This window comes from Sulfurospirillum halorespirans DSM 13726, from assembly GCF_001723605.1.
Classification (GTDB): Bacteria; Campylobacterota; Campylobacteria; order Campylobacterales; family Sulfurospirillaceae; genus Sulfurospirillum; species Sulfurospirillum halorespirans.
In genome coordinates, this window is record NZ_CP017111.1 from 57,672 (window position 1) to 115,342 (window position 57,671).

Annotated in this window: 54 protein-coding genes and 4 tRNA genes (2 of these 58 cut by a window edge); 31 read left to right on the forward strand and 27 right to left on the reverse strand. The window is 37.5% G+C overall.

Translation table 11 applies throughout. From position 1 onward, the window contains the following. The 6 genes from SHALO_RS00270 to SHALO_RS00295 all read left to right on the forward strand — a co-directional run. Window positions 1-283, forward strand: the end of a protein-coding gene (locus SHALO_RS00270; protein WP_069476865.1) for a tyrosine-type recombinase/integrase. 815 nt of this gene lie to the left of the window's left edge; 283 of the gene's 1,098 nt are visible here — the last part of the coding sequence; the start codon falls outside the window, past its left edge; its stop codon occupies window positions 281-283. Window positions 284-538: 255 nt separating this feature from the next. Further along, entirely contained in the window at window positions 539-1,957 is a 1,419-nt protein-coding gene (locus SHALO_RS00275; RefSeq protein WP_202968806.1) for an ATP-binding protein, read from the forward strand. Further along, a complete protein-coding gene (locus SHALO_RS00280) occupies window positions 1,950-5,018 on the forward strand; it encodes a Z1 domain-containing protein (protein WP_069476867.1) in 3,069 nt (1,022 codons plus the stop codon). Before SHALO_RS00275 ends, SHALO_RS00280 begins: the two co-directional genes overlap by 8 nt. After that, window positions 5,015-5,995, forward strand: a complete 981-nt coding sequence (locus SHALO_RS00285) for a PD-(D/E)XK motif protein (protein ID WP_069476868.1) — start codon at window positions 5,015-5,017, stop codon at window positions 5,993-5,995. Before SHALO_RS00280 ends, SHALO_RS00285 begins: the two co-directional genes overlap by 4 nt. Next, window positions 5,988-7,883, forward strand: coding sequence for an AIPR family protein (locus SHALO_RS00290; RefSeq protein WP_069476869.1), 1,896 nt, complete (start codon window positions 5,988-5,990; stop codon window positions 7,881-7,883). The genes SHALO_RS00285 and SHALO_RS00290 overlap by 8 nt, the downstream gene beginning before the upstream one ends. Before the next feature lie 11 nt (window positions 7,884-7,894). Next, window positions 7,895-8,386, forward strand: coding sequence for a hypothetical protein (locus SHALO_RS00295; RefSeq protein WP_069479267.1), 492 nt, complete (start codon window positions 7,895-7,897; stop codon window positions 8,384-8,386). A gap of 21 nt (window positions 8,387-8,407) precedes the next feature. Here the strand turns inward: SHALO_RS00295 and SHALO_RS00300 are convergent, their stop codons facing one another. After that, a complete protein-coding gene (locus SHALO_RS00300; protein ID WP_069476870.1) occupies window positions 8,408-9,673 on the reverse strand; it encodes a DNA cytosine methyltransferase in 1,266 nt (421 codons plus the stop codon). Window positions 9,674-9,817: 144 nt separating this feature from the next. Here SHALO_RS00300 and SHALO_RS00305 point away from each other — a divergent pair, with 144 nt between their 5' ends. After that, the gene (locus SHALO_RS00305) at window positions 9,818-10,009 is read left to right on the forward strand and encodes a hypothetical protein (protein WP_145923205.1); all 192 of its coding nucleotides are present in this window, start codon (window positions 9,818-9,820) and stop codon (window positions 10,007-10,009) included. 186 nt (window positions 10,010-10,195) lie between these two features. On the opposite strand, the gene SHALO_RS00310 is transcribed toward SHALO_RS00305, so the two are convergent. Continuing rightward, window positions 10,196-12,778: a tetratricopeptide repeat protein gene (locus SHALO_RS00310; protein ID WP_069476872.1), complete on the reverse strand. Its 2,583-nt coding sequence runs from the start codon at window positions 12,776-12,778 to the stop codon at window positions 10,196-10,198. A gap of 264 nt (window positions 12,779-13,042) precedes the next feature. Here SHALO_RS00310 and SHALO_RS00315 point away from each other — a divergent pair, with 264 nt between their 5' ends. Both SHALO_RS00315 and SHALO_RS00320 read left to right on the forward strand, forming a co-directional pair. Then, the gene (locus SHALO_RS00315; RefSeq protein WP_069476873.1) at window positions 13,043-13,312 is read left to right on the forward strand and encodes a hypothetical protein; all 270 of its coding nucleotides are present in this window, start codon (window positions 13,043-13,045) and stop codon (window positions 13,310-13,312) included. A 217-nt stretch (window positions 13,313-13,529) separates the two neighbouring features. Then, window positions 13,530-14,264, forward strand: coding sequence for a Fic/DOC family protein (locus SHALO_RS00320; RefSeq protein ID WP_084010625.1), 735 nt, complete (start codon window positions 13,530-13,532; stop codon window positions 14,262-14,264). A 225-nt stretch (window positions 14,265-14,489) separates the two neighbouring features. On the opposite strand, the gene SHALO_RS00325 is transcribed toward SHALO_RS00320, so the two are convergent. Beyond that, the gene (locus SHALO_RS00325; RefSeq protein WP_069476874.1) at window positions 14,490-15,698 is read right to left on the reverse strand and encodes a phospholipase D family protein; all 1,209 of its coding nucleotides are present in this window, start codon (window positions 15,696-15,698) and stop codon (window positions 14,490-14,492) included. A gap of 58 nt (window positions 15,699-15,756) precedes the next feature. Then, complete coding sequence (locus SHALO_RS00330; RefSeq protein ID WP_069476875.1) at window positions 15,757-16,461, reverse strand: hypothetical protein; 705 nt, start codon at window positions 16,459-16,461, stop codon at window positions 15,757-15,759. A gap of 395 nt (window positions 16,462-16,856) precedes the next feature. Between SHALO_RS00330 and SHALO_RS00335 the strand changes: the two genes are divergently transcribed. Continuing rightward, window positions 16,857-17,909, forward strand: a complete 1,053-nt coding sequence (locus tag SHALO_RS00335) for a hypothetical protein (protein ID WP_069476876.1) — start codon at window positions 16,857-16,859, stop codon at window positions 17,907-17,909. Window positions 17,910-18,010: 101 nt separating this feature from the next. Here SHALO_RS00335 and SHALO_RS00340 read toward each other — a convergent pair whose 3' ends face one another. The 3 genes from SHALO_RS00340 to SHALO_RS00350 are packed head-to-tail and all read right to left on the reverse strand — an operon-like array spanning window position 18,011 to window position 19,389. Then, window positions 18,011-18,505 carry a hypothetical protein gene (locus SHALO_RS00340; RefSeq protein ID WP_069476877.1) on the reverse strand — a complete coding sequence of 165 codons (495 nt, stop codon included), beginning with the start codon at window positions 18,503-18,505 and terminating at the stop codon, window positions 18,011-18,013. A gap of 24 nt (window positions 18,506-18,529) precedes the next feature. Next, the gene (locus tag SHALO_RS00345) at window positions 18,530-18,970 is read right to left on the reverse strand and encodes a hypothetical protein (RefSeq protein ID WP_069476878.1); all 441 of its coding nucleotides are present in this window, start codon (window positions 18,968-18,970) and stop codon (window positions 18,530-18,532) included. Between the two features lie 2 nt (window positions 18,971-18,972). Next, window positions 18,973-19,389 carry a helix-turn-helix domain-containing protein gene (locus SHALO_RS00350; protein WP_069476879.1) on the reverse strand — a complete coding sequence of 139 codons (417 nt, stop codon included), beginning with the start codon at window positions 19,387-19,389 and terminating at the stop codon, window positions 18,973-18,975. A 316-nt stretch (window positions 19,390-19,705) separates the two neighbouring features. Between SHALO_RS00350 and SHALO_RS00355 the strand changes: the two genes are divergently transcribed. From SHALO_RS00355 to SHALO_RS00400, 10 genes are all read left to right on the forward strand, one after another. Further along, the gene (locus tag SHALO_RS00355; RefSeq protein WP_069476880.1) at window positions 19,706-20,488 is read left to right on the forward strand and encodes a phage replisome organizer N-terminal domain-containing protein; all 783 of its coding nucleotides are present in this window, start codon (window positions 19,706-19,708) and stop codon (window positions 20,486-20,488) included. Then, a complete protein-coding gene (locus SHALO_RS00360) occupies window positions 20,469-20,732 on the forward strand; it encodes a helix-turn-helix transcriptional regulator (RefSeq protein ID WP_069476881.1) in 264 nt (87 codons plus the stop codon). The genes SHALO_RS00355 and SHALO_RS00360 overlap by 20 nt, the downstream gene beginning before the upstream one ends. A 10-nt stretch (window positions 20,733-20,742) precedes the next feature. Continuing rightward, window positions 20,743-21,174 carry a hypothetical protein gene (locus SHALO_RS00365; RefSeq protein ID WP_069476882.1) on the forward strand — a complete coding sequence of 144 codons (432 nt, stop codon included), beginning with the start codon at window positions 20,743-20,745 and terminating at the stop codon, window positions 21,172-21,174. Further along, the gene (locus tag SHALO_RS00370) at window positions 21,162-23,375 is read left to right on the forward strand and encodes a hypothetical protein (RefSeq protein WP_069476883.1); all 2,214 of its coding nucleotides are present in this window, start codon (window positions 21,162-21,164) and stop codon (window positions 23,373-23,375) included. Before SHALO_RS00365 ends, SHALO_RS00370 begins: the two co-directional genes overlap by 13 nt. A gap of 17 nt (window positions 23,376-23,392) precedes the next feature. Then, on the forward strand, window positions 23,393-23,737 hold the full coding sequence (locus SHALO_RS00375) for a hypothetical protein (protein ID WP_069476884.1): 345 nt from the start codon (window positions 23,393-23,395) through the stop codon (window positions 23,735-23,737). 10 nt (window positions 23,738-23,747) lie between these two features. Then, window positions 23,748-24,149, forward strand: coding sequence for a hypothetical protein (locus tag SHALO_RS00380; RefSeq protein WP_069476885.1), 402 nt, complete (start codon window positions 23,748-23,750; stop codon window positions 24,147-24,149). Window positions 24,150-24,159: 10 nt separating this feature from the next. Continuing rightward, complete coding sequence (locus SHALO_RS00385) at window positions 24,160-24,939, forward strand: nucleotide-binding protein (RefSeq protein WP_069476886.1); 780 nt, start codon at window positions 24,160-24,162, stop codon at window positions 24,937-24,939. Beyond that, complete coding sequence (locus tag SHALO_RS00390; RefSeq protein ID WP_069476887.1) at window positions 24,936-25,208, forward strand: hypothetical protein; 273 nt, start codon at window positions 24,936-24,938, stop codon at window positions 25,206-25,208. Before SHALO_RS00385 ends, SHALO_RS00390 begins: the two co-directional genes overlap by 4 nt. 196 nt (window positions 25,209-25,404) lie before the next feature. Beyond that, complete coding sequence (gene mobF, locus SHALO_RS00395; protein WP_069476888.1) at window positions 25,405-28,260, forward strand: MobF family relaxase; 2,856 nt, start codon at window positions 25,405-25,407, stop codon at window positions 28,258-28,260. 2 nt (window positions 28,261-28,262) lie between these two features. Further along, complete coding sequence (locus tag SHALO_RS00400) at window positions 28,263-29,834, forward strand: type IV secretory system conjugative DNA transfer family protein (RefSeq protein ID WP_069476889.1); 1,572 nt, start codon at window positions 28,263-28,265, stop codon at window positions 29,832-29,834. Between the two features lie 28 nt (window positions 29,835-29,862). Here SHALO_RS00400 and SHALO_RS00405 read toward each other — a convergent pair whose 3' ends face one another. From SHALO_RS00405 to SHALO_RS00430, 6 genes are all read right to left on the reverse strand, one after another. Next, window positions 29,863-30,147, reverse strand: coding sequence for an XRE family transcriptional regulator (locus SHALO_RS00405; protein ID WP_012855844.1), 285 nt, complete (start codon window positions 30,145-30,147; stop codon window positions 29,863-29,865). After that, complete coding sequence (locus SHALO_RS00410) at window positions 30,144-30,479, reverse strand: type II toxin-antitoxin system RelE/ParE family toxin (RefSeq protein WP_069479269.1); 336 nt, start codon at window positions 30,477-30,479, stop codon at window positions 30,144-30,146. The genes SHALO_RS00405 and SHALO_RS00410 overlap by 4 nt, the downstream gene beginning before the upstream one ends. A gap of 201 nt (window positions 30,480-30,680) precedes the next feature. Beyond that, a tRNA-Ser gene (locus SHALO_RS00415) sits at window positions 30,681-30,768 on the reverse strand. A 34-nt stretch (window positions 30,769-30,802) separates the two neighbouring features. Then, window positions 30,803-30,876: transfer RNA gene (locus tag SHALO_RS00420), tRNA-Cys, on the reverse strand. 21 nt (window positions 30,877-30,897) lie between these two features. Continuing rightward, window positions 30,898-30,984, reverse strand: a tRNA-Leu gene (locus tag SHALO_RS00425). A gap of 29 nt (window positions 30,985-31,013) precedes the next feature. Next, window positions 31,014-31,088: transfer RNA gene (locus tag SHALO_RS00430), tRNA-Gly, on the reverse strand. A 129-nt stretch (window positions 31,089-31,217) separates the two neighbouring features. On the opposite strand from SHALO_RS00430, the gene ilvD reads away from it, so the two are divergent. The 3 genes from ilvD to SHALO_RS00445 are packed head-to-tail and all read left to right on the forward strand — an operon-like array spanning window position 31,218 to window position 33,748. Beyond that, window positions 31,218-32,897: a dihydroxy-acid dehydratase gene (gene ilvD / locus SHALO_RS00435; protein ID WP_069476890.1), complete on the forward strand. Its 1,680-nt coding sequence runs from the start codon at window positions 31,218-31,220 to the stop codon at window positions 32,895-32,897. Further along, on the forward strand, window positions 32,897-33,535 hold the full coding sequence (locus SHALO_RS00440) for a MarC family protein (protein WP_069476891.1): 639 nt from the start codon (window positions 32,897-32,899) through the stop codon (window positions 33,533-33,535). The genes ilvD and SHALO_RS00440 overlap by 1 nt, the downstream gene beginning before the upstream one ends. 9 nt (window positions 33,536-33,544) lie before the next feature. Continuing rightward, window positions 33,545-33,748, forward strand: coding sequence for a hypothetical protein (locus SHALO_RS00445; protein WP_069476892.1), 204 nt, complete (start codon window positions 33,545-33,547; stop codon window positions 33,746-33,748). A gap of 85 nt (window positions 33,749-33,833) precedes the next feature. Here SHALO_RS00445 and SHALO_RS15460 read toward each other — a convergent pair whose 3' ends face one another. Then, a complete protein-coding gene (locus SHALO_RS15460; protein ID WP_145923207.1) occupies window positions 33,834-33,938 on the reverse strand; it encodes a valine--tRNA ligase in 105 nt (34 codons plus the stop codon). Window positions 33,939-34,116: 178 nt separating this feature from the next. Next, window positions 34,117-35,787, reverse strand: coding sequence for a methyl-accepting chemotaxis protein (locus SHALO_RS15465; RefSeq protein WP_069476893.1), 1,671 nt, complete (start codon window positions 35,785-35,787; stop codon window positions 34,117-34,119). 173 nt (window positions 35,788-35,960) lie between these two features. Here SHALO_RS15465 and galU point away from each other — a divergent pair, with 173 nt between their 5' ends. The 3 genes from galU to recJ all read left to right on the forward strand — a co-directional run bounded on the left by galU (window position 35,961) and on the right by recJ (window position 40,196). Next, the gene (gene galU, locus SHALO_RS00455; protein WP_084010627.1) at window positions 35,961-36,830 is read left to right on the forward strand and encodes a UTP--glucose-1-phosphate uridylyltransferase GalU; all 870 of its coding nucleotides are present in this window, start codon (window positions 35,961-35,963) and stop codon (window positions 36,828-36,830) included. Window positions 36,831-36,979: 149 nt separating this feature from the next. Continuing rightward, window positions 36,980-38,620, forward strand: a complete 1,641-nt coding sequence (locus tag SHALO_RS00460) for a CTP synthase (protein ID WP_069476894.1) — start codon at window positions 36,980-36,982, stop codon at window positions 38,618-38,620. Beyond that, window positions 38,613-40,196, forward strand: coding sequence for a single-stranded-DNA-specific exonuclease RecJ (gene recJ / locus SHALO_RS00465; protein WP_174543294.1), 1,584 nt, complete (start codon window positions 38,613-38,615; stop codon window positions 40,194-40,196). Before SHALO_RS00460 ends, recJ begins: the two co-directional genes overlap by 8 nt. A gap of 9 nt (window positions 40,197-40,205) precedes the next feature. Here recJ and SHALO_RS00470 read toward each other — a convergent pair whose 3' ends face one another. The 3 genes from SHALO_RS00470 to SHALO_RS00480 are packed head-to-tail and all read right to left on the reverse strand — an operon-like array spanning window position 40,206 to window position 42,610. Beyond that, window positions 40,206-40,865: a protein-L-isoaspartate(D-aspartate) O-methyltransferase gene (locus SHALO_RS00470; protein ID WP_069476895.1), complete on the reverse strand. Its 660-nt coding sequence runs from the start codon at window positions 40,863-40,865 to the stop codon at window positions 40,206-40,208. Next, window positions 40,843-41,598 carry a carbon-nitrogen hydrolase family protein gene (locus tag SHALO_RS00475; RefSeq protein WP_069476896.1) on the reverse strand — a complete coding sequence of 252 codons (756 nt, stop codon included), beginning with the start codon at window positions 41,596-41,598 and terminating at the stop codon, window positions 40,843-40,845. Before SHALO_RS00475 ends, SHALO_RS00470 begins: the two co-directional genes overlap by 23 nt. Further along, window positions 41,588-42,610, reverse strand: a complete 1,023-nt coding sequence (locus SHALO_RS00480; RefSeq protein ID WP_025343310.1) for a ribonucleotide-diphosphate reductase subunit beta — start codon at window positions 42,608-42,610, stop codon at window positions 41,588-41,590. The genes SHALO_RS00475 and SHALO_RS00480 overlap by 11 nt, the downstream gene beginning before the upstream one ends. A 197-nt stretch (window positions 42,611-42,807) precedes the next feature. On the opposite strand from SHALO_RS00480, the gene SHALO_RS00485 reads away from it, so the two are divergent. Beyond that, window positions 42,808-44,157: a tetratricopeptide repeat protein gene (locus SHALO_RS00485; protein WP_069476897.1), complete on the forward strand. Its 1,350-nt coding sequence runs from the start codon at window positions 42,808-42,810 to the stop codon at window positions 44,155-44,157. Here SHALO_RS00485 and SHALO_RS00490 read toward each other — a convergent pair. The 6 genes from SHALO_RS00490 to purB form a co-directional block, all read right to left on the reverse strand. Further along, on the reverse strand, window positions 44,138-44,827 hold the full coding sequence (locus SHALO_RS00490) for an anaerobic ribonucleoside-triphosphate reductase activating protein (protein ID WP_238585262.1): 690 nt from the start codon (window positions 44,825-44,827) through the stop codon (window positions 44,138-44,140). The genes SHALO_RS00485 and SHALO_RS00490 overlap by 20 nt on opposite strands. Beyond that, window positions 44,805-44,969 carry an anaerobic ribonucleoside-triphosphate reductase gene (gene nrdD, locus SHALO_RS15245; protein ID WP_025343313.1) on the reverse strand — a complete coding sequence of 55 codons (165 nt, stop codon included), beginning with the start codon at window positions 44,967-44,969 and terminating at the stop codon, window positions 44,805-44,807. Before nrdD ends, SHALO_RS00490 begins: the two co-directional genes overlap by 23 nt. Further along, window positions 44,966-47,071, reverse strand: coding sequence for a ribonucleoside triphosphate reductase (locus SHALO_RS00495; protein WP_069476899.1), 2,106 nt, complete (start codon window positions 47,069-47,071; stop codon window positions 44,966-44,968). Before SHALO_RS00495 ends, nrdD begins: the two co-directional genes overlap by 4 nt. Before the next feature lie 206 nt (window positions 47,072-47,277). Next, window positions 47,278-47,979 (reverse strand): aspartate/glutamate racemase family protein, encoded by a 702-nt coding sequence (locus SHALO_RS00500; protein WP_069476900.1) that lies wholly within the window; start codon window positions 47,977-47,979, stop codon window positions 47,278-47,280. Between the two features lie 27 nt (window positions 47,980-48,006). After that, a complete protein-coding gene (locus SHALO_RS00505; protein ID WP_069476901.1) occupies window positions 48,007-50,373 on the reverse strand; it encodes a ribonucleoside-diphosphate reductase subunit alpha in 2,367 nt (788 codons plus the stop codon). Next, on the reverse strand, window positions 50,373-51,701 hold the full coding sequence (purB, locus tag SHALO_RS00510; protein WP_069476902.1) for an adenylosuccinate lyase: 1,329 nt from the start codon (window positions 51,699-51,701) through the stop codon (window positions 50,373-50,375). The genes SHALO_RS00505 and purB overlap by 1 nt, the downstream gene beginning before the upstream one ends. Before the next feature lie 117 nt (window positions 51,702-51,818). Here purB and SHALO_RS00515 point away from each other — a divergent pair, with 117 nt between their 5' ends. Next, complete coding sequence (locus SHALO_RS00515) at window positions 51,819-52,727, forward strand: RluA family pseudouridine synthase (protein ID WP_084010630.1); 909 nt, start codon at window positions 51,819-51,821, stop codon at window positions 52,725-52,727. Window positions 52,728-52,729: 2 nt separating this feature from the next. Next, window positions 52,730-53,344: a fumarylacetoacetate hydrolase family protein gene (locus SHALO_RS00520; protein ID WP_069476903.1), complete on the forward strand. Its 615-nt coding sequence runs from the start codon at window positions 52,730-52,732 to the stop codon at window positions 53,342-53,344. Window positions 53,345-53,456: 112 nt separating this feature from the next. Here SHALO_RS00520 and rlmN read toward each other — a convergent pair whose 3' ends face one another. Genes rlmN through hisF form a run of 3 tightly spaced genes read right to left on the reverse strand, consistent with a single transcriptional unit; the run spans window position 53,457 to window position 55,843 of the window. Then, window positions 53,457-54,533, reverse strand: coding sequence for a dual-specificity RNA methyltransferase RlmN (gene rlmN / locus SHALO_RS00525; protein WP_069476904.1), 1,077 nt, complete (start codon window positions 54,531-54,533; stop codon window positions 53,457-53,459). Window positions 54,534-54,539: 6 nt separating this feature from the next. Next, window positions 54,540-55,088 carry a phosphorylase family protein gene (locus tag SHALO_RS15475; protein WP_069476905.1) on the reverse strand — a complete coding sequence of 183 codons (549 nt, stop codon included), beginning with the start codon at window positions 55,086-55,088 and terminating at the stop codon, window positions 54,540-54,542. After that, window positions 55,085-55,843 (reverse strand): imidazole glycerol phosphate synthase subunit HisF, encoded by a 759-nt coding sequence (gene hisF, locus SHALO_RS00535; protein WP_069476906.1) that lies wholly within the window; start codon window positions 55,841-55,843, stop codon window positions 55,085-55,087. The genes SHALO_RS15475 and hisF overlap by 4 nt, the downstream gene beginning before the upstream one ends. A 148-nt stretch (window positions 55,844-55,991) precedes the next feature. Here hisF and rsmA point away from each other — a divergent pair, with 148 nt between their 5' ends. Beyond that, window positions 55,992-56,837, forward strand: coding sequence for a 16S rRNA (adenine(1518)-N(6)/adenine(1519)-N(6))-dimethyltransferase RsmA (gene rsmA, locus SHALO_RS00540; RefSeq protein WP_069476907.1), 846 nt, complete (start codon window positions 55,992-55,994; stop codon window positions 56,835-56,837). Next, on the forward strand, window positions 56,803-57,671 hold the beginning of the coding sequence (locus tag SHALO_RS00545; RefSeq protein ID WP_174543310.1) for a ribonuclease J. 1,132 nt of this gene lie beyond the right edge of the window; the window shows 869 of its 2,001 coding nt (coding positions 1-869); the start codon lies at window positions 56,803-56,805; its stop codon lies off the right edge, out of view. The genes rsmA and SHALO_RS00545 overlap by 35 nt, the downstream gene beginning before the upstream one ends.

The window sequence follows — 57,671 nt, forward strand, 5'->3', positions numbered from 1 at the left end:
ACCAAACGATAAGTTGATCACAATGCCGGTACGTACACTCAGAAGACAATTATCAAATATTTTCGCAGATCTCTTTAACGCAGATTTAGACAAAAACGATAGAAAAAATCGAGTTGTCATTCATACCTTGAGACATACATTTGCAAGCTTGCTAGCAATTCAAGGAACACCAATATTTACGATTCAAAAGCTGATGAATCATCAGGACATAAAGACTACTCTACGCTATGCAAAATTGAGCCCAGAGAGTGGAAAAGAATTTGTCTTAAAATTACTTGCATAAAAAACATTAAGATATTAAGTTTCCAAGATCTATTTAGAAAATATTCTCAATAAAGTATAATATGAAATTAATTTAATATATTTTATCAATATTTGTATTATTTAATCTCTGAATTATTGTAGAATTTCTTTCTATAGGTCTGAATGTCAATTCGAGGGTACTCCAATAAGCTATGAAGATGTAACTCCTAATCCTGAATTCTTAATAAAATCTATTGCAGAGCAAGGCTATAGTTTAGAATCGGCACTTGCCGATTTGATTGATAACTCTATATCTGCGGATGCGCAAAGAATAGAAATATTAATTAAAACTGATCGAGAGCCATTTACCTTATTTCTGGCAGATGACGGAAATGGGATGGCTGAAGAAACCTTAAAAGCTTGTATGCACTTTCCCAGTAATTCACCGGATGAAATTCGCCAGAAATCTGATCTAGGACGTTTTGGCTTAGGTATGAAAACAGCTTCTTTCTCACAAACAAGAAAATTTACAGTTATTTCTAGGCTGAAAGGTACGGAGAAGTTTTCTGGAAGAACATGGGATCTGAATGTATTGAAGGAAGACAATAAATGGCGGATTGTGGTTAATTCAGAAAAAGAGATAGAAAATATTCTTTATAATTATAAAGTTCAAAGTAATGAACATTATAATACCTTTGACGACTATATTCCAAACGTAATAGTCGTCTGGTATGGTTTATATAAATTTGAAGAGTATTTGGAAGAAGAAAACAGACGTAAAGCTCTAAACCGGGAGATAACGGAAGTAACTACAGACCACTTGTCACTTGTTTTTCATCGCTTTATGGAAAAGAAAAGAAAAAGACTTCAAATTCGTGTAAATAATACTCTTATTAAGCCATTTAATCCGTTTCCGATCGATGAAAATGATTTTAGAGCAGTCGAATTCAAACAAAAGAAATTTGGTTCTGATGCGATTAAACTGGAAGGTTTTGTATTACCTTCTAGAAGTATTGAAGAGACAAAAGAGAGCAATCAATCTATATGGGCTACAAAACATAGAAGTTTGCAAGATATGGAAGGAATCTATATCTATAGGGCTAATCGGATTATTCTATTTGGTGGATGGAATGGTTTAATAAAGAAAGCTTCAAGACTGCAACTAGCTAGACTAAGAGTAGAAATTGGAAACAGTGTCGATCATTTACTTCATTTGAATGTTGCGAAATCACAAGTCATTGTACCTCATGAGTTAAAAGATGCATTTGAAAATTATATAAATGATTTAACACAAGAAGCCATCAAAGAGTTCTATAATCGTACAACAAAAACATATCCAAAACAAACAGAGAAATCAATAAGTCCATTTATAAGAAGACCATCTAACAAAGGTATACTTCTTGAGATAAATGATAAATTTCCTATATTTAAAATATTAAATGATGAGCTCACGATATCTGGCAAAGCACAATTAAAAGCATTTGTCAAAATAATTAATACGCAAATTAATCAGATAAGACAGACTCATGAAGATAGAGTTTTTTTAAGCCTAGAAAATGAAAACAACTTTTCAGAAGAAGAGTTACTGGAAACCATAAAAAGCTTAAAAGCTCATGGTATTAAATCATCAATAATTAAAAAAGAAATTTTACCAACTTTAGGCTATCAAATTAATTCTTACCCTGATCATATATTAAAGGCATTAAATGACTAACAGAACTTATATTGACTTGATTAATACGTTTATTGATATAGAAGTAGATAAAAGATTAAAAGAAAACAAAGTTTTGACATTTCAATTTTTCAGCTCTGAAGAGCTTAAAGCTCAAGTTAGACAAAGCACTCCTTTTTTTAGTGATGATAAGTTTGATGATTTATATGCAATAGCAATAAAAGAAGCAAAACATCGTAATAAACAGGGCATGACCCCAAGTGTATCGCTTAGTACAAAAGAAACAAAAAATCAAAAATGGTTAACAGATGATCGTATCAAAAGTCTTGGGTGGAATCATGATGAAATAATTACTTACAGAGCCAGATATTTAAAATATTTAAAGAATTTGGAGAGATCTGAATTATATATTCAAGAAACAGCTAGATCAAGTGAGGAAATAATTAAAAAATTAGGTGATCCACATTCAGAAAATCCATATTTCACAAGAGGATTGGTAGTTGGAAGTGTGCAATCTGGTAAAACGGCAAATTTTAATGCAGTTATAAATAGTGCTTTAGATGTAGGATATGATCTAATAATTGTTTTATCAGGCATTATGGAAGATTTACGGGAGCAGACCCAAAAGAGAATTGAAAAAGAAGTAGTTGGCACCAATATAGGTGGAGAATGGAATGGTGTAGGCAAAGTTTCTTCATTTGGAACAAGGGGCAGTCATCCAGAAGTAAATCAAGTTTGTATTCCAACATCAGCCAAAACTGATTTTAAGAAAAATATGAAAGAAGCAGATTTCGATTTAAATCATAAAAATATTTTGGTATGTAAAAAGAATACAGGTGTGCTTAAAAACCTCTTACTCTGGTTGGATAAATATTTAAATGAGAACAAAGATAAAATCGATATTCCCTTTTTGATTATTGATGATGAAGCAGATAATGCTTCCTTAAACAATCTCGGACATAAAGGTATTGAGTATGCTTCTGTTATCAATGGTCAAATACGGGCATTACTTGCATTATTTAATAAAAAAACATATTTGGGCTATACGGCTACTCCTTTTGCCAATGTATTACAAGATAGAAATGAGAAACCAAAAGAAAAGTTGGAAATAAAAGACAATGGTGAAATTAAATCATTTGAACAAGAAGGAAGCTTATTCCCAAAAGATTTTATAGAGTTACTTTTTCCTCCAGATAATTATATTGGAGCGAAACATTTTTTTGAAACCCGTTTAAATAAGATTAAAAAAATCGATCCATTAATTCCTCCCGTTATCAATGATTATTTGGAGTATTTCCCGCACCGTATAACAACTAATGATATGCTACCCACAAAAGAAACAGGCAAAGGTACTAGAGCAACTAGAAAGGACGATAAATTTCCAAAAAAAAATCAACTTTCGGATTCTCTAAAAGACGCGATAAAATGTTTTGTAATCTCTACGGCAATCAGAACTAGCAGAGAAAAAGAGATGTTTCAATCAAAACTTTTTCAACCACATAATACGATGTTGATTCATATATCCAGATTTACACCGTGGCAAACTCGTACAAAAGAAAATGTAGATAAGTATGTTAATGAACTTAAAAGTGCTTTAGAGAATGATTCTCCCTCTGATAAAAAAGGAATTTATGTAGATTTTGAAAAAATTTGGAATAAATATTATGCTTATATTATGGAAAATATTAGAACATATTTACCAGATGATTATGAGGATGATTTTTTAACTCCAAGAACATTTCATGATATTAAACCATTACTCTATAAAGCAATCAGTGATATTGAAGTAAAAGCCATCAATAGTGAAACAAAAGATAAATTGGATTATCCAGAGGATAAACCAAAAAAGTATATTGCTATAGGGGGGAATAGACTATCTAGGGGTTTTACACTCGAAGGCTTAACAATAAATTATTTTATACGTAATACAAACTTTTCTGATACATTACTACAAATGGGAAGATGGTTTGGCTATCGCCCTGGTTACATAGATTGTTGTAAGGTGTTCGTAACTCAAGATGGAATAGAAAAATTTGATCAAACAACAGCAACTATTGAAGATCTCGAAGACAAATTTATTGAAATGAATCGAGATCCGAATAATACACCTGCAAATTTTGCATTACGAGTATTAAGTCACCCTGGAGTGATTCAGATCACAAGGGGTGATATATTAAAGAATGCTAAAGAAATTAAATGGTCATATTCGGACCATTTGAAGCAATTCACAAAATTTCATATTGATAACAAGAAAATCAATGAGGCTTGGGAAGCTTTTGTATCACATATTTCTTCGCCAGACATTCACTTTGAAATTAAATATAATGAAGAAAATAAGCCCGAGTTTTTGGAATACCAACCTAAAGCTATCAATAAGCTACTCGATTTTTTAAATTTACCAAATAGTTTTTATGAAAGAAACGATGATTTATCTGGAATAAAAGAATATATAAAACTTTGTTCAAAAGAGAATAAATTAAATAAATGGTCGGTGGTTATTAAAGTAACAGGTAGAGGTAAAGTCTTAAAAGGTAATGTATCAGGCTTACCAATTGATATTCATAAAGCAGAAAGGAAAAGTTCAACTTCTAAGAAATGGCACGACATGCTCAAGAATGAACATATATTTGCGGCTGGTGGTGGATCTTCTAACATTTTAGGTGGTGGTCAAGATATGCAGATACGCCTAAATGATACTCAGATAAAGCAAGCTAACCAAAAATTTAAAGACCAACTTCGAAAAGATTTAAAGGATAAATATCCAAATATTAGTGATATAACATTAGAAGAAAAAGTGAAACAAACGAGTGTCCCTGAAAAAATATTTAGAAGGATGATGAGTGATGAAGAAGGTATTTTACTTATTTATCTAATGGATTTAGAATCAATTTTTTCAGATGAAAATGGTCATATTGCCGAATTGGATGAATTAAAAAAATCAATAGATATGAATATTCCTCTAATAGGATATGCTATTGGGATACCTAAAATTGATAGTAATATTGGTGGAACATATTTAGAAAGTTTATTTCATAAAGATATAGATGAAGAATATAACGAAGATGAAGAATATAACGAGTTAAAAGAGGAACTCGAAGGATGATTCAATCTAACGAATTGCAAAACATATGGAAAAATATTCAATACTCTGGGAAAAGCGAATTTGAATTTAATCGTATAGACAGTGGTATTTCAATTCCTGAAATGAGTATTGGATTAAACTCTTCGTTGAATAAATGTCTTTTATTGGAGATACCTAAGAACTATAATGTAGATTTCCAAAAATCGATAAAACAAAACTTAACACTGTACTTTTTTAAGGATACAAATTTTATTGTTTTGGAATTAACTGATAAAGCATTTGAAGATTTATTTGATGACTTGATTATTTCAATTTATCAGCATATATATCAATTATCAGATGTAGATAAGTATTCTAAAATTTTTATAGCAATGTTTTACAAATGGAGTGAATTTTTTGATGATAAAAAAGTAGAAAAACATTCCTTAGATATAATAAAAGGGCTTTATGGTGAGCTTTTTATTTTATATTTATTAATAAAAGAATGTAATTCTTCTCATTTAAATGATATATTGATGTCATGGAAAGGACCGTACGATAGCGGACATGATTTTGTATTAGAAAATAAAAATATTGAAGTAAAAACGAAAGAAACTATAAAAAATTCTGTAAAAATTTCGAGTGAATATCAGTTGGAGTATGAATTAAAAAAAGGATTAGAGTTACATGTAATATCTGTTGAAACTAATTCCGAAAATGCTAGATCTTTGAGTAGGTTATTGGATCTTGTCAAAGATATTATAATCAACAAGATGGGAGATTTTTCAATTATTTTAGCTGCTCTATTGCAAAAAAATATTACCACTCAGAATATACGTATTTATGATAACTTTCAGTTTGAGGTAATGGAAATCGCAATATACGACTGTTTAGATGAATCGTTTCCAAAGCTTACAAAAAGTAATACGCCAAAGGCAGTAGGGAATATTCAATATACTTTATATCTAGATTATTTAAATGATTTTTTAGTTTCAAAAAGGAAATTTTTTGATGAATGATATTGAAGAACGTTTAAATTTTCGATCAGATTTACTGGAAGATTCAAAAGACGAAGATGGCTTTATTGTACAAAGCAATTTGTTATCTCAGGTTCTACCTTCAATGCTAGATGCGAAATTAATTGATTCTGAAGATTTTAATGACTCTTACTTTCATGATCAATCGAATGGTCAAAAACTAAATGCGTATAATATAAGTAATTCTGGAGAGCGGTTACAATTATTTATTATTGATGAAAGTACTATTGATGAAACATCAAATACAGAGGAATTATTGATTTTGCAAAAAGCTGATTATGACAATCAATTCAAACGTGTTGAGAAGCTGATAAAAAAAGCTTTTAATAGTCAGTTGTTTAATTCCATCCAAGATTCTGATAAAGCAAAAGTATTAGCCTCAAAACTTGAGTCTCTTGAAGGATTTAATGAAATTGATGTTATTGAAATTTTTCTTATATCTTTAACTGTGGCTATTTCAAATCAAGGCAAAACTACACAACCAAGAAGTATCTATTTTCAAGAAGAAAAATGTAACAGAGCTTTTAAGAGTAAAGAAGAGGCAAAGAAAAAAGAGGTTTTAATACTCAAGAAGCTTATAGACCTCAATTTTTTGTTCAATGTAATGGTTTCAAAAGGCTACAGAGAAGTATTGACCATTGATTTTGAAAAGACCTTTAACTATGGCCTTGAGGCTATTAAAGCTGCAGAAAACGAAAGTTTTGTTTCATATCTTTGTGTATTAAAAGCAGATATTATTGCAGATTTATATAGGCAGTATAGTAGTAGGCTTTTAGAAAAGAATGTTAGATCTTTTCTCGATTTTAGGGGAGTTAACAAGGGAATAAAAGAAACTATACGAAAAGAGCCTGAAAAATTTATAGCATATAACAATGGTCTGACCATTACAGCAACAGATATAAAAACGTTTGAGAATAAACATAAGTTATATATTGCATCGTTAACTGATTTTCAGATTGTAAACGGTGGGCAGACGACAGCAACAATTTATTTTTCAAAAAAAGATGGACTAGATGTTAGTAAAGTTTATGTTATGGCGAAGATCAATGTCGCAAAACAGACAAATGAAAAAGATCTCGAACAGCTTATTGATAATATCAGTAAATATTCAAATGCCCAATCAAAAGTATCAAATGTTGATCTAAAATCAAGAAACTCTCAACTTCTTAAAATTAAAAAATTAAGTGAAAGTATATTGACTCCAAAAAGTAGAAAATGGTTTTTTGAAAGATCCAAGGGCGAATTTAATACTCTTTTGAGAAAGGAACGAAGCAATAAAAATAAGATTTTAAAAGATTTCCCTAGTGAAAGAAGATTTACTAAAGAACAACTTGGAAAATATTATTGCGCATGGGGTGAAGAGCCTTACTTAGTGAAAAAAGGTGGAGAACGAATTTTTAGAAATTTTATAGAGCACCTTAGCCCTGATGAAGATAATGGAAAGAAACCACCAACCATAGATAGAGATTATTATGAAGCTTTAATAGCAAAGGTTATTTTATTTAAAGAAATGGAGCTAATTTATGGAACAAGAAATAGCGCTATTGGTCAAATCAGATCAGCTGTAATTCCATATTCTTTATCGGTTCTTTATATCTATACTGATACGCACAAGAATTACTTTAATTTTCAAAAAATATGGAAAGATGAAGGCGTGGATGAAAATCTATCTGTCTTTTTGTGGAATTTAATGAAATTAGTAAATGCTCTAATTAAGAAGTATTCATTAAGTGACGACTTAGGTGAATATTCAAAAAGAATAGAGTTATGGAATAGTATAAAACATTGTCAAGAGATTGATTTTTTTATGTCAGAAGATAAGAATAAAATACTTATGTCGAAATATATAATACAAGATAAAAGAGGATAGTGGATAATTGTATGAATTTAGAAACACTTAGGCATTCGGAAATTATTGAGATTTATAGCAAATGCATACAAGAATTAAAAAAGAGAAATATCATTCGAACAAAGAATATCACTGGTGAAATAGGTGAATATATCGCTTTAGATTTTTATAATAATAATCCTAAACTACCAAACCTTCAATTTGCACCACCCAGTACAGAAAATATTGATGCAATTAGTAGGAAGGGTGAGCGTTATTCTATTAAAACAGTGACTAATTATGGCTCAACGGGAGTTTTTTATGGGTTACCATCTCAAGGATCTCTTGAAATACCTATGCAGAAATTCGAATACGTAATTATTGTAAAATTAAACGATAATTTTGAATTAGAATGTATTTTGGAATTAACTTGGAATGATTTTTTGGAAAATAAAAAATGGCATAGTCGTATGCAAGCTTGGAATTTAACATACTCTAAAAAATTAAAAGAAAAAGCAAAATGTATTTACGAGAAAGTATTATAAGTAATCTTGTATAAATGTATTCTATAAATTATCAATTAACTTTTTTATTGTTTTTGCAATCTGTTCTGCCATTTTAGGCGGTACAGCGTTTCCTATTTGCCTAAAAGCTGATGTTCTAGGCCCTTCAAAATAGAAATCGTCAGGAAAACTTTGCAACCTAGCTGCTTCTCTTATTGATAAAGAGCGTAATTGTTGAATATCTGGATGAATATAATAGTGTCCATCCATTGCCATATGGGCAAGAATAGTATGAGATGCTTTTTCATCAGCTTTAATTACGTTGAATCTATTTGTAAATGATTCAGTGTTCTTATGGGTAATAAGTTCAGGCCTTCTACTTGCTAATTCTTTATAGCAAAGTCTTTTTTTATAGAGATTCCATGCTAATATAGCTTCTTTGTATATTTCTCGATCTCGTTCATTATGAGGTCTTGTTTCATGTTGCGTTAATATATTAAAATTCTTTTCTCGTATATTCGCTTTTATTAAATAAGCATTCGTATTCTGAATGTATTCATTTTTACCCTCTATTCGTGTTCCTGGAGTTGTTGATGGTAGATCTTTTAAAAGGTCATTGACTAAATATTTATCAATATTAATTTTTTCAAAATCAGGATATTGATACTGCATATTTTTCTTTTTTTCCCAGCCCACAATAATGATTCTTCTGCGATTTTGTAATACTCCGAAGTCAGATGCAATGAGTTCTTGGGGTTCTTCAATATGATATCCAGCTTTATCGATAGCAGTTTTTAGATCTTTAAAGTACTGCCCATCTCCAGCACTTCTTAAACCAGGAACATTTTCAAAAATAAACATTTTAGGCTTAAAAGTAGTTAGAAATTTGACATAATATTTATACAAAAAATTTCTTGGATCAGCACTAACAGATTCCTTCATTCTAGCTCTTCCTATGATAGAATATGCTTGACATGGAGGGCCTCCAATAATAACATCAACATGTTGCAAATTTTTATTTTTGAGATTTGCTTTAATACGCGAAGTTATTTCAGGAAAAGTTGATTCTGAAATTTCTTTATTTATTACATCATCGGAATGTAAAACATTCGCTTTATCCCACAGAGTTTCTGTTGATATTTTTTTTAAAAGGTAATCGTAATAGATATTGAGTTTTCCTTGTTGTTTTAAATTCCAATATGCAGTTCTAGTTTTTAATGTTTTGCATGCATAAGGATCCAATTCAACATGTCCTACGAAGGTAGCATTAGCTCGAAAAAAGCCTTCAGATAGGCCTCCAGCACCTGAAAATAAATCTAGAACAACCACTTTGACCTCTTATATTTAGTTAGAACTGGATTATAACAGGGCTAATCTTAAGTATCGCCATGGTAGCATTATTAAAACTACCTTAAGGGTTAATAAATGCTCGATTGCCCAATATGCTCATGGCCGTTAAAAGCCGGTAAAAAAATGGTTTATTGTTATGATGATAGTTGTGGATTTCATATCAATTACGCTCAAGAAGATCTGCTCAGAGATATAACCAAAAAAGAGGTAGAAGATCTGCTCATGGGTAAAACGATCGAGGGATTAATTCACTTGGATATTGATTCTCCCAATTTCATTGCTTCAAAGGTCACTAAACTTGAACCGTACACGTAAAAATGATTGCATTAAAATCCTCAATGAGTACTAAGATAAATTAATCCCAAATCAGTATCGTAATATTGAAAAAACAATTAGCTCTTGTGGCATAGATGAAATGCATTGTGATTATAAGTTTGTACTAATATAGTTAATGCTTTTTTATAGCATTTTATAATTTCAAGAAAAAGCATAGATTATAAATTAATTTATCCCACAGCATTTTTTATATTTTTTACCACTCCCGCAAGAGCAAGCATCATTCCGCCCTATTTTCTTTATATTGTTTTGTATCATTAATGAATGTGTATAGTGTATATTTTCTTGAGTTTGAATAGTATAAATATGGTTTGGGCCTAGTGTTGCATTCAAAATATTGAATGATTTAGTTAAATATTCAATTGATTCATTATATTCCCCGATATCGGCATTATATACACCCATTGTATTATAAGACATGGCAGTATCCAATGCATATGCCCCTTGTTGTATTTCTCGTATATTCATTGCTTTTTTAATCAAAGGGTATGCTTTTGAATATTTTTTTGTATATCTATATAATTCACCTAAATTATTATACACAGAGGCTGTATCAATATGTTCTTCTCCCAAAGTTATTTCATATCTGTTCATAGCTTCTATGTAGAAAGGCAATGCTTTTTCTCTTTGATCCATTTTTGCATATATAAAACCTAAATCATTATAACTTTGCGCAATTAGAGGATTATCATCTTTAAAAAATTTCTTTCTTGAATTTAATGCTTTTTTAAAAAAATCTAATGCTTTATCATATTGTTGTTTTATTTGATAAGCTTCTGCAATGCCTTTATAGACAAAACTTTCTTTAGGATTACTTTCGTACAATTCCATAATTTTCAATGCTTTAGAAAAATACTCAAAAGACTTATCGATCTGTCCAAAAGTTTTATATAGATGTCCTCTATTAGAATATTGTCCTGCTAACGCTAAAGAGTTTTCATCTAAATATTGTTCAGATATTAAAATAGATTCTTCCATATATTTCATTGCATTTGCATAATCGCCAAGTCTTCTATATATTTCACCTAGTGAAGAGTAAACTTCTGCTGTATGCATTTTATGCAAATCATTTATCTCATTTGATATTTCTAGAGCTCTATGGAAAACTTCTAAGGATAAGTTGATGTTACCTAGATGCAAATATACATTTCCAATTCGTTGAAAAAATATAAACACTTCTTGATTATATATATTTAGTACTTTCAAAAACTTATATAATGATTCAAAAAATATTAATCTATTTTTGTGATCTAAACTGACTTCTATCTCTACACTGTGTTGAAGAATTAAATTATAAAAAGTTAGAGGTATTTTTATGTCTTCAAAGCTTGGTGTATGCGATGAAAACAAATACTCTTTATTAATTTGATGTAATTTATATCCCTTGAAAGATCCGTCATTATATTTAATTAACCAACCTTTTTCAGATAAATAATTTAACATATCTTCAAAATCTGTTTCATCTTCTTTCTGCAAAATGAGTTTCAAATCTCGAAAAAGTATAAATGCTGAAGGGAAAATAGATATTTGTTTTAAAGCTAGGATCTCCTCATTCTCTAAACCATCAATAGTAAACAACTCATCTAAAAGCTTTTTAAAGCTTTCTTTTCTATTCATTTTAATTTTTGAAAACTCTCCATTTTGAAAATATTCTAGTATTTTTTCTGGAGTCAATGAATCTTTATTGGATAGAGTTTTAGCAATTTTTTCTATAAAAAAAGTATGATTATCTAAATAATTTAAAATTTGCTCCAACAAAGTATCTTCAATTTTATAAATTGAATTAAATAAATTTTTTGCATCATCAAGACTCATCACACTTAATTCGAAGCATTCGATTGTATCTATTGTTTCTCTAGATGTAAGCAGTAAAGTAAATCCATAGTCTTTTAATGATAATAAAATATTAATACTATTAATATCTAAAATATTATCAATTACAAAAAGCTTTCTACCGTTTAATTTTCTAAGGGCAACTATAGCTTCTTTCAATATATCAGGCTCAATTTCAGATTTCAAATTCAAAATCAATTTAAGATCGGAGATCATGCTGGATATATCGTCAAATAAACCATAATAATCGTATGAATCTTTATTTTGAGTTACATAGTGATTTGCAAGTGATGATTTACCTATACCTCCGATACCATTAATTAATAATGTTTTGTTGGTTTTTAATATACTATCAATCTTTTTGAGTTCATTTTCTCGTCCAATGAATCCCGTTGTTTGACTTGAAGATTTGATACTTAGTTGTTTAGGGATAAAACTATCTAAATTTTTTGCGATCTCCGGATAATATTTTGAGAAAAAATCTCTATTATCTTTATTATAGAAATCATTCAAGTATGATTCTATAGTTTCCCAACCCCAATATTCTACAATAATCTTTTCTGATGATAATTTTTTTGCTTCATCCTGGATCACTGCTGATTGTTTATGCGTAGAAAAAAATAGATATTTACATTCTCTATTCTGGCAAGATTCTTGCATTTTTGTCTTGGCTTTATTCAATTCATTATTTATCTCTTCTATAATTATCTGATCTTTGATCGTTTCTTTGCTTTTATGTTTGGATTGAAAATAAATATCACCACTCGTACTATGCCCATCGATCCCAAATTGTGATTGACCTTTTTTGCCATACAACTGAAAAGTAAAAGCTGGATATAGTAGTTTTACAAAATCTCGAGAAAAATTTTCAAATTGAATTTCATCTTTTATTATATTAAATCGATATCTTTCCATTTAATGCTTCCTGCAAATATAAGCTTTTGATGTTTATTGTATTCTTATTTTTATTATTTTATCAAGTAACTCTCTATAAATCTGCTCATTTATAATGCTCAAATGGAGACTTTTAGGGCGTCTTTTTTTGGGATACCCTCAAAACATTAGACGCTCTTGAAGAAAATTACTTTAAAAACTTAACAGATAATAATTATGATAAAATTTATTTTGATACTAGTTACATGCAATAAAATATTTTGAAATTATAAAGAAAGGTTTGATATGAATATAGTATATACAATTAATATTAAAGATGATAGTAATTATGAAATAATAATGACAGAAAAAAGTATTGAAGAATTTTGCGATTTACCTATAAATGGTCAACTCCAATTAGGAAATTATAGAGTAACGAGGAGTGGCGATCAGATATCGTTTAATTATGGTAGCCAAGAGGGAACAATTTTACCCTCAGGCACATATGGCGAAATTTGTAAAAAATTGCAAGAAGGTATAAAAAATTATAAACAAAATGAAAAAATTAATATTTAAATATATTATTTAGTTTAGGACATAGAATTTTGAATTAGTATATCTAGCGTCTGAGTGGATATCTTCGTACCCAATTTCATCACTTCAAAGGTCGCCAGATTTGAATCCTACATGTACAGATGATTGCCTCAAACTCCTCAATAAATACCAGGGTAAATTAATATCGGATCAATATCGAAATATAGAAGCCACGATAGGTAATCATGCTCTCGAGGGAATGTTTGCAGATAAATACGATATTGATAGATTAGTACGTATGGCAAAAAATGATTTATCCTATGAAGAAGCACGCATTGAGGCTATCACAGAGATCAAAAACATACGTGCGCAGATCCAAGATAAGAATACCGAACTGCCACTCTTTGATCAAGAACTATTAAGCTCGAATAAAGTCGAGGCCATAAATTTAAAAGATTTATTTTTGAAAGAACAAAAGCTAACGCTTATTACAGAATTATCGATAAGAGATAAGCCAGTTACGGGGATCTTCGATTTTAACTACCTCCAGGCCATTCATAAACGCCTCTTTGATGATGTCTATACGTTTGCCGGAAAAGATCGTTTTGAGATGGGATATCCTGGTGTATTTGTCAAAGGTGGGACACGCTTCACACCAGGGATCAAATTACCAGAAGTATCCAAAGCTCTTTTTGATGCGCTTCGAGATGATAATTTTTTTGTGAATTTGGATCACAAAGAATTTGCTCAGGAAATGGCGATCTTTTTTAATGGGTTAAACTTGCTGCATCCATTCCGTGAGGGAAATGGGCGAACGCAGCGTTTATTTATGGAAAGCCTCGCTCAAAATGCCGGTTACATTTTATCACTCCATCAAGTCTCTCAAGAGGCAATGATCAGAGCGTGTCAAAACGCTGCTAAAGGGTTTATCAATAGCCTCGAGATACTTATGAGGCATCATCTTGAGCTGATAGAAACAAGCGATAGAAGCTAAGGAATGAACGCTCTAGAGTGAATAAGTGAAAATACCAAGAGCGTAGCCATAAAGGATCATTGTAATAATCGACCACCGCACCTCTTAAACCCACCGATGAAAAAACCGTGTCGGTATTTTTCACAGTGTGTGTGTAACCCGGTGCTATCTCCAGATCAGATTAATTAGAAACTGAACATTACTCTAGTTATAAAGTAAGAAACCAAGATATTGGCACATTATATTTTAATTAGAAAACAGATTTCCATCATACAAAATAGCATCTAACATAGCAGCTCGGTTATTCCAAAGAGCTAATTCTTCTGCTTTTTGAGGTTTTCCGCTATCCCACCATTTTGTATTTTTGATTCTTTCGATGATATCATCCCAATAGCGTTCATATTCTTTTCTGCCAATTTTTTTAATTCCGAAATCATCATACAAGATTTTTTCATTTGCTCCAGTTAAGCAAAAAAATACATCTGGTCTTATCATTGACAGGATACGACTTACGGTGGGAACTCCATAACCATATTTATCATGCTCTTGAAAATATTCAATATATTTAAGGTAATCCTCTTTATTAATATCACCATCTTTTGGAATGTGTTTCAGGGCTTTAGATATATTTACATGTTCATCAGAAATTCTATTTTTAAACCGTGGTGATGCCATGTGTCCAAAATACATCCAATCTAACTCTGGATTATCTTTATCATATTTTACAATTCCAGCAATTTGTTTTCTGTATTCTTCCGGCATATCTTTATATTCCCATTTTGTAAAATATTCATGAGCTTTTTTTAAAAGTTCAAGTCTAATCTCAAAAGAATGGTATTTATCATTTTTTGCACTTTTATAAAATTGTGACCATGTAAGAGTCATAATATTTGATAGATATGCAGGTTTTCCTGGCGATTCTTGACTATATTCATCTGCCAAATGTGACCGTATATGTAATTTCTTATCCCATAGGCTCTTATATCGGTTGTAGTCGTCATCATTAAATATTTGCGCAGATGACCAGTACCTTTCTAGTTCATTACTTAACTGAGTGAATATAATACTTGCTTGAGAATCATTACTGTTAAAATGGAGAAGCATTTCAGTATTTTTTTTCATTGCAGCAGCCGTAAAATTAGCACTTCCTATCAAACACTCCCATTCATTTTCAGAATTTGAAAATAAATATACTTTCGAATGAAATATTCCCTTAGGATCTGTTTTAAATCTCATATGATCACTATTTAGGAAGGCTTTAATAAACTCGGGATGCGTTTGATAAAAATGAATACCGACACAACTATGATAGATTTTAGAGGTATTTTTCATAAGCATATCAAAAGCCAAAGAGTTATTTGATGCCCATGCACTAGCAAATTGAATTTGCTCATATTTTTGAATCAGTTTGCATAATGTGGACTCAATTTGTCTAGGGGTAGTTAGTAAGTGCATATTGTTACCTTATAATGAATTCAAGATTATTCATACGTAAGCCCAACTCTAAATCTACCTAAATTATTTTGTTACACCAATCAATTTGTTTAGGAGACAACTTTATGTAAGGCGCACTTAAATAGTCTATGTTGGTCTCAATGGGACTAGCCGTAATTGGTGTGGTATTGTTATACGAATAGCGATATAAATTTGCATTAAAACCATCGTGTATCCACAGTTGATCAAAATTCTCTATCCCTCCGTCATACATAAAAATGAATTTATAGATTCTTTTTTTTTGATAACTACGACTTGGTAGAAAATTTATTAAAGTAACTAAGACATATGGTAGATATTCTGGCTTTAGATTGGCATATGCATATATATTTAATCTTGATGCTTCTTTTAGTATTTCGATAAATTCTTCTTTGAAAGCTAAGCAAGGTGCGATCTTAAGTATTCTTGTATAAATATGCTCTAAATGATTTTTCAAAAATTCTTTATTTGCCCGAACAATTGCTGGATCAGGATGCGTTGGAAACAATATTAGATAAGGAAGAGCATTTTTTGCTTTAGTTGGACAATATGAATTATGATCAACATGGTAAAAATGCTCATTGTCTTGAGTTTGTCCACCTCTTAACCTCATATCGTGTTTGCATACAGGGCATCTTGCTGGAGAGGCTAACCGATCAGTTACATGGCCGTTGTCGACAATAAACTGTTTATATTCTAGTATAGAAATGACTTTATCTAAAGTAGGATGCAAGGCTCTATCCATGATAATCCTTTGAATATTGATTGTAAAGAAGTATAAACAATAAATAACGTGATAATAGATTTAATGTAACTTTAGCAAAATTTATTGTTGCCTATTATACGTTAAAATAATAACTTGTTATTCAAATATAATTTTGGATATTTTATATAAATAATAGTGTGGCATGAAAAAAATAAGCAAATGCTTATTTTGATGTGGCAAAAGTCGTTATTAGAGTCAGTCGCTGACACACCTCTTAAACCCACCGATGAAAAAACCGTGTCGGTATTTTTCACAGTGTGTGTAACCCGGTGCTATCTCCAGATTAGATCGATGATCGATTAAAGATTTTTTTAGAAAAAACTCAAAGTGCCGATATTTTTTTTTAATAAAAATTTTCAATTATTGGAGCTACTATGACACAAAAAGAATATGAAAACGACATAGTTAATAAACCATTTATAAAGTCAGTAACATTTCATAGCGAAAATGGGCAAATGAAATTAGTTGATGAACCCAATAATTTTTCAAATACCAATCATCCAATTGGATCTATCCCTTTACAATTAATTAATGCATTAAAAAAAACATTAGATAAGCATGAAATAAATCTATTTGAAAATTTTATTAGATCAAAAGAATGCTCAGAAAAAACAATCAAAAATACTACATTGAATAGTTTTGTAAAAGAATGTATAAATAAGTTTATTAATAGTTTAACTGATACTAAAGAACAAATTTCAGAAGATCACGATAATTTAGAAGTTATTTATCTTCAATCTTTCTATGGACCCCCAGTAAATATAATGATTAAATTAATAGTCGACAGTAGGCTTATACCTTTTGGGTTTAGCGAATTTAATTTTGATATTAATGAATATATGGAGACAACCGAAGGTAAATTTATATTAAAAAGTTATAGCGAAGAAGATGATAAATATTTTGATTCAATTGGGTGCAGTTACAGATTTATCGTTTCTGGCTCAAAAGGAGATTTATTCCATCAATTTAGTTTTCCAAATGTAAAAAAGGATAAAAATATTGCAAAGGCAATGGATATCTTAATTCCCCCTATGGGAAATAATAAAACTAATATATTTTGGCAATGTTTAGATCATTTTATATTATATGAAGTTAAATTGGCACCGTGTAACAGATTGGATTTTAGTAATGGTAAGCTAACTCCACGGGAGATTTTGGACAATAAAACGCACATTGTCTATATAGCTAGAGATATCGACAATGTTGTGAGATACATTGGTGAAGGTAAGAAAGATAGATATTTACATGTAAACTCTGGGGTATCTCATGTTAAAGAGTTAAATAGAGAGTATTTCGAAGGAAGGCAAATGAGCATTGAAATATATAATGATAACCTATCTAAGATAGAATCTCTATCTATTGAGCGATTTTTACTCAATAAATATAAGAAATGTGGACTATGGAATAGCAAAGATTACGAAAAATAAATATTTAAAAGCAACTTATACAACTCTGTATATTATGCAGAGTTGTATAGTAACAAGTTTGTATAAGCCGAATAAGTTATTTTGAGAAAATTCAATAGTATTTATTTAAGTACGAGATCAACACCTAAAAGGTTATTAAAACCCGTGTATGCTCTGATCTCTTTACGCCAATTCTTTTCTAAAATTGATCTTTCACTTGCTTTGTTATAGCAATTAGCGTAATGGGTATCACCCATCGCCACATTAAAAAAAAAGCCACTTGCAATACCACTAAAAAACAGAATTAAGATCATAAAACCTTGTACGACTTGATTTTTTGGTTTTAAAAGCATTGTTTGCAATTTATGTGAAAGGTAAACACTAATTGCCAACATTACAACGATAAATAAAGCAAAAAGGATTAAAGCTGTAATAATGTTTGCGTCTGCTGTACCATGTCCTAAAACAGAGTCGGCACTTGCACCACAACGAATATCTCTTGTAAGGTCAAAAAATACTGGATCAGGGTAAAACGCGATAAAAGGGATAGTAAAAAGACCAAAGGCAAAAATGAGTTTTAATGTTAACGAAATCAATTTTGTTTTACTGTTCGGCATTATAAATTCATTCTGTTTTGTCATTTATATAAAAAAAATATATATGCATATAGCTGAATAGATGGCAAGAAACAAAATCATTTGTTTGACGGTAAAATCAGTTTTCCATTTTCTATAAGCTTTCTCGAGCATATAAATACAAATAAACACTACGAGCGTTGTGAGCATTAAAAAATACCACCTATACTCAAATGTCGTAATGACCCATTTCGGCTTAAAAAGCTCAACTAAAAAAAGTGTAAAAACAAGCGCTATCCATCCCCATAGAATTATTTTCGCATGCAAGGATAGGAAGAAAGATGAAAGATACTTATGGCTATCGTCATCTGCAAGACAAGATATTTTTGGGATAGTATAATTATTTACTGTGTCAACATTTGCATTGAATGCTACACCAGTAGTGTGATCGTGTAGGGTTGCGCTACTAAAGTTATTATTGACTACTTGATTAGGAAGATCAGACATTTTTATTCCTTTGATTGAATCATTTGAAACAATAAAGCATGTAGTTTGTTTTGATCATCTTGATATTTTTTGCATAGTTCTTTGAAAAGAGTTTTTGCAAAATCATCACATGGCAAGAAATCACCTTCTTGATTCGCAGATAATGATATTTTATTGGTTGATCCAATTTCAACACCAGTCGCATTCCCTGATAAAGTTGAATTTTGAAAATTATTTATTTGAGAATGATCATTTTTGAATAGTATTGATAAAATTTCTGGATTTTCTTCTGCTACTTTTTCTACTAATGCACCAATAGCATTTCGACTGCGCCATCCACTAATAGTTGATTGTGTTGTTGATAATTTTTCAGCAAGTTCAGTGATAGTCTTAATATTGTAATGTTTAATAAGCTTTTGAATTAATATCTCAATATTCAATATATATCCTTTTATTTAATTGCATATTTCAATATTATTCTTGACAAGTATTTAATTATGAGATAAAATACAATTTAAAATATTGATAATTTATTAAAATATTCGTTATTTTATCAAAAAGCCGTTTAAAATACAAAAATATGGAGGAAAAATAAAACTAGGAGTAAATTATTGATAAAACATTTTCCCTATCAACGACCAAGCAGTTAGGGAAAATGCTAACACCGTTCTGAGTTGAGGGTGTGGTCTGCAATTCTACCACAAATCCCTCTGATTGTTAAAAATTCAAAATTTGAAAAATACACAAAGGGATACTATGGCCAAAAAATACTACTGGTTAAAGCTACCAAACAACTTTTTTGTTGACCCAAAGATCAAAAAACTTCGCCGTATCGCTGGCGGTGACACCTACGTCATTATCTTTCTAAAAATGATGTTGTTAGTCATTAATACTAACGGCATTCTTGAATTTGAAGGCATCGAAAAAACGTTGGAAGATGAGTTGTCTTTAAAGCTTGATGAGGATGAGAATAACGTGAAAGTTGTCCTAGCCTTTTTAAGTTCTAATGGAGAGCTAGAGGAAGTTTCAGATGAAGCCTTTTTATTGCAACGTGTTCCTGATCTTATCGGTAAGGAAGGCGATAGCGCCGAGAGAATGCGAAAGTTAAGAGAGCGTCAAAACGTAGGTGAAATACCATTAACGTCACATTGTGACGGCTATGTGACAAGAAGTGACACAGAGAAAGAGAAAGATATAGAGAAAGAGATAAAACCCTCTCTCTTTCTCTCTCCCACTCCAGAAAGAAAAGAGAGATTTGATTTAAAGTATCTCAATAAGTTCAGGGAAGAACTTATCACTACATGCCCTACTTTCGCGTTCAGCCTTCAAGGGAAGATGGGTTATTCGAGTAATCATCTTGGCTTTTGTATCAAGGGCGGTTACATCTTTGATCTCCACACCAATAAAATCGTTAAAAGCACTGAGAGCTTTGAGATTTGGCAATACCTCTACCACGTAAAAACTCATGTTCTTGATCTCGCACAAATACAAGCACAAAACCAACATAAGGAAGAAAACTATGCAAACAACAATCAGTGAAAACGCAGCCAAAATCCTAGCGGAACTTAACTCAAACCCTGTTTTTAAAAAGCTCATTTGTCTAAATCAAAAGCAAGCGGCCGAAGCAATCGGCGTTAGCTCAACGACTTTGAGTTTGTTACGCCGAGATGGTTTAGGTCCACAATTTATCAAGGTGACACAGAGAGGTAAGAGAGCTAGAGTCCTTTATACAAAGTTAGAACTAGCCGAGTGGCTTTCTCGCAGCACCATTAAAACCATGTAAGAGGTGTGTGATGAAACATGAAAACACAGATATTTTATTAAGACGATTAGAAGAGCTTGAAAATAAGGTTGACAGGCTTACGCAATCAGAGATGTCATCAGATCTTTTTCTTGAGTTTCGCTTCCTTTTTCAAGGTGAGCAGATCCTAACCGGCATTTGTGATACTACGGCTTGCAATGGAATTATCAAAAAGAAATTTAGTGTTCTAAAGGCTCAATATGCACTTACGCGCAAAGGTCGTGCTGAGTTTGTCGTGTGCTTAGTAAGTAAAAATGATCGAGCTTCTACAATCAGCGAGTTTTATATCTCGGGTGAAAGCTTCATGAAAATCACTGGATTTATACCGAATGTGGAAGAATTCTTCGAGTTTGATAACTCGTTTAAAGCGTATTGCGCCTCGCTGGATCAAAGTGAAAAAAGGAGTGAGCAATGCGCTTCTTAGTATTGTTTTTATTCCCGTTATTTCTTTTTGCTGATGTTGCAAGTGAGAAAGATACGTTAGCGGATTCGCTCTTTACGGCTAATGATGCTATCGTCACACCTGGTACATGTTCATTTTCATGCCGAGCTGTTGCTGATGGTTATGTAACGCAGATCATCGATTTTGATGCGAAAAGCGGTACAACACATTGTGAGGTGTATAGTCGCAATAATACAAGTAAAGCTTTGGGTGTAAACGCCAATCAACAAAACCTTACATGTAAAGCGCAAGCAAATAAAAATCCTAGTGATTACTCAGGGCAACTCAAATCTAGCTCCAATACAAATTACCAATTGACGGGCGCGAAATATGAAACGGACTCGATGACGTTTTCACGCTTTCTCACCGGTATGGCAACATTAGATCCGTCCATCATTGATTTTAGTGCGACAAACTCAACCGGCATATTGCAAATTAAAAACTCAAATGTGTTTTACGGAACAAATATCTCAACCACAAGGCAAGAGACGTTTCTATCGTTTTTTGGCGTGGAAGATGCGACGACAAACTCAGAGATTGTTTCGAGTGTTGATAGCCTCAACAAAACGAATCTAGCTTACTTCTCGAACTTATTTTCTAACATGTCGAGTATTTATGCTTACTTGCAAAATCTACTTTTTGCCTTTGTATCAGCATTCTTTATTGTGATCCTTGGATCTAAAAAGCTGCAAGCCTACTTAGCCAAAGAAAATGACAATACGAATTACCTTAGCAAATTGTATATCCCTCTTATTGCGGTCACGTTGTTTTATATTCCAATACCACAAGAGAATAATATGCAAAGCTCATTAATGCAAACGGTGATTCGCAATTTCATGGCGACGAGTACAAAGATTGCCGATAAAGCGGCTGTAATAGGTGTTAATACCTATCTCCAAAAACTTTACTCTAGCGTTGGCGCAAATACAATGCAAGGTGAAGCGACGATCTATTCGTTACGAGATAGTGCAAAGGCTCAACGTGATCTTTACGCTAATGTAATGCAACAATGCAAGAGCCGTTTTCCGGATGCAATGACGTTTCAAGTAAGTGATGCGGATTTAGCACAGAAGAGCATTTTTAATTTAAACCAAGTAAAAGAAGGAGTCACCGCTAAAGCGTGCAGATCTATTGAACGCAAATGGTTAATTGCTTCAAAGACTTTCGCGCAACAAAGCAAATACGCGGATCAAATAGCGCAAAGCTTTGGCAATAACGCATTGCAAAGCAAGCTCAATAGCATCAATACATTCCTCAATAATCGTCAAACAGAGCTCGGATGGATCAATGCGGCATTTATCCCCTCGGCCGCAATACTTATTGAGATGACGCCACTTATCGAAGTCGGCAAAAGTGGCATTACGCAAGACCAAGAAAGCAATCAAGAGAAAATTCGTAATGCGTATGCCTCTGGTGATGAAGAAAAAAGTTTACTTGAGAAGATCAAAACCGAGGGTGGTAGTTTATTTGGCGCAGTTATGGCAAAGATGACCTATATGATCTTACCTGGGGTGAATACAATTTTTCAAGTGTTTAATTCTGTAATCTCTGGTGGCGTTGAGATGCTCACATTCATCGCAACATTTTTTAGTCCAATTGGTGGTAAAGCATTTTCGTTTATCTCCAAAGGTGGGGGTGCTGCAACGATACAGTTAGCAAGTCTCGTTTTGGCGGCCATGTTTGTTGGATTGATCCTCAAATATATTCCATTGATCACGTCGATGATCGCCGGGATTCTTGCGGTGGTTGGATGGTTATTTGAGCTAACCCAGTATTTCTTCATCACACCGTTTGTTGTTGCGTACGCCGTGACAATGCGCAAGACGGACAAAATTAGCGAGTATCTTGTCACTGGTATCGTGATCTTTTTTAAGCCGGTACTCCTCGTTATTTTCATTTATCTTGGACTCTTTTTGTACTACCTCTGCATGGACGTTTTCGTCATGTTCGCGGAAGAACAATTCTATCTTTTGGATGCTATCAATCAGAGCTTTTTTGTGGCGATGGTGTTGCAACTTTCACTAGGACTAATCAAAATAACTTCGTCTTTTGCGGCCGTGTATCTCATGTGGAAAGTGATCTTATCTGCACCTGGTCACGTGATCAAAATGATCGGATTGCACAATGTCGGTGACTTCCTCGAGCCAATTTCCAATAAGCTCGAAAGACAATCTCTCGTATAAAAAATAAGGAGTGAGCAATGAAAAAACAACAAGGCAATAGAGTGATTGAAACCTTTTTAAAATCGGCCACCTGGGCGATACCCGTCTTTGCTTTTCTAGCATGGTATCCCAAAAAGCTTATTGACGTACCTCATTTAATCGTACCGAATGATGTAGGCGCATTACTTTTGATGTACGGCTATTGGATCATACTAGGATTTACCGTAATTATCCTTTCGGATTTTTTTGATTTTGGTATTAAAGATTTTGATGAGATCAAAGGATACATGGTTACCAAACATTGGTTTTGGTTATTGAGTGGTATCGGTCATATTTTAGGGTTTTTCGCATGGAAGATCTTTTGGCCTGGCGGCTTGTACTAAGGAGTAAACAATGAAACCAGAAACAGCGGAACAAACATATCAATTTTTCGAGGAAGCGCAGATCGTGTTATCTACGCTCGAGGATCATATAGCGGCATTTAACCGTGCCTCTAAAGTTTTTGAAAAGACGACGAGTGATTTTGCAAAAGTCGAAAAGAGCATCGATGAAATCGGTGCAAAAATCGCAGAAAAAATTCAAGTGAAAACTATTCAAGCCTATTTATTAGGCTCGGTGGCAGAGCTTGAGAGTGTCACAAAAGACCTAAAAAGGCGTAAGCATGAAGAACGTTCTACGTTGAAGATCGTTTTTGCTTCAACGTGCCTTTCTGTGCTTGTAACAAGCCTTGTTTTTATAGCGTTTGAAGCGGCCAATAAACCACTTCTCAATCTTGTCTATCAACTTGTTCATTAAGGAGAACACCATGAAAAATATCGCGATCATTAATACCAAAGGTGGCGTAGGAAAAAGTACCCTCGCCTTTCACGTTTTACCGGCTATTTTAGCGGATAGAAATTTCGAGATTATCGAGATCGATAATAACAATAAAACAACGACGGCGTTTATGAATACAAAAATTTTAAAAGACAAGATAACCTCGTTAAATATCGCAGAGGGAACGCAAAAGCTTGAGGAACTCGTTGTTACTAATATGCTCGATGAAGATAAAATCAGCGTTATTGATGCCGGCGGCGGTGATGATTCATTGAAAGTGATCCATTCGTTTATCGATCAAGATTTGATCGCCGATACGCTTTTTATCATCCCTTTTATGCCTGACTTTGTGCAGCTTAAAAATTTGGTCGATACGTATAACGTTTTACCATCCGAAGCAAAGATCCTCGTTGTGTTAAATAATGCGGATCTCAGTGATCCTGATCATCTTATGTTCGTCAAGGGTAACGAGGACTTTGAGATACCGGATATCTCATCTACCTTTACGCACTTTGCTGTTTGCCCTAAAAGCCCACTTTTTTCTTATGCCGCTTCACGCAATAAAGAGACGATCAAAGATCTTGCCCTACTCGCAAGCCAATTCACCCAAACAGAGATCCTGGACTACGCAAAGGTGAAAACCAAAGCAAATAGAGACTCCATGACGAAAATTTACCGCAATTGGAAAATCTCACGTAACGCAAAAGCGTATCTTGAGAGTGAAGCAATCGTGCAGCTAAAAAGCATCATTTTGGGAGAGCAAGCATGAAGTTTCAAGATTGGATTGCAAAGAACACGCCCTTAAAGCGTGTCTCTTCCCTGAAGCCTTATCGAGACGAAATTCAAAAGCTTGTGAGTTTGAATTACACACTAACGCAGATCACAGAGTATTTACGAGACGTAAGAGATATTGAGATATCAAGGCAAAGCGTGAAAAAGTTTTTGGCAAGCAAAACAGCTCAAGATAAACCGGTTAAAGCGGAAAAAAGTGAAACGTCGAAAGTGAGTTTGGAAGATAAGTTCAAGGGCTTTTTATAAGCCCGATGCAACCACATGTAACCGTGAGGCAACCAATAGTAACCGAATGTAATCAAATGCAACTCAGCGTAACCGAGATGTAAGTCAAAGGTAACCTCGTGCTACCAAGAAGTAACCAAGAGGAAACCGAGAAAACATTCACACCCAACGCCACGTTAATGGCACGAGGTGAAAAAAAGACGAAAAAGAGGCAAAAATGCTTTCAATTGCAAATATGAATAGCGCACAAGCGGCTCATTATCATGCAAAAGATCAAAACTATTATCAGCAAGACAAAGAGACAAGCGTGTGGACTGGCAAAGGTGCTGAACGCTTAGGTTTGAGCGGAGAGATTGATATTAAACAGTTTGAGCGATTGTGTTACGGTATTCATCCGAGTGAAGAACGCACTCTTGTTGATATCAGTGAAAGAGCGGGAACGGATCTAACCTTTTCCGCTCCAAAATCCGCATCGATCTTATGTGAATTAGGTGATGAACGTACCAATCAACTCATACGTACAGCGCATGATCAAGCGGTGCAAACCACACTATCATTTGTAGAAGATCATTATGCTCAAACGAGAGAACAAAAGGACGGGCATAGAGAAGCAATTTCTACTGGTAATCTCATCATCGCTAAATTTCAGCACGATACCAGCAGAGAGAATGACCCATCATTGCATACGCATTGCTTTATCGTCAATGCAACGCAAAAAGAGAACGGTGAATGGCGAGCGTTGCACAATGATCAACTCTTCACTCACAAAATGTTTTTAGGTCAGACGTATCGCAATGAATTGGCCAAAAATCTTAGAGAGCAAGGATTCGCTATTGAGATTACGAATGCCAAAGAGGGATTCTTTGAAATTAAAGGTGTTTCCAAAGAGTTGATCAGTGAATTTTCACAACGTCGTGAGCAAGTCCTCAAGAAATACCAAGAGTTGAAAAAGCAATATCCTGGTCTCGAGGAAGAAAAGCTCAAAGAGATGGCAACAACCGGCAGCCGAAACGTGAAAGATAAAAACGCTGATCGCAGCGTTATTAAATCTAACAATATCGAAAGAGCCAAAACTATTCTCGCCGGTAAAGATTTGATATATTTGAATCAGCTCAATAGCTCACATGCCAATCATGAACAGCAAAAATTAACGGCTAAAGATGCGGTGGATCTTTCGATTCGTATTCAAAGCGAAAAGACGAGTGTATTTAATCGTGAAGATGTGATGAAAAACGCAATGAAGCTTTCGTTAGGCGAGCATTCACTTAGTGCGATGCAGAGTGCTTTTGATGATCATGTCAATGAGCGATCGATTGTGCAACTGGATCAAAATGCTTACTCTACACCAGAGCTCTTGCAAAAGGAGTTTGAGATTGTTGCAATGGCAAAAAACCGCACAGATCCTTTAATCTCTGCTCAACACGTGGAGCAATATCTAAGCCATACGCCTTATAACCTCACAAAAGGACAACAAGAAGCGTATGCGCAGATTCTCACAAGCAATGAGTCTATTTCAGTGATTCAGGGCGATGCAGGTACGGGTAAAACGTTTATGCTTAAGGCCGTCAGGGAAACGCTTGAGAGTCAAAAGCAAAGTAGCAATCTCAGAGGAGTTGCATTTACCGGGAAAGCTAGTGAAGAGCTTGAGCGTGAAAGTGGTATTCCCTCTACGACACTGCACGCTTTTTTTGTGAATCCACCGGCAGAAAAGAATATGGTTTATGTTGTCGATGAGGCTTCAATGGTCAGTTCGTTACAGATGCACCACTTATGTGAAGTTGCTAGAGAAAACCATTCAAAAATTGTGTTTATCGGTGATCAAAAGCAATTTCAATCTCTAGGTGCTGGCAATATGTTCTCGCAGCTTCAAAAGCAAAGTGATATTCGTATCGTTGAGATGACAGAAAATAAACGCGCGCAAACAGAATTGATGCGATCGCTTTATTCATCTATCAAGAGCAAAGATTTGGAAGAGGCGTTTGGCATTTTGGAAAAGCATCAACGACTTCATGAAACGACAGATCTCGAGAAGATAAAAAACGAATACCTCAAAGATCGTCATGATACGTTACTTCTCGTTGATACGAACGCGAATCGTAGAGCTTTAAACGAGTTAATCAGAGCAGATCTCGTCGCTCAGAATGAAGTAACACAATCTCAACCGTTATCTATCAAAGAGGCAATAAATCTAAATGAGATTGAAAAGCACTACTCGAGCAATTACCAAGTAGGCCAAATTGTTGTCGCACAAAATGCGTTTCAAGGATTTAGCGCTGGGCAAGAAGCGATGATCACCACGATTGATCATCAAGCCAATACGATTACCGTTATGAAAGATGAGCAAAGGATCAAAATAGATCTAAGTAAAGCTCATGCTCAAGCAATTCAAACCTTTGCTATCAAAGAAAAAGCGTTTGGTATCGGCGACAAAATCGTTTTTACAAAAAACAATCGAAACCTCAAGTTTAGAAATGGTGAGGCTGCTGTGATCCAAGCAATTCATGGGAATATCATCAAAGTGCAAAAGGGAAATAAAGAGTTGGCGTTTGATGCTTCCAAGTATCCTTATATCGATCATGGATACGTGATTACAGCGCATAAAAGCCAAGGTCAAACTACTAGTAGGGTTATCGCTTTCACGAATGCACAAATGGCCAATTTAAACCGCTTCTACGTGCAAATTACCAGGGCAAAATGTGATGCCTTGATCTATACCAACAGCATAGCAACACTCAAGGAGAATACACAAAAAACACAAATTAAAACAAGTACCCTAGATTATTTTAGGTCGGCAATGCAGCATGAGGCACATACAAATCATAACTACGAAAGGACATTCAATGAGCAAAAAGAACGAAGAATATCAAGAGGATCAACTCTTTCAATACTGGGAGACTATTGCACAAAGTGCAAAATTGCACTCGCAGATCTTAGCCGACATCTTGGCTTATTTAAAAGAGATCGATCAGAGGCTTCAAGCACTCGAGGCAAAGATCAAATGAAAAATATCTTACTTAAAAATGAGCGCGAAAAAGCAGCTCAATCCAGAACACAATCACGAGAAAGGAGATAGTAATGTCAACGATTTTATTATGTTTATTGTTTAATGCCGGTGCTTTATGGGTGTTCCAAAAAAATCTTCCAATACCAGGCGGCGCAGTCTTTATTCTACTTTGTATTGCGGAGTATCTAGCTTGGGCATTTATCTTTAAAATGCAAGAGTCGATCAATGGACGTATTTTTGATGATAAGGCGTGGGTAATGGGAAGTTATCCCAATTACTATGAGCAAACGGAAGGCAATCGATGGACGGCTTCCCAACGAGTTAAAGAAATTATGTCAAAAGGTGAATTGTTTCTGGATCAGTTTCGATTTGATGATAGCGTTTTATATCGTTTATCAACGGTTTATGGGTTTGAAAAACGATTTAGTAATTTTGAGTGTTATACAGATCCGACAGACTTTACTCAGTCGGGGATTATATTTGGAGGTATGGGATCAGGAAAAACAGAATTTTACCACTCTACTATCGCTCAAGATAAGTTCGATCGTGTCATTGCCTATGATACAAAAGGTGATCTTGTTCAAAAGCATTATAGCTCGTTGAAAGATATCATCCTCAACCCGTATGATCAACGAAGTCATATTTGGAATCCTTTTGAGGAAGCTAAAACGAGTCCTTTTGTGACAGAGATCTTTTTAACCAATCTTTTCAATGCGTTAAGCGGCACGCAAAAAGACTTTTTTAGCGCAAGTTCCAAACAACGCTATATGAAGCTTTTTAACGATATTCTTTACAACAATAGTGAACTTTCATCGAATGAGCAGTTTGATCTTTTCATTCAGCAGCTTAAAGAGTATTTCGAAGAAAATAAAAATCATGAAAGACGTAGTGAAGCAGATGTTGCCAGTACGATGCATTTGACGTTTGAATTTTTTGATTATATGAACTTTTGTATTCAAAATGGCAGCCCTACTTTTACGATTAAAGAATATCTCTCTCGTAAGAGCTGCAAGCTCTTCTTACTCTCGAGGGATGATCAGCGCTCAAAACTTACCCCGTTTTTTACCGGCTTTTTGGCCGCTTTAACGGCTGTCATGTTAAGCCAAGAAGATCAAAAAACCTCTCTCACTCTCTTTGCTCTTGATGAGTACCTCTCTTTTGCTCAAAACCTCGATAGTGAAACGATCGAGGGGTTACATACCAGGATCAGAAGTAAAGGCGGTTGTTTGCTCCCTGGTGTACAATATTTCCCAGAGCAAAGCAACAAAGCGGACAGTGCTCAAGGGATTACGCAAAAGATGTTAAACTCAGCTGCATATTGGTTTTTATTTCAAGGTGTGGATGAATATACACTTAAAAAAATCAATAATACAATCGGTAAAGTACGTTATAGAAAAGAGCAGATTAGAGAGCAACTTACTGCTGATCCGTTGAATCGTAAAAATTACCAAATCGAAGAAGCGGATCTGCTAAATACCAGTTTGTTTCAATCGTTAGGCCAAAATTATGAGCATATCACGTTTGTGCCGTCGAAACGTATTTTGTATAAAGGGTATACGCCAAGAGCGGAGTTGCCAAGTAAAAAAGCGAACTATGTTCAAAGTGAGAATATCGAAAAATATTATCGGGAGGGACGGGTATAGCTTCAAGATAGGGGAATTCCCCTATCTTTTAAACAAGAGCAATCGTTAGTTTTTTGCCTAGAGCTTGGCTAGCTGAAATTAATGTTGTAAGTGTTAATGATTCGTTTGAGGGGCTTAATAATCGATCAACCGCAGCCCTGCTTGTGTGCATCATTTGTGCCAGTTTTGTTTTAGAAATTTTTTGAACTTTCATTTCTTGTTCTAATTGATAAGCAATGATTCTTTTAATAGCAGCATCATTCACTTCCTCATAGATACCTTCTTCTCTCAAAAATTCATCAAAATCACTTTTCATATTTGGTTGTAGTTTCATTTTATATCCTTTAATCTACTTAAAGCTAAATCAAGATCGCTTTTTTCTGTCTTTTGCGTTTTTTTAATAAATGCATGCAGCAGTACCATGTATTCGTCGATAACAGCGAATATAACTCTTGCAATTCTTTTGTCTGATATATTGCTTCTCACTTCAAAAAGCTTTTTACCGAGACCCTTACATGTAGGCATACCTATTGGCCATCCATACTCTACCGTTTTAATATCCTCACCAATGATTTTTCGATCATCTTTGGCAAGAGATAATAGCCATTCTCTAACGGGTTTATTTCCGTTACTTGTTTCATAAAATATAGAAGAGATCTTTTTCATAACGAAATTGTACCAAAAATGATACATAAAGGTCAATAGTTTAATTAGCTATTGGATGGATTGCAATAGATTTTTTAAGAGAAATATTGAATTGCCAAATTGGCTTTGTTGGAAATAGGTTGGAAAGAAGCTTTTTCGATTTTTCTTAAATTGCTTTAGAATATCGATAAAATGGGAGTTTTGAAGGAATTTAAGGATTGGTGGCCGGGAGAGAGGGATTTGAACCCCCGGAGGTATAACCCTCAACGGTTTTCAAGACCGCCGCATTAAGCCGCTCTGCCATCTCCCGACAGAAAATTTGTAGATGATACATAATACAAAGGTGGAGGCGACACCCGGATTTGAACCGGGGATCAAGGCTTTGCAGGCCCATGCCTTACCGCTTGGCTATATCGCCACCGTATTCTCTATATCGAGGTGGTGCCCGGAGCCGGATTTGAACCGGCACACCCAAACGGGCGAGGGATTTTAAGTCCCTTGCGTCTACCAGTTTCGCCATCCGGGCAACGCGTTTCTTTTTAAGATTAAACTAAATGGAGCGGGAAACGAGGTTCGAACTCGCGACCCCGACCTTGGCAAGGTCGTGCTCTACCACTGAGCTATTCCCGCATCTAAAAAAGAGATGAGAGTATAGCAGTTTTTTTTCGCAATGTAAAGTGCTATAGGCTAAATTCTTTACATGTAAGCTTTTTTAGAGCGGTTTTGCTATAATCTAATAAAATTTTTAAGGAATAATTGATGCGTAGTGATCAAGTCAAAAAAGGGTACAACAGAGCACCACACCGAAGTTTGTTTCGAGCAACAGGTCTAAAAGATGAAGATTTTAACAAACCATTCATTGGAGTCGCAAACTCGTATATTGATATTATTCCTGGTCACTTTTTCTTACACGAATACGGACAAATCATCAAAGATGAGATTCGCAAGAACGGCTGTGTGCCATTTGAGTTCAATACCATTGGTGTCGATGATGGTATTGCCATGGGGCATGATGGTATGCTCTACTCGCTTCCAAGTCGTGAGTTGATCGCTAACTCTATCGAAACAATGATGAACGCACATATGTTGGACGCGATGATTTGTATTCCTAACTGCGACAAGATAGTACCAGGTATGATTATGGGTGCGCTTCGTGTCAATGTTCCAACAGTATTTGTGAGCGGTGGACCAATGAAAAAAGGGTACACCAAAGAGGGAACACCGATTGACTTAACGACGGCTTTTGAAGCTGTTGGTAAGTTTGAGAAAGGCGATATGAGTGAAGCAGAGCTCACTGATATTGAGTGCAATGCGTGTCCAAGCGGAGGTTCATGTTCGGGTATGTTTACCGCCAATAGTATGAATACCTTGATGGAAGCAATGGGAATTGCCCTTCCTGGTAACGGTACGATCCCAGCTTTAACACCTGAGCGTGAAGTGCTTTTACGCGCTGCTGCGAAACGTATTTGTGAGATTGCTATCGATGATCGCTTTAAACTTCGTAATATTTTGAATGAAAAAGCGGTTCGCAATGCCTTTGCTGTCGATATGGCAATGGGTGGAAGTTCTAATACCGTACTTCATATGTTAGCCATTGCCAAAGAAGCAGGTGTTAATTTTGCGATCAAAGACATTAATGAGATCAGCAAGAATGTTTCGCATATCGCAAAAATTGCTCCTTCGCTTTCAACGGTTCACATGGAAGACATCAATCGTGCGGGTGGTGTGAGCGCGGTTATGAAAGAGGTGAGTCGTCGTGATAATGGCATTTTACATTTGGATAATTTAACTGTAACGGGTGAAACGATTGGTGAGCGCATTGCCAATGCTGAGATCAAAGATACTACGATTATTCACACACTTGAAAATCCTTATTCAAAAGTGGGTGGGCTTGCGATCTTATTTGGCAATTTAGCCGAAGAAGGGTGTGTTATTAAAACGGCTGGTATTGTGGGTGGACGTCAATTCATTGGTAAAGCGGTCTGTTTCGACTCACAACAAGAAGCGCTTGCGGGCATCATGGGTGGAAAAGTAAACAAAGGAGATGTTGTTGTTATTCGCTATGAAGGCCCTCGTGGAGGGCCGGGTATGCAAGAGATGCTTGCTCCTACGAGTTTAATCATGGGAATGGGACTCGGTGCTGATGTGGCACTGATCACTGATGGGCGCTTTTCTGGAGCAACCAGAGGGCTTAGCATTGGTCACGTAAGCCCAGAGGCGGCTGAGGGGGGGCTTATCGGTCTTATTCAAGATGGCGATACCATACAGATCGATGTGGATGCCTATACGATTGAAGCGTTGATCGATGAAGATGAACTTGCACGTCGCAAAGCAGCCTTTAAACCCAAAGTAAAAACGATTCAAGGAAGTTGGTTGAAACAGTACCGACAACTCGTCACCAATGCAAGCAGCGGCGCTGTTTTAAAGACTGATGCGTAATGACTGAATTTTTTAATTTATTGCTCCAACATACCATCACGATGATGGCGATTGTGGATCCTTTAGGAGTGAGTGCGATTATGCTCTCACTTTTGCCTCAAAGTACAACCAAAGAGCATATCAATAAAATTGCAGCGAAAGCGACGATGACGATTATCGTGGCTTTCTTTGTGGTTTTACTTACAGGTAATTTCTTGCTCAATCTGTTTGGTATTGAAATCGATTCACTCAAAGTCATGGGTGGCATTATCTTACTTTTAACAGCGATCAAAATGGTGCAAGGCTCGATGGAGTCGAAAAATCAAACCGAAGAAGAGCGCGAAGAAGCGATTAAAAATGATGAATTTTCGGTGATTCCTTTGGGGGTTCCTATTACGTTTGGACCTGGTATTTTTGCAACGATCATCATTTTACGAGGGCATAGCGAAGGCGTTGCTTCGATTGTGGCACTTATTATTGCTTATCTGATTGTCGCGCTGAGTGTTTATCTTGCCTTTAAAAACAGCATTTACATTCGCCACTATCTTGGTATTACGGGGCAAAAGATCGTGAGTCGTTTGATGGGACTCATTGTTGGAGCGATTGCAGTGCAGTTTATTGTGGGTGGTGTGAGTGTGCTAGCGAAACATTACATGTAAGGATTTTTCATGAACCAAGGTGGCTGGAGCTGTCCGCATGATGTGGAAGGGATGTGTGACATTATTCACAAAGAGTGTGATCCTGGAGATCGCGGGTGTGTTTTGTATGGAAAAGCAAAATTTTCCTGTGAAGATTCACCTTCTAATGAAGCCTTTGAAAAGCGCATGGAGCGCAAAATGCGTGAAATGTTAGGCGATGACACGAAAGCATAATAGATTTGGATTATTGTCAATAAAGAAGTGATTGTGGAGTCATTAGGCTCCACAATGTCGAGTTATATCTTTAAAATAGTGTTTATTAAAATGATTGAGATTGTGCCAAATATACAAAACCTAGAGCAAATAAAACAGCGTTAAGAAGCGTCATAGCCAATCCAACTTTTGCAACGTTTAACTTTTTCATCGTTGTAACTCCTTTTTTGTATTTTCGGAATTATATGTATATTAAACTTAAAACTAAGTAAATAAAATAAAAATAATTTCATGTATTGAAAATTGGTAACCTTTCTACACTTCAGTTTGAATGAAAATAGCTTAATTAATCATATAAATTAAGCTATTTATAAGTATAATAGACGTAGTTACGCTTTGGGTTTGTAGCCTATTCTAAAGCCACCCCAATGGCGCCCTTTAATGTAGATGGGGATTGAAATATCGTGCATCACATCACCATTTTCCCGACGGTACGTTTGAAGTAGCACGCGCTTTTCATGGTTCGCACCTCTGACACCACTGTCGGTGAAGATGCGTTTGGAGCGGTTGCCAAAGAGATCTTTTTCATAATTGCCTGTAAGTGGAGCACGCGCGTTATGCGTGGAGATGTAGCCTGATGTGTGCATGGCGACCGCATAAAAAAGCGTTTGCGCATTCTCTTTCATTAACGTATCCACAATATCGGGGAAGGTTTGGTCGGTAAACGCATCGTATGCGGTGGTGTATTTTTGAGGATTGGTATTGGGGATTGGCTTAAAACGGGTATCAAAAATGGCTTCAAGGGTGAGTTTTCCACTCTCAATGGCCTTTTCAAAAAGCGCTTCAACGCGCGTTTTGGCATTTAAACAACGCTGATACATTTTTTCATGGTATTCATCCATCGCAAACGCACTGAGGTTTTCATGCGCTTCTTCAGATCCTAGGATGATCGCTTGCGTCTGCCCCGAGATAGCTTTCATCTCTTGCGTGCCCGATTCGAGCTGTTCACGCATTTTTAAGATCATCTCTTTAATGCCCAGCAACTGCTCGCTGTTATAATCTGAACTCTGTGCGATAGTTCCAATTTGGTGCTCAATCTTTTCTGCATTCCCAATAAAATGTTTAATCTCATCGCCCACATGTTGCACGGTATTGGCTGCACGTTCTATCTCGTGGCGCAGGGCTTCGATACTAGTGTAAACTTCATTGGTATCGTGTTGAATCTGCTTTATAATGAGGGTGACTTCGCTGGTTGATTGGGAGGTGCGCTCTGCTAGATTGCGCACTTCATCGGCAACCACAGCAAAACCACGTCCATGCTCACCTGCACGTGCTGCTTCGATGGCGGCATTGAGCGCAAGCAGGTTGGTTTGATCGGCAATATCATCAATGACAGTCGTGACATTTTGAATGGTGATGGATTTTTCTTTTAGATGATTTACTTTTAAAGAGGCATCGGCTGTTTGGGTATTAATAGTATTCATGCGAACAATAATATCGTTGAGCTCCGCAATGCTTTGTTGGCTCTCTTTCATGGAAAGTTTGGCAAACGAAGAGGCTTCTTGGGCGTTAGAACTGACTAAATGAACGTGTTCAAAAATGTTTTGAGTTGAGTTTGAAATTTCTGCGATGGAGTGTGCTTTTTCTTCAAGCTTCTTCGACATCGCATCAATCGAATACATCAGTTGCGCCGTCGCTATGGAGTTCTTGCCCGCACTTTGGGAGTAGTTCTCACTCAAATAGGTTAAGAGTGTCACAAGTGTATAGATTCTAGGAAAAAGTGTACTCAATAACGTGTTCTGTTCGGTTACATGTAAAAACTTTTTTTGGTAGCCCTCGCGCACGGTTTTATCTCTCGCATCAAATTGAGACAGGAGTTCTAGAGCATTGGAAAGAGGTTGAATGATGATTTTAAAGAAGATACCTAGAAGAGCCCCCAAAGAGATCACTGCAAAGAGTGCAACCCAAAAAGGCTCTGCCACACGCCACGCCACAAGAAAAAGTGCGATGCCTAAGAGAATTATAACAGCGCTGATTTTAAGAAAGTAACGTTGAAGCATAGTGTCCCTTGAAATAAAATGAAGATGTATGAGCGTAACATATTTAAATGACAAAAGTATAAAAACACGTAAGCGTTGAAAAAAAATGGGTTTAAGTGTTTAGATTTGCTACTCATGAAAAAAAGAGCAAAATTAGGATAAAATTGCACATTTAAAACCTCAGGAGCGATACAGTGTCGAGTATCTCAAAATATAGCAAAATTAATAGTTTAAAATCCGTCAAAAAATGCCTTTTCCCCGCCGCAGGTTATGGAACACGCTTTTTACCAGCCACCAAAGCGATGCCTAAAGAGATGTTACCGGTTCTTACCAAGCCTTTGATTCAGTACGGTGTTGAAGAAGCTGTGAGTGCAGGCATCGATACAATGGCGATTGTTACAGGTCGTGGTAAACGAGCGATTGAAGATCACTTTGATGTCAGTTATGAGTTGGAACACCAAATCAAAGGCACCTCAAAAGAGAGTTACCTGACTGAAATTAGAAATTTGATTGATAATTGTACCTTTAGTTACACCAGACAAGTCGAGATGAAAGGTTTGGGTCATGCGATTCTCACTGGTAAAACACTTATTGGTGATGAGCCGTTTGCGGTTATTTTAGCCGATGACTTATGTGACAATAACGATGAAGACCCTGTGCTTAAACAGATGGTCGAAGTCTATGAAAAGTATCGCTGTTGTGTGGTTGCAATCGAAGAAGTACCAAAAGAAGAGACCAATAAATACGGTGTGATTGATGGCAAAATTGTTGATGGCAATGAGTCTGTGCTTCGTGTTTCAAACATGGTTGAAAAACCAGACCCAAAAGACGCGCCAACCAATTTAGCGATCATCGGTCGCTACATTTTAACCCCCGATATTTTTGATGTGATTGAAAATACCAAACCGGGAAAAGGTGGCGAAATTCAGATCACCGATGCACTTTTGGAACTGGCAAAACAAGGTAAAGTGATCGCGTATAAATTCCAAGGAAAACGATTTGACTGTGGCTCTATCGAGGGCTTTGTTGAAGCGACCAATTACTTCCACGATAAAGCAAAATAACGCTTTTTAATCTTTACATGTAAGCCTCTTGACCCCATAACAAGAGGCTTTCCGCGCATAGTCACTTTTCTTCACCGCTTGGGAATAAACCCTTTATTAGCTTACATTCGTTATAATCAAGGCATTAAATAATAATGAGGCGGAAGAGTATGTCCAATCACGAAACGAAGTATATTTTTATTACCGGAGGCGTTTTAAGCTCTCTTGGTAAAGGCATAGCAGCGGCGAGTATCTCGACACTTTTAAAAAATGTTGGCTTTAAAGTCAGCATCCTTAAAGCAGATCCTTACATCAATGTCGATCCTGGGACGATGAGTCCTTTGGAGCATGGCGAGGTTTTTGTGACCGATGATGGCGCAGAAACGGACCTTGATCTTGGACATTATGAGCGTTTCTTAGATGAAAATCTTACCCAAGCGAATAATTTCACCACAGGACGTGTTTATTCGGCAGTCATTGAAAAAGAGCGTCGAGGCGATTACCTTGGTAAAACGATTCAAGTGATTCCTCACATTGTGGATGAAATTGCCAATCGCATCAAAGAAGCGGGTCGCGGTCAAGATATTTTGATCGTCGAGATCGGTGGAACCGTGGGCGACATCGAAGGACTTCCGTTTTTAGAAGCGATTCGTTCCCTCAAAAGTGAGCTTGGAAAACGTCGCGCGATGAATATTCATCTTACTTTGGTTCCCTTCATCAAGGCTGCGGGCGAGCTTAAAACCAAACCAACCCAGCACTCGGTTCAAGAGCTTCGTCGTATCGGTATCACCCCTGATATGTTGATCTGTCGCTCCGAATACCCGCTTCCAAAAGAGCTTAAAAATAAACTAGCATTTTCATGTGGCGTTGAGCGCAATTCCGTCATTGAGTGTCTGGATGCCACGACCATTTACCAAGTGCCGCTTAGTTTCCTCAAAGAGAATATTTTAGCGCCGATTTCAGAAGCACTGAATCTGGGAGATCTTACACCGCATATGGATGAGTGGGATATTTTGGTCAAACGTGTCATAGCACCTCGTGATGAGCTGATGATCGCCTTTGTAGGCAAATACCTTGACCTCAAAGAGTCGTACAAATCACTCACCGAATCGTTGATTCACGCAGGGGCAAATCTCAATGCCAAAGTGAAAATTCGCTGGGTTGATTCTGAGATGATCGAAGAAAAAGGGTGTGAAGAGATACTCTCCGATGTCGATGGTATTTTGGTTGCAGGCGGTTTTGGTGAGCGTGGTGTTGTGGGTAAAATGGCGGCAATTTGTTATGCGCGCGAACACAAGATTCCTTACCTTGGAATCTGCCTTGGCATGCAGCTTGCGATGATCGAATTTGCACGCAATGTTCTGCACATCGAAGACGCTAATTCGGCAGAATTTGATGCTACATGTAAAAATCCTATTATCTATTTGATCGACTCATTTATGGATGCCAGCGGTCAAAAACAGCTTCGTACGTTCCAAAGTCCATTAGGCGGTACCATGCGTTTGGGCGGTTATGAGTGCGAAACCAAAGAGGGTTCACTGCTCCGGTCTGTTTATGATGGCGCTAAAGTGATTCGCGAGCGTCACCGCCATAGGTATGAAGCCAATCCAGCGTACCGCGAAGCGTTTGAAAAAGCAGGTCTCATCGTGAGTGGTGAGAGCGAAGGCTTGATCGAAGCGGTGGAGCTTAAAGGGCATCCATGGTTTTTGGGCGTTCAATTTCACCCTGAGTTTACCTCACGTTTAACAAACCCAAACAAAACCATTTTAGGTTTTGCTAAAGCGGCTTTGTTACAACGTCAAAATGGCTAGTTTGCTGACCAAAGAGGAGATAAAACGGATTCTTCAAAGCAGGTTCGAAAATGACGAGTGCACCCGTCTAAACGAGATTCCTAAGCCCTCCTCTTTAAAAGATATTGCGCGCGCCTCAAAACGTATTGTCCATGCCATGAAAAATCATGAACGCATTGCGATTGTGGGCGATTACGATGTGGATGGCGTGATCTCTTCGGTGATTTTAAGCCAATTTTTTGATGATTTGGGGGTGGATTACTCGTTGATCATTCCTAACCGTTTTACCGATGGCTATGGCTTAAATCCAGACATCGTTGCCAAACTGGATGTGCATGTGATTATCACCGTCGATAACGGCATCTCTGCGATTGAAGCGGCGCACATTTGTAAAGAGCAAGGGATTGATCTTATCATCACCGATCATCACAGTGTTCCTTCCATCTTGCCCGATGCGTACGCGATTGTCAATCCCAAGCAAGAAGATTGTGCTTTTCCGCATTGTGAAATTTGTGGCGCGCAAGTGGCGTGGTACTTGGTCGCAGCACTCAAAGAAGAACTTGGCGTTGAGTATGATCTCTCTAGCTTTTTAGACTTGCTGTGCATCGCCATTATGGCAGACATGATGGCACTGGTTGGGATGAACCGCGTGATGGTTAAAAAAGGGATTGTCGAGCTTAACCACTCCAAGCGTGCCGCCTTTGAAGCGATCAAGCAGTACTTTGGTAAAGCAACCTTGGAAGGCGATGATATTTCATTTTTGATAGCACCTCTGATTAACAGCTCAGGGCGCATGGAAGATGCGATTTTCTCGTATGAATTTTTGAAATCCAAAAATGTGAATGACGCACTGGTTAAACTCGATTACATTGTCTCATTGAATGAAGCGCGCAAAGAAGAAGAGCGGCTTTTATTTGAAGCCACGCTTCCGTACGTCAAAGAGGGTGAAAATATCATCGTGGCGTGGGGTGAAGAGTGGCATGAGGGTATCGTAGGGATCGTCGCTTCACGGCTTTCTAAACGCTTTAAAAAGCCTGCGATTGTCTTTTCTATTCGCAATGAGAAAGCCAAAGGGAGTGCGAGGGGCATTGGTGATGTCGATATTTTAGAACTGATTCGCTCCCAAGAGGCGATATTGCTCGGTTACGGTGGTCATAAAGGGGCTGCGGGTGTTTCGATTGAGATCAAACATTTGGAGCAGTTTCGTGCCAATTTAGAGCAAGCATCGAGCCATTTAAACAAAGAAGCCTTGGAAGCGGATAATGATCTTTTAGGCGAAATCAGCGCCGATCAGATTGATTTTGAGTTACTCGAAATTTTGGAAAACCAAGAACCTTACGGGCAAAAAAACCCAAAACCAAGCTTTTTACTGCGCAATATCGCGGTGAAAGTCGATCGATTGATTGGTAAAGATGGACAACATTTGAAGCTTATTTTGCAAGAGGGAAGTAATGCCCTTGAAGCACTGTTTTTCAATTACGATATGAAAGCCAAACAAGGCGATCACATCGACATTCTCTTCACCGTTTCGCGCAATGACTATCGAGGGCTTGTGACGCCTCAGCTTTTAATTAAGCAGATCGTGAAAAAGTATTAGAAAAATGTACTAAAACTCTCTTCCATCTTTAACAGGTACAAAGAGGCAATCCCCGATTGTCTCTTTGCGTATGCCCTCTTCTGTTTTGATAAAACGGGTAATGATCTGTTTAGTACCTTTTTCAATGGGCGCAACCAAAATCCCCCCTACTTTTAACTGTTCAAAGAGTCTTGGCGGCACTTCTGGCGTCGAAGCAGAAAAGAGGATACGATCGTAGGGAGCAAACTCTCTCCACCCATTTTGCCCGTCGTCAAAACGCGTGTGAATGTTAGAAATTCCCAAGAGTTTAAAACGCTCACGCGCCTCTTTTAGTAGGCGTTCGATGCGTTCAATCGTAAAAACTCTGCGGATAATTTTACTGAGAATAAGCGCTTGATAGCCACTGCCACAGCCGATCTCCAAAACACTGTCCGCACCTTTACATGTAAGCGCTTCGGTCATTTTAGCAACCGTCAGAGGCGAGCTGATCCATTGGTTCGCAGCCAAGGGCAGAGCGTCGAGTTTGTAAGCGTGCATGCTCATGCCTTGTGGCACAAAAAGCTCACGCTCACTCTGGCAGAACGCGTCATACACGTTGGGGCTGATGGGACATATTTTGGCGATTTCATCTACCATTTTCTTGTGTTTTTGAAAACTGATTTTCTCTTTAAAGTGAGCCGTTTGCGGCATTATGGTTTAATCCTATATCAAGGTATCGTCGCATTTTTTTGATCTCGTTCGTATCAAAAGAGTGCAGTATTACAGTAGCGCTATCATCGCTCGTTACCTCGCCAAATGGGGAGATAATCGCACTGCCTTTTGCCATACTCTCATCCGCTCCATTAGCACACAGCACATAGGCTTGATTGGCAATGGCGAGTGCGGTCGTGAGTATCTCAAAGTGCTTTTTGCGAAGCGTGCCCCAGTAAGCAGGGACTAAAATAAGATCCGCCCCTTTGATCTGCTCCCAAAGCTTTGGGAAGCGAAGTTCAAAGCAGATAAGTACAGCAATTTTTATTCCATCCACGTCGATGATGCCAATCTCTTCAGGGTTTCCTGCTTGAAAATAGTGCTCTTCTTCGCCTAAGGGGAACAATGTTGCCTTTGCGCGCGAGAAAATAAGCGCTCCATGGTGAAACAGTTTGAAGTTATTTACATAGTCAGTCTCTGTTTTTTCAATTAAAGTGAGCCCAAATGTTTTACATGTAGAAAGTTTTTCAAGTTTTGGAATAACCGAAGCCGAAAAGACTGCGGCTTCTTCCATCGCGTCGTAACTGTAAGCGCTTAAGCAGAGCTCCGGCGCTAACGCGATGCAATTATCAGGTGTTTGCTCAAGAAGTGTTTGCAACGTCGCAAAATTTTCCCCAAAGCTTCGTCCTTCATAGGCAAATTGTAAAGCGCAGAGCATCGGTTTAGAAGTCATCGAACGTTAGACTTCCTTTGCTGTAGTTGGAGACATTGCCTTCAAAAAAGTTGGTTTTTTGGTCGTTAAATTTCGAAAAGTCATCGACCCATTTGATCGGATGTTTCGCGTTGTAAAGCTTCTCAAAACCCACAGCGGTTAAACGGTCATCAATGAGGTAGTGAATGTACGTCTCGATGATGTCATCGGTAAAGCCCATAATTTGATTTTGGGTGATGTATTTGCCCCACTCGATCTCAAGATCGCCTGCTTTTTGGAACATATCGTAGACTTTGGCTTTGAGTTCCGTGGTGAAAAGATCAGGTCGCTCTTTTTGAACGGAATTAATCATGTTTTGAAAGATCAGAAGATGCGTAATTTCATCGCGTTGAATAAAGCGAATCATCTGCGCACTGCCAAGCATTCTTCCTGCGCGTGCAAGCGCGTAAATCGCGGTAAAACCAGAATAAAAATAAATGCCCTCTAAGATTTGGTTGGCAAACATCGCTAAGACGAGTTTTTCATCGGTCACATCGCCTGCGAGCTCTTCATACACGCTGGAGATATAGTCATTTTTGCGACGCAAAACCTCATCGTGTTTTTCCATCTCGTAAATCAAATCGGTGTTGTCGCAAATCGCTTCGACCATAACGGCATACGATTTTGAGTGGTTCGCCTCTTCGTAGGATTGACGTGAAAGACACGCATTGATCTCGGGTGCGGTGATGTAAGGATTGATGTTATCGGTGAGGTTATTGGTCTGGAAACTGTCCATGCTGATCAGTTGTGACCACACCAGATCGTACATCCGTTTTTCGGCATCGGTGAGGTTGCGGTTGTAGTCGATGACATCTTTAGTCGTGTCGACCTCTTTGGGAAACCAAGTATTGGCCTCCATCATGTCCCAAAGTTTGAGTGCCCATGTGTATTTTGCTTTGGTAAAATTTAAAATTCCGTGTGGATTTCCGCCAAAGACTCTGCGATCATTGATGCTCTCATCTGAGTTTGGGTTGTAGATTTTCTTGCGCTCCATTGCCATTCCTAATACGTTAATCTAGGAACTATTTTATCGAAAATTTCTTAATTCTATGGGCAGTAAAGGGTTTAGTTGGCTCACATCAAACTGATTTTGTTGCTCTTTTGTTGCTTTTACATGTAAATCATTTTAAAGATGCTAAACTCCCGTGCAGACAGTTTTTTAACGCACTTTTGAGGAGAACATCAAGCACGATGAAACAGCACCCAAAGCCACATAACGATGAAATCGACGCTTTATGGGAACAAGCGCTAAACCTTCATAAGCGTTCACACGACGATGAAGCTCAAAAACTGTATGAGAAACTTTTAACCATTCAGCCGCATGCACACGCTTACTACAATTTAGGCACGATTTTTCAAAAACAAGAGAAGCTTGAAGAAGCCATCGAAATGTATGAAGAAGCCATCGCATTGCAGCTGAATCATCCAAATGTTTATTACAATTTAGGCGTTATTTTTAAAACACAAAATAGATTTGAAGACGCTGCTACACTCTACGAAAAAGTCATCGCACTGAGTCCAGATCATGCCAATGCCTACACCAATTTAGGCAATATTCGCAAAGAGCAAAACAGACTTGAAGACGCGATGGCATTCTATGAAAAAGCGATTGCTTTAAATCCAAACAATACCAATGCTCACCTTAACAAATCGCTCATTCTTTTGGCAAAGGGCGATCTTTTAGAGGGGTTTGCGCTGTATGAAAAACGAAGACCCGCAAGAGCGTTTTTAAAGCCTACTTGGAACGGGGTAGATTCGTTAGTGGGTAAAACTCTTTTGATCTATTCTGAGCAAGGATTTGGCGATACCATTCAGTTTTGCAGGTATATCGAAATGGTTGCAAAACTTGGCTGCATGGTCATCTTTGAAGTCGCAAAGCCGCTTTTACCGCTTATGCGTCAATTACGTGGCGTTTCTTGTTTTGTGGAAAAAGGTGAAGCTTTGCCACCGTTTGATGTCCATTGCTCACTTTTAAGCCTTCCTTTTGCGTTTCAAACCACGTTAGAGAGTATTCCTTCAAAAGAAAACTATTTGACTGCTGATCCTCAAAAAGTTGCTGATTGGCAGAAGTTATTAAGTGGGACAAAACCCAAAGTCGGGTTGGTTTGGAGCGGTAGCGAGACCAATAAGGGTGATGCGTATCGAAGTATTTTTTTAGAAACATTGCTTGCATCTCTTCCCAAAGGTTTTGAGTATATTTGCTTGCAAAAAGAGGTGCGACAGAGTGATCACACTGCTTTAGAAAATTCTCCGATCCGTTTTTTTGGGGAAGCACTGCATGATTTTAGCGATACCGCAGCGGTCTGTTCTCTTATGGATTTGGTGGTAAGTGTCGATACAAGTGTTGCACATTTATCTGCGGCTTTGGGTAAAAAAACTTTGGTGCTTCTGCCGTTTGCTCCTGATTGGAGGTGGCTGCTTGAGCGAAACGATAGCCCTTGGTATCCTACGATTCAGCTTTTAAGGCAAGATACAATGGATGATTGGCAGAGTGTGTTACACCAACTTAACCAAATATTTCTTAATTTCGAAAGGCAATAGGAAGTAAGCTCAAAAGCTCCGTTTGATCAAAAGCACGTATTTGTGGAGCAGTATGACCCATCGTTTCGGTTACATGTAAATAATTTTGCAGGTAATAAACACCTTGATAACCTTTTACATGTAAATCTTCAATGATCGCATTGATGTCAGCAGTTGTGAGCAGATCACGGTGCAGTGTGGTACGCACTTCAAAAGGGAATTGGCTTTGAATAAGCAGGGTTAAACTCTGCTCAAAGCGCTCAAAATGGCGATGATGCGTTAGGGTTTCATACTGCTGTTTTGGGGCTTTATAATCAAGCGCTATGTAGTCCACAAGCTTTTGATCGATTAAACGCTCTAGTAGCTCTGGATTGGTGCCGTTGGTATCAATTTTAATCTTATAGCCTAAGGCTTTAATCGCTTCGCAAAAGAGCTCAAGATGTGGGTAAAGGGTACATTCGCCGCCACTTAAAACGACACCATCCAGACGGCCTTGGCGACTGCGTAAAAATTGAAGGGCACATTCGAGGTCAATCGTTCCAGTTTCGCGTACGATTTGAGGATTGTAGCAATATGGACACGCCATATTGCACTTGGCAAACCAAAAAATAGACGCTAGATGATCGGGATAATCCAGCGTCGTAAATTTGGTAATGCTGTGGATTGCCTTATCGGCAAGAGCATTTTTCAACAAATTGAATGCGCTCTCTGTGTTCGCCTGTTTTACCAACATTAAAACTCTCTACGGGTCTGTGGTAGCCCATAACACGGGTGTAGACGATACATTTGGTACGTTTTTCTTTTAACTTCTCTAAAATTTCGGTTTGACTCACGATACTTCTCCTTTTTTGAATTGTTCGACTAATTCTTCATCGCATTTCGGGCAAAATTCATGCTCACCACTGATGTAGCCATGCTTCTCACACACCGAAAAGACGGGTGTGATCGTAAGGTATGGCATACGGTAGTTCGTAATGACATTTTTAACCAACTTTTTGCACGCTTCACTTGAACTAATGCGCTCTTTCATATAAAGATGCAGAACGGTTCCGCCTGTATAGGAGCATTGAAGGTCATCTTGGAGATCCAATGCTTCAAAAGGATCATCGGTAAAATTCGCAGGAAGTTGAGAGGAGTTGGTGTAATAGACATTTTTTCCCGATCCTGCTTGGATGATCTCAGGGTAGCGTTTTTTATCTTCTTTGGCAAAACGGTATGTCGTTCCCTCTGCGGGAGTTGCTTCAAGGTTGTAGAGATTTCCACTCTCTTCTTGATACGCGACCATTTTGTTGCGCACAAATTCTAAGATTTCGTGAGCAAATTCCATTCCATACTCATCGGCAATTGTGTGTTTGTCATCTGTAAAGTTACGGATCATTTCATTGATTCCGTTTACGCCAATGGTCGAAAAGTGACTGTTAAATCCTGGTAAATAACGTGCCGTATAAGGGTAAAGTCCACGGTTGTACATCTCTTGAACGAACACACGTTTTTTCTCGAGTGTCGATTTTGCCAAATCCATCAGGTATTCAAAGCGCTCCATCAACTCCGCTTTATTGCCTTTGTAAAGATAGCCAAGACGTGCCATATTAAGGGTTACGACACCGATGCTTCCTGTCATCTCCGCACTTCCGAAAAGTCCACCACCGCGCTTTAAAAGCTCTCTAAGATCGAGTTGCAAACGACAACACATGGAACGTACGTGACCAGGTTTATAGGCTTTGGGGTTTTCGATGAGTTTTCCATCCACATCTCTAACGTATTGGCTTCCGATGAAGTTTTGAAAGTACGAAGAGCCTATTTTGGCAGTATTTTCAAAAAGGAGTTCGGTGTTCTCACCATCCCAATCAAAATCTTCGGTAATATTCACGGTCGGAATCGGAAAGGTAAAGGGTTGACCTGTTTTATCACCCTCGGTCATCACTTCATAGTAGGCTTTATTGATCTGATTCATCTCTTTTTGGAAATGTTTATAGGTCATCGCCTCCAGTGAGTTCACACCGCGTTTTTTTGCCTCTTCAATCAGCTCTGCATCGTTAATCTCTTTGAAAAGATGGCGTTGGTTTGACGTTGGGATTTGATCTGCCAAATCGGTTGGCACGGTCCAGTCAATCGTAATGTTGGTAAACGGACTTTGTCCCCAACGTGCAGGAACATTGAGATTGTAAATAAAGCTACGAATCGCTTTTTTAATCTCTTTGAATGAGATTTTATCTTTAAACGCGTACGGCGCTAAGTAGGTATCAAATGAGCTAAATGCTTGTGCCCCTGCCCATTCGCTTTGTAAAATGCCTAAAAAGTTTGCCATCTGCCCGAGTGCTTCACGAAAGTGCATCGGAGGGCGACTCTCCACGCGACCTCTCACGCCGTTAAAGCCTTCATCCAAAAGTACGCGAAGGCTCCAACCTGCACAATACGCGGTTAAACAATCCAGATCATGGATGTGGTAGTCGCCATTACGGTGGGCTAAACCCTCTTCTTTGGAGTAAATTTTATCGAGCCAGTAGTTAGCGATGACTTTGCCTGCGGTATTGTTCACAAGTCCCGCATTGGAGTAGCCGGTGTTGGAGTTTGCTTTAATTCTCCAGTCGCTTTTGCCAATGTACTCTTCAATCGTTTGACTGGAATTGACATAGGTTGTATCTTCACTCAGCCCGTAAATATGCTCGCGTTGCATTTTGTGGGTATGGCGGTAGAGAATGAAAGAGCGCATCACATCAAAATAGCGTGATTTGTAAAGCTCTTGTTCGATCATATCTTGGAAGTCTTCGACCGCTGCTACCCGTTTCTTCTCGATCCGCTTTTGAATCTCTTTGAAAATGCTTTCATCGTAAGTGACACCTTCACTTTTAAAGGCCTTTTTGATGGCGTCTTCGATCTTGTAGGGTTGAAATTCTTCGGTTGTACCGTCGCGTTTGAGAACTTTGGTGAGCATGGTTATCCTAGATTTAAAAGTAGAGAAGATTATAGTAAGTATAAAATTTAAAGAAACTTAATAATTAACCTGAAACACTTATGTCACAGTTTGTAAATATAGCTTTTTTGGCTGCTTTTCTTAATGCGGTAAGTGTCTTAAATATGGGATTATAGTCAATTTTATGCTTTTAAATATTAAAATTTAGAATTAATTTTTATTTCAAGTTATACTGTGTCAAGCGCGCGCTTGAGCGCTGCGTTTACATGTAAAACGGTTGTGTCAAACAGCGGTAAATGGCAGCTTCTTTGATCCAGTAAAAGACCAATTTCAGTGCAGCCCAAAATAACCGCATCAATCGTTTGATCATGACGTTTAAGCGCATCGATGATGTTTAGAAAAATCGCTTTGGAGGCTGTTTCAATTTTACCAACACACAGCTCATCAAAGATAATGCGATTGATTTTTTCGATAGACGCAGCATCAGGAATAATCACCTCAATCTGATGGGCATTTAAAACCTCTGTGTAAAACGTCTCTTGCATCGTAAACTTGGTTCCAAGCAAAATAGCTTTACGCGCACCTTGCGCATTGAGAGCGTTTGCCGTCGCTTCGGCAATGTGCAAAAAAGGTGTTTTAATATGTGGCGTGATGAGCGGAAGAATTTTGTGCATCGTATTGGTGCACAGGAGTATAAAATCAACCCCTGCGCGCTCTAATGAAAGTGCTGCTTCTTGAATGAGCACAGCTGCCTCTTCCCATTTGCCTTCGCTTTGAAAGCGTGCAATCGGTGCAAAATCAACGGAATAAAGGATGATCTTAGCGCTATGAAGCCCACCGCATTGTGCTTTGACTCCCTCGTTTAAAAGTGAGTAATAACTCTGCGTGGACTCCCAACTCATGCCACCGATCAATCCTATTGTTTTCATTTGCACCTTTACATGTAAAGCATTTTTTTATTGACAACCCTCGCACTCAATGCTACGATCGGCCACTTCAAGCTTGTTTTCAGGCGATTGAGAGCGTAGGTAATAGGTCGATTTAATGCCGAGTTTCCATCCGAGCATATAGATGTCATTGAGGTACTTTCCGCTAGCTTTATCAAGGGTGATGAAAATGTTAAGGCTTTGCCCTTGATCGATCCATTTTTGACGAATTGCACCTGCTTTGATAAGCACTCTTTGATCCAGTTCGTAAGCGGGCGTGTAAAAATTCCAGGTATCAGGACTCAGGTTTGGAACGACCACTGGGATCATGCCTGAGAGATTCTCTTCAAACCATTTGCGTTTATACACAGGCTCTATCGTTTGCGTTGTACCCACGAGAATAGAGATGGAACTTGTTGGTGCCACTGCCATCAAATAGCCATTGCGCATACCATTCTTTTTCACTTTTTCTCTCAAACTGTCCCAGTCGTACATGTAACCAAACAGTCCACCACGATCGACCAATTTTTTCGCCTCTTCATTGGCAGTGTCGATTGGGAAAATGCCTCGGCTCCATTTTGAGCCATCAAATTCGGGGTACATCCCTTTTTCAATCGCAAGGTTGGAAGAGGCAAGAATAGCGTTGTAACTCACGGCTTCCATCACTTCGTCGATTTTGCTAAAGTGCTCGTAGCTCCCCCATGCGATGTGTTGTTCTGCCAGCATTTGGGCTTCGCCCATCACCCCTAAGCCAATAGCGCGTGATTTAAGGTTGGTGTGTTTGACTTTGGCATGCGGATAGAAGTTCAGATCAATCACGTTATCGAGCATGCGAATTGCAATTGGAACGGTTCTTTCAATATCTTCTTTGGTATGAATCAGTGAGAGATTGACACTGGCAAGGTTACACACGGCAGTTTTTCCCTCAACCATCTCTTTCTCAACAATGAAAATATCTTTGCCATTGATGCTATCCAGCGCCGTTACTTTTTTGGCCTCTTTGGTTACGCCACTATCGACTTTGACCAAGTCGCTCTCTTCATAGGTATCAATGCTCTGGTCGTTGTAAACAATCTTGATTTTATAATGATTCGGTGCCGTATTTTGAAAGATCTCGGTGCAAAGATTGGAGCTTCGAATGATACCCGTATGATCATTAGGATTAGCACGATTGGCATTGTCTTTAAAACAAAGGAATGGGCTTCCGCTTTCAAAATAGCTGGTTAAGATTTTTTTCCACAACTCTTTTGCAGGTACATACTCTTTAGAAATAGCATCGTTTTGCTCATACGCTATGTAACGACGCTCAAACTCTTCGCCGTACACTTCAGCAAGATCGCCCGCTTCAGCAGGATCAAACAGTGTCCACATCGCATTGGCTTCAACACGTTTCATAAACAGATCATTGATCCAGAGTGCTGGGAAAAGATCGTGTGCACGACGTCTCTCTTCACCCGAATTTTTCTTAAGGTCTAAGAAATCTGAGATGTCCATGTGCCATGGCTCTAAATAAACCGCAATGGCACCTTTACGCGTTCCGAGTTGATCAACGGCAATGGCGATGTCATTGGTGATTTTAAGAAAGGGAATAACGCCACCTGCGGCGTTTTTATGTCCATCAATCATTCCACCCATCGAACGAACTAAGTTCCAATCCCAACCAATGCCACCACCAAATTTACTCAGCAGTGACATCTCTTTGTAAGAGTCAAAAATACCTTCGATATTATCAGGTGTACTTCCGATGTAGCATGAGCTGAGTTGATGACGTGTGGTTCTCGCGTTGGAAAGTGTTGGGGTTGCGAGCATCACTTCAAATTTACTAATCACATCGTAAAACTTTTTCGCCCAATCTTGTGAGTTCAGCTCATTTTGCGCTAAAAACATTGCAATCGCCATAAACATATGTTGTGGCAATTCAATCGGTCTTCCTTGTCGATTTTTGATCAAATAACGATCGTGAAGGGTTTTAATGCCAAGATAGGTAAATTGAAGATCCCTCTCAGGTTTGAGATGCGCTTCAAGATCATTAAGATCGTATTTGGCTTTCATACCAAGCGCGATACGTCCCTCTTTTTCACCACGATCGAGATACTCAGCAAAACTTCCATACCCCGTAAAGCCATTAACTTTATGGTAAAGATCATACAGAAACAGACGTGCTGCAACAAAAGTCCAGTTGGGACGATCAATATCGATCTTATCCACCGCCGTTTTAATCAATGTTTTTTGAATCTCTTCCGTGGTGATTTGATCGCGAAACTGAATCTTTGCATCAACCTCAAGTTCACTCTGAGAGACATTGTCCAAACCTTTGATGGCAGAGCTGGTATATTTTTGAATTTTTGAGATGTCTAGTGGCTCAATGCGACCATTACGCTTTTGGACGGTTAACATTATTTGAACACCCTTTGAAAGATTTTATCGACATTCTTTGTATAGTAGCTATAGTCAAAACACTCTCTGATTTCTGTTTCACTCAGTTTCGCTCTTAAATCTTCATCGCCTAGCAAGTTTTGAAGGTACAAACTTTCTCCTTCGCTGTTAAGAGCTGGTTTTCCATGCTGAAGATCTTCCCAGACTTTCATCGCATTGCGTTGAACGATTTTGTACGCATCTTCACGCGATACATTTTTAAGGGGAAGTTCGAGCAAAATGCGTTGAGAGAAAACAAGACCGCCTGTGAGGTTAAGATTGCGCATCATATTGTCTGGATAAACCACCAGTTTTGAGATAACACTATTAAGGCGATTGAGCATGAAATCGGTCGTGATAAATCCATCTGGTAAAATAAAACGTTCAACCGAGCTGTGACTGATGTCGCGCTCATGCCATAATGCGACGTTTTCCATAGCTGGAATCGCGTAGGATCGAATCATGCGGCAAAGTCCTGTAATGTTCTCACTGAGGACTGGATTGCGTTTGTGAGGCATTGCAGAGCTTCCTTTTTGTCCTTTTTCAAAGAACTCTTCACATTCATACACTTCGGTGCGTTGATAGTGGCGAATAGCAACCGCAATTTTCTCACAACTTGAAGCTAAAAGAGCAAGTGCATTTATCAGTGCAGCATAACGATCGCGTTGAATGACTTGGTTTGAAACAGGAGCTGGTGTTAGCCCAAGGTCTTCACACACATACTCTTCAAGTTCAATGGGGGAATGTGCCATATTTCCCATTGCTCCACTGATTTGTCCTACAGAAATGACTTCCATCACATTTTCAAGATTTTTGAGGCTGCGTTTGATCTCTTCATACCAAATAGCAAGCACCAAACCAAAAGTAATAGGCTCACCATGAATGCCATGGCTTCGTCCGACCATTAAGGTCATCTTGTGTTCCATCGCTCTGGTTTTTAATGATTCCATCAATGTTTTGACGTCTTCTATAATTACATGTAAAGAGTCGCGCATCTGAAGTGCAACAGCCGTATCGATACAATCCGAACTGGTCATGCCATAATGCACCCACCTACTCTCTTCACCAAGGCTGTCTGCAACACTGGTTAAAAAAGCGATAACATCGTGACGGGTTACTTTTTCAATCTCATCAATACGGTCAATATTAAATTTGGCATTCTTAACGATTTTTTCACAATCGACATCTGGAATGAGCCCTAATTTATTCCATGCTTTGGTTGCGGCTTTTTCGACCCTAAGCCATGCGTCGTATTTTGCCTCAATTGTCCAATGCTTTTTCATCTCTTCTCGTGCGTAGCGCTCTACCATTCTCATTCCTTGTCTGTTTGTGATTTTTCTGTGATAAAATACGGTGAATTTATCTATTATTGCGTGTTTTATGTAATGATTTATTTTAACAATATCGGACTAAAAAAGGGTTGAATTTTGGCGTATACTTTGAAAAAGTTTGTTCTTGAAAAACCAACACTTGCCTTTCGTTTCTTGATGGATACCTTTGAGATTCGTATGGGTGAAGCACAAAAAATGATTGACAAGCGACGTGTTTTTGTTGAAGGTGAACAGCTTCTGAAAAAATCAACAGTGATCGTAGGAAATATTAGTGTGGTCGTTTTTGAAGGTGAATCCAGAGGATTGGTTCCTGTTTTTGAGACAGAAGATTTTGCTGTATTTGAAAAGCCCAGTGGTGTGATGATGCACCCACGAAAGCGCAGTGATGGTTATACGCTGAACGATGAAATAAAATCATTGTACGGAAATGATGCTAATGCGGCACACCGGATTGATAAAAGTACGAGTGGGTTGGTTTTGGTTGGCAAACATAAACAAGCCGAAATTGAGCTCAAACGTCTTTTTGCAACGAGACAGGTTCAAAAAAGTTATTTGGCGTTGGTTCATGGGAAAATGGATGATGTGCTGATGATCGATGAAAAACTCAAACGCGATGTTGAGACCAGTCAAATTCGCCTCAAAGTCCATGTGGATGAGAGGGGCAAATTCTCTCAAACAAAAATAACCCCACTCCACTATTTTGAAGACAAAAATGCCACATTGGTTGAGGCGATTCCGTATACAGGTCGTCAACATCAAATCAGGGTGCATTTGTTCCACGTGAAACATCATATCGTTGGTGATCCCATTTATGGTGTTGAAGAAGAAGATGCTGAACGTTTTTTAGATGGTACAATGAGCCTAGAAGAACAAATCAACCTAACCCACAGTTCACGTCTTCTTTTGCATGCACAAACCTTAGCATTTGAATATAAAGGGATTTCTTATAAGATAGCATCACAGTTTGATGCTAAAATTGAATTTTACACATTGATGAAAGGTTAGAGATGAAAACAGTTGTTATTGATGGTATACGCGTTGCTCCAAGTAAGGTTGTTTGTATTGGACGAAATTATGTTGAACATATCAAAGAGTTAAACAATGAGGTTCCAACCTCGATGGTTCTTTTTATGAAACCTAACGCAGCACTCAGCAGTGAGTTAATAACAGGTGCGCAAACACCGCTGCATTATGAAGGTGAAATCTCTTTTTTAATCAAGCAAGGAAAAATCTGTGCGGTTGCTTTTGGACTCGATTTGACTAACCGTGAATTACAGAGTGAGCTTAAGGCAAAAGGGTTGCCATGGGAGCGTGCAAAGGCTTTTAATGGTGCTGCTGTTATGAGTCCGTTTGTCAGTATTGATGAATCTGACGTTAACAAACTCTCGATGCAATTATGTATTAACGGTGTGTTAGTACAAGAAGGAAATATTGATCTGATGATTCACAAACCTTTGTCTGTTATTACTGAGATTAACTCCTTTTCAACACTGATTGATAATGATATTGTGATGAGTGGTACGCCAAAAGGAGTAGGGAGTTATGTCAAAGGAGATCTGTTTATTGGTAAGATTTTTATTGCTGATAGAGAAATTGTTTCTCAGGAGTGGATCGCAAAATAAAAGAATAGCGCTTTACATGTAAAGCGCTTATTTCTCTTTTTTAAAGAGGACGGTTACCAATCCCCCTACTCCTACAATCACAACGATAATTAAAAATCCAAGTTGAAAAAGATCAAGCATTGTCATTTTTTTGCTCCTTATCTTTAAGTTGACCACAAGCGGCGCTAATGTCTAAGCCTTTGGATTGACGAATAGTACAAAGCACTCCGTGATCCACAAGATACTGTTGAAATGCAACCATATCTTTCTCTAGAGGTCGCCCAAATTCACTTCCTGGATGTGGGTTAAAATAGATGAGATTAACTTTCGATTTTATGCCGTGTAGGAGCTTCACCAGCTTCTTTGCGCTCTTTTGGTCATCGTTTACCCCTTTCATCACCAAATATTCAAACATGACGCGTTTACGTGCGTCTATGGGGAATGCTTTGACGGCGTTGATAATGGACTCAATATTATAGGCTTTATTAATGGGCATCAGTTTTTGTCTAAGATCATCATCAACTGCATGCAGTGAAATAGCTAACAAAACACCCAAATCCATCAGCCCAAGTTTTTCGATTTGCGCACTCAGTCCACTGGTAGAAATGGTTTGTCTACGAGGTGAGATGGAAAGACCATCAAGATCGTTAAAAATGCGCACCGCTTTACTCACGTTAGCAAGATTGTCCAGTGGTTCACCCATACCCATATAAACGATATTAACACGTCGGTTCTCGGCAATAGCATTGTCTCTTTTGATCATGAGAATCTGGGTTGTTATCTCTCCCGCAGTTAGGTTTCGCTTAAAGCCACTTTTCCCTGTAAGACAAAAGGCACAGCCAATCTTACAGCCAACTTGAGAGGAAATACAGATCGTGTAGCGTGTATGGTGAAGTAACTTTCCTTCTTCATCGGTTTGTTCCAGCTTCATCGGAAGAAGGACAGATTCTACGGTGTTGCCATCTTTGAGTACAAAGAGATACTTCTTGGTACCATCCCTACTCTCTTCAATTTTATCGATCGAAAGTGGATCAAGATAATAATGTGTATTGAGCTGCTCTTTGAGCTCTTTGGGTAAATTTTTCATCTCATCAAAAGAAGTAACATATTTTTGATACAACCATTGGTAAATTTGCTTTGCTCTAAAGGCAGGTTTAATGACTTCCGATAACTCTTCTTTAGAGAGATCAAATATATTTTGTTTTTCCATAATTCCTCAAATTTTCATATTTTTTTCTACATGTAAAGTGATTAGCGCTTTTGCTTGAGCATGATTTTTTATAAAATCACTATGTGCATTTTCATCGCAATAGTTGGTGACAACAAAAAGTCCAGAACAGGGTATTTTAAATTGGTTAGCAACGCTCACAATGGAAAAGAACTCCATATTCTCTAGTTCAATACTTTTTGTAAGCATTTCATTTGCCAACGTTGCGTTGGTAGTAATGTAATTACTTGAATTAACACAAGGAGATGAATGATTTGTTCCACGTGAAACATAGATTGTGTTTGCTTCAATTTGGTTTTGTAAAGGGGAATAACATTGATTTTGTAAGTGTCCAAGTTCAATATTGGCGGCACGATGACTGTAAATGAGATCAAGCGGCTGATGGTTCCCATAACTTCCAGCAGTACCTACAAAAAATAAAAAGGCAGGTTTTTCCTCAAGGACAAGTTTTGTGAGGTTGATGGCACTTTCTATCAGCCCAACGCCAATAGGTTTGGCAAAATCAAATGTTTCATTTCGCCCTGCGCAGAGAATCATAACCGTACTGCAATCCCCTCATTTCTGAGGTAACGTTTGAGATCCATAATATCAATCTCTTTGAAGTGAAAGATAGAAGCAGCCAAAGCTGCATCGGCACCATTTAAAAACGCATCTTTGATATGCTCCATCGTTCCTGCTCCACCACTGGCAATCACAGGAATATCAAGCATGCTACTCATTTGTGACGTAAGTGGAATGTCATAGCCATTTTTTGCACCATCGCAATCCATCGACGTTAAAAGGATTTCACCTGCTCCACGTTCCTGAGCCTCTTTTGCCCAAGCAAGTGCGTCGATTCCTGTATCAATTCTTCCGCCATTGATGAAGACATGCCATGAATCACCCGTGCGTTTAGCATCGATTGCCACAACAATACATTGTGACCCAAATCGTTTGGATGATTCGTCAATAAAATGAGGATTGGCAATTGCCGGAGAGTTAATGCTTACCTTATCACATCCTACATGTAAAAGACGGTAAATATCATCCAGTGTTCGAATCCCTCCCCCAACGGTTAGAGGTATAAAAACTTCACGTGCGACTTTTTCAACAATATCAACAATTGTCCCACGACCTTCATGACTCGCTGTAATATCCAAAAATGTGAGCTCATCTGCGCCTTCTTCGTTGTATCGTTTTGCTATTTCAACAGGATCGCCTGCATCTTTAAGTCCAACAAAATTAACACCCTTAACAACGCGTCCATTTTTGACATCAAGGCAAGGGATAATACGCTTAGCAAAATGCTCCATAAGGCTCTCTTTTTTAGGTAAATATAGGCACAAATGATAGCGAAAGAATTAAAAAAAACTTCTGAATACTAAGATTAATTAAGACTATAACTCTTTTATAAGTAAAGGTTAGCTACAATCGGTTAAATTTTAGAAAACAGGGTACAAATTGATAGAGGCAAAAAAGAAATTTGGCCAAAATTTTTTAAAAGATAGTACTGTTTTAAGTAAAATCATCCAAGCGATGCCCCGAAACGATCGAAAACTCGTTGAAATAGGGCCTGGCTTAGGTGATTTGACGCAAGAACTACTGAAGGTTAAGCCTTTAGTAGCATACGAGGTCGATGAAGACTTGTGCGTTTATTTGAGAAAGAAATTCTCAAAAGAGATAGAACAGGGGAGCCTGACATTGGTCCACGCCAATGTTTTAAACCAATTTGAAAAAGGGTCATTGCTCAACGAGCCCTATGATTTGGTGGCGAATTTACCCTATTATATTGCGACAACCATTATTTTGGAAGCTTTAGAAGATCCTTATTGTAAATCAATGGAGGTGATGGTTCAAAAAGAGGTTGCAGAGAAATTTGCAGCAGCTCCGAAAACCAAAGAGTTTACTTCTTTAGCGATTTTAACCCAAAGTATTGGTACTGCAAAGTTGCTTTTTGATGTCGATCCAACATCGTTTGATCCACAGCCTAAAGTAGTCTCTTCTATTCTCAAAATTGATAAACACAAAGAGTTTGTTGAAGGATCCTTTTCGGGTATCTTTGAAACCAAAGAGCAATTGCAAAAATTTAAAAAGTATTTGCGCTGTTCCTTTCAAAGTCCGCGAAAGACTTGGTTGAAAAATATTTCTTCTGAGTTTGATAAGCAGTCTGTTCAAGATTTGATGCAGATGCATGATCTTCCAATAACGATTCGTCCTCATGAAATAAGCGTCTTGTCTCATCATCTACTATTTAAACATTTAAGGTTGAATGATGCAAGAAAACGAAGTAACGCAACAACAGAATAACAGTAACGAGAAGCCTAGAGAAAACCCTCCAAAACCCTCAGGTCAATCTAAACAAACTCCCCACCCGAATAACAGAACTCAGGTGAACCCTAACCCAAATCCAAACACAAATGCACCCAAAGATGCTTCTGGTGAGCCAAGTGAGAAAAAGCCACGCAATAATAGAAGACGCAAAAGCAATAAATCTCCTACCGCAACCATTGAGGGGAATGAGCCTTGGCAACGTGATATGAAAAAGGCGATTGAAGCCAATCAAAAAATGCACAAAGATAGGTTAAATCGCTCAAATTTGCTTGACCAAACATCCAAAGGAAAGATCAAAATCACACCTCTTGGCGGATTGGGTGAAATCGGCGGAAACATCTGTGTTTTCGAGACCGAGACATCAGCCATTGTTCTTGATGTTGGTATGAGCTTTCCAAGTGAAGATATGCACGGTGTGGATATCTTAATACCTGATTTTAGCTATTTGCGCCAAATTAAGAAAAAAATTGCCGGAATTATTATTTCACATGCCCATGAAGATCATATTGGCGCACTGGCTTATTTATTTAAAGAGATGCAGTTTCCACTCTATGCGACGCCATTGCCTCTTGGTATGATCGCAAATAAATTTGACGAACACGGTCTTAAAGGTCACAAAAAATATTTTAGACCTGTTGAAAAACGCAAAATCTATAAAATTGGTGAGTTTGAAGTAGAGTGGATCCATATTACGCACTCCATTATTGACGCTTCTTCTATTGCAATTACCACAGAAGCTGGAACCATCATTCATACGGGTGACTTTAAGATTGATCATACGCCAATTGATGGTTATGTAACGGATCTTAA

Excerpts from the sequence above, each read along its gene's own strand:
- SHALO_RS00340 (WP_069476877.1), bottom strand. The coding sequence starts at position 18,505 with ATGCCGAACAGTAAAACAAAATTGATTTCGTTAACATTAAAACTCATT.
- SHALO_RS00365 (WP_069476882.1), top strand. The coding sequence starts at position 20,743 with ATGAAACATGAAAACACAGATATTTTATTAAGACGATTAGAAGAGCTT.
- rlmN (WP_069476904.1), bottom strand. The coding sequence starts at position 54,533 with ATGGAAAAACAAAATATATTTGATCTCTCTAAAGAAGAGTTATCGGAA.
- SHALO_RS00485 (WP_069476897.1), top strand. The coding sequence starts at position 42,808 with ATGAAACAGCACCCAAAGCCACATAACGATGAAATCGACGCTTTATGG.
- SHALO_RS00310 (WP_069476872.1), bottom strand. The coding sequence starts at position 12,778 with ATGGAAAGATATCGATTTAATATAATAAAAGATGAAATTCAATTTGAA.
- SHALO_RS00385 (WP_069476886.1), top strand. The coding sequence starts at position 24,160 with ATGAAAAATATCGCGATCATTAATACCAAAGGTGGCGTAGGAAAAAGT.
- SHALO_RS00375 (WP_069476884.1), top strand. The coding sequence starts at position 23,393 with ATGAAAAAACAACAAGGCAATAGAGTGATTGAAACCTTTTTAAAATCG.
- SHALO_RS00500 (WP_069476900.1), bottom strand. The coding sequence starts at position 47,979 with ATGAAAACAATAGGATTGATCGGTGGCATGAGTTGGGAGTCCACGCAG.
- SHALO_RS00370 (WP_069476883.1), top strand. The coding sequence starts at position 21,162 with ATGCGCTTCTTAGTATTGTTTTTATTCCCGTTATTTCTTTTTGCTGAT.
- SHALO_RS00330 (WP_069476875.1), bottom strand. The coding sequence starts at position 16,461 with ATGGATAGAGCCTTGCATCCTACTTTAGATAAAGTCATTTCTATACTA.
- SHALO_RS00315 (WP_069476873.1), top strand. The coding sequence starts at position 13,043 with ATGAATATAGTATATACAATTAATATTAAAGATGATAGTAATTATGAA.
- SHALO_RS00505 (WP_069476901.1), bottom strand. The coding sequence starts at position 50,373 with ATGTTAACCGTCCAAAAGCGTAATGGTCGCATTGAGCCACTAGACATC.
- SHALO_RS15475 (WP_069476905.1), bottom strand. The coding sequence starts at position 55,088 with ATGATTCTCTGCGCAGGGCGAAATGAAACATTTGATTTTGCCAAACCT.
- SHALO_RS00290 (WP_069476869.1), top strand. The coding sequence starts at position 5,988 with ATGAATGATATTGAAGAACGTTTAAATTTTCGATCAGATTTACTGGAA.
- SHALO_RS15465 (WP_069476893.1), bottom strand. The coding sequence starts at position 35,787 with ATGCTTCAACGTTACTTTCTTAAAATCAGCGCTGTTATAATTCTCTTA.
- SHALO_RS00345 (WP_069476878.1), bottom strand. The coding sequence starts at position 18,970 with ATGTCTGATCTTCCTAATCAAGTAGTCAATAATAACTTTAGTAGCGCA.
- SHALO_RS00520 (WP_069476903.1), top strand. The coding sequence starts at position 52,730 with ATGAAAACAGTTGTTATTGATGGTATACGCGTTGCTCCAAGTAAGGTT.
- SHALO_RS00410 (WP_069479269.1), bottom strand. The coding sequence starts at position 30,479 with ATGAAAAAGATCTCTTCTATATTTTATGAAACAAGTAACGGAAATAAA.
- SHALO_RS00320 (WP_084010625.1), top strand. The coding sequence starts at position 13,530 with ATGTTTGCAGATAAATACGATATTGATAGATTAGTACGTATGGCAAAA.
- SHALO_RS00355 (WP_069476880.1), top strand. The coding sequence starts at position 19,706 with ATGGCCAAAAAATACTACTGGTTAAAGCTACCAAACAACTTTTTTGTT.
- SHALO_RS00445 (WP_069476892.1), top strand. The coding sequence starts at position 33,545 with ATGAACCAAGGTGGCTGGAGCTGTCCGCATGATGTGGAAGGGATGTGT.
- purB (WP_069476902.1), bottom strand. The coding sequence starts at position 51,701 with ATGGTAGAGCGCTACGCACGAGAAGAGATGAAAAAGCATTGGACAATT.
- SHALO_RS00495 (WP_069476899.1), bottom strand. The coding sequence starts at position 47,071 with ATGCTCACCAAAGTTCTCAAACGCGACGGTACAACCGAAGAATTTCAA.
- recJ (WP_174543294.1), top strand. The coding sequence starts at position 38,613 with ATGGCTAGTTTGCTGACCAAAGAGGAGATAAAACGGATTCTTCAAAGC.
- SHALO_RS00390 (WP_069476887.1), top strand. The coding sequence starts at position 24,936 with ATGAAGTTTCAAGATTGGATTGCAAAGAACACGCCCTTAAAGCGTGTC.
- SHALO_RS00400 (WP_069476889.1), top strand. The coding sequence starts at position 28,263 with ATGTCAACGATTTTATTATGTTTATTGTTTAATGCCGGTGCTTTATGG.
- SHALO_RS00280 (WP_069476867.1), top strand. The coding sequence starts at position 1,950 with ATGACTAACAGAACTTATATTGACTTGATTAATACGTTTATTGATATA.
- SHALO_RS00380 (WP_069476885.1), top strand. The coding sequence starts at position 23,748 with ATGAAACCAGAAACAGCGGAACAAACATATCAATTTTTCGAGGAAGCG.
- SHALO_RS00480 (WP_025343310.1), bottom strand. The coding sequence starts at position 42,610 with ATGGAGCGCAAGAAAATCTACAACCCAAACTCAGATGAGAGCATCAAT.
- SHALO_RS00295 (WP_069479267.1), top strand. The coding sequence starts at position 7,895 with ATGAATTTAGAAACACTTAGGCATTCGGAAATTATTGAGATTTATAGC.
- SHALO_RS00305 (WP_145923205.1), top strand. The coding sequence starts at position 9,818 with ATGGTTTATTGTTATGATGATAGTTGTGGATTTCATATCAATTACGCT.
- SHALO_RS00335 (WP_069476876.1), top strand. The coding sequence starts at position 16,857 with ATGACACAAAAAGAATATGAAAACGACATAGTTAATAAACCATTTATA.
- SHALO_RS00470 (WP_069476895.1), bottom strand. The coding sequence starts at position 40,865 with ATGCCGCAAACGGCTCACTTTAAAGAGAAAATCAGTTTTCAAAAACAC.
- SHALO_RS00440 (WP_069476891.1), top strand. The coding sequence starts at position 32,897 with ATGACTGAATTTTTTAATTTATTGCTCCAACATACCATCACGATGATG.
- SHALO_RS00405 (WP_012855844.1), bottom strand. The coding sequence starts at position 30,147 with ATGAAACTACAACCAAATATGAAAAGTGATTTTGATGAATTTTTGAGA.
- SHALO_RS00360 (WP_069476881.1), top strand. The coding sequence starts at position 20,469 with ATGCAAACAACAATCAGTGAAAACGCAGCCAAAATCCTAGCGGAACTT.
- SHALO_RS00475 (WP_069476896.1), bottom strand. The coding sequence starts at position 41,598 with ATGACTTCTAAACCGATGCTCTGCGCTTTACAATTTGCCTATGAAGGA.
- SHALO_RS00460 (WP_069476894.1), top strand. The coding sequence starts at position 36,980 with ATGTCCAATCACGAAACGAAGTATATTTTTATTACCGGAGGCGTTTTA.
- hisF (WP_069476906.1), bottom strand. The coding sequence starts at position 55,843 with ATGGAGCATTTTGCTAAGCGTATTATCCCTTGCCTTGATGTCAAAAAT.
- mobF (WP_069476888.1), top strand. The coding sequence starts at position 25,405 with ATGCTTTCAATTGCAAATATGAATAGCGCACAAGCGGCTCATTATCAT.
- SHALO_RS15460 (WP_145923207.1), bottom strand. The coding sequence starts at position 33,938 with ATGAAAAAGTTAAACGTTGCAAAAGTTGGATTGGCTATGACGCTTCTT.
- SHALO_RS00325 (WP_069476874.1), bottom strand. The coding sequence starts at position 15,698 with ATGCACTTACTAACTACCCCTAGACAAATTGAGTCCACATTATGCAAA.
- ilvD (WP_069476890.1), top strand. The coding sequence starts at position 31,218 with ATGCGTAGTGATCAAGTCAAAAAAGGGTACAACAGAGCACCACACCGA.
- SHALO_RS00285 (WP_069476868.1), top strand. The coding sequence starts at position 5,015 with ATGATTCAATCTAACGAATTGCAAAACATATGGAAAAATATTCAATAC.